Origin of the sequence: Dactylosporangium sp. NPDC049525, from assembly GCF_040676755.1 — a bacterium.
In the GTDB taxonomy this organism is placed as follows: Bacteria; Actinomycetota; Actinomycetes; order Mycobacteriales; family Micromonosporaceae; genus Dactylosporangium.
This window is the reverse complement of the sequence record NZ_JBFAPO010000076.1, coordinates 1-46,297: the sequence shown is the minus strand read 5'-3', so window position 1 is coordinate 46,297 and position 46,297 is coordinate 1. Positions and strand designations below refer to the sequence as shown.

At 72.8% G+C, this 46,297-nt stretch carries 46 protein-coding genes, 1 pseudogene and 1 riboswitch; of the genes and pseudogenes, 24 read left to right on the top strand and 23 right to left on the bottom strand.

All coding sequences use genetic code 11. The features are described from left to right. The coding region (locus tag AB0K00_RS51595; protein WP_363538207.1) for an SDR family NAD(P)-dependent oxidoreductase at positions 1 to 598 on the top strand (598 nt) is incomplete at its 5' end. Between the two features lie 45 nt (positions 599 to 643). Here AB0K00_RS51595 and AB0K00_RS51590 read toward each other — a convergent pair. The 4 genes from AB0K00_RS51590 to AB0K00_RS51575 all read right to left on the bottom strand — a co-directional run bounded on the left by AB0K00_RS51590 (position 644) and on the right by AB0K00_RS51575 (position 4,339). After that, positions 644 to 1,255 carry a dihydrofolate reductase family protein gene (locus AB0K00_RS51590; RefSeq protein ID WP_363538206.1) on the bottom strand — a complete coding sequence of 204 codons (612 nt, stop codon included), beginning with the start codon at positions 1,253 to 1,255 and terminating at the stop codon, positions 644 to 646. 69 nt (positions 1,256 to 1,324) lie between these two features. Beyond that, positions 1,325 to 2,167 (bottom strand): helix-turn-helix domain-containing protein, encoded by an 843-nt coding sequence (locus AB0K00_RS51585; RefSeq protein WP_363538205.1) that lies wholly within the window; start codon positions 2,165 to 2,167, stop codon positions 1,325 to 1,327. 106 nt (positions 2,168 to 2,273) lie between these two features. Continuing rightward, positions 2,274 to 3,842, bottom strand: coding sequence for an MDR family MFS transporter (locus AB0K00_RS51580; protein ID WP_363538204.1), 1,569 nt, complete (start codon positions 3,840 to 3,842; stop codon positions 2,274 to 2,276). Further along, positions 3,839 to 4,339 (bottom strand): MarR family winged helix-turn-helix transcriptional regulator, encoded by a 501-nt coding sequence (locus AB0K00_RS51575; protein WP_363538202.1) that lies wholly within the window; start codon positions 4,337 to 4,339, stop codon positions 3,839 to 3,841. The genes AB0K00_RS51580 and AB0K00_RS51575 overlap by 4 nt, the downstream gene beginning before the upstream one ends. Before the next feature lie 95 nt (positions 4,340 to 4,434). On the opposite strand from AB0K00_RS51575, the gene AB0K00_RS51570 reads away from it, so the two are divergent. Then, on the top strand, positions 4,435 to 5,019 hold the full coding sequence (locus AB0K00_RS51570; RefSeq protein WP_363538200.1) for a helix-turn-helix domain-containing protein: 585 nt from the start codon (positions 4,435 to 4,437) through the stop codon (positions 5,017 to 5,019). Positions 5,020 to 5,022: 3 nt separating this feature from the next. On the opposite strand, the gene AB0K00_RS51565 is transcribed toward AB0K00_RS51570, so the two are convergent. Further along, positions 5,023 to 5,658, bottom strand: coding sequence for a hypothetical protein (locus AB0K00_RS51565; RefSeq protein ID WP_363538198.1), 636 nt, complete (start codon positions 5,656 to 5,658; stop codon positions 5,023 to 5,025). Between the two features lie 174 nt (positions 5,659 to 5,832). On the opposite strand from AB0K00_RS51565, the gene AB0K00_RS51560 reads away from it, so the two are divergent. The 4 genes from AB0K00_RS51560 to AB0K00_RS51545 are packed head-to-tail and all read left to right on the top strand — an operon-like array spanning position 5,833 to position 9,657. Continuing rightward, positions 5,833 to 7,890 carry a sensor histidine kinase gene (locus tag AB0K00_RS51560; protein WP_363538196.1) on the top strand — a complete coding sequence of 686 codons (2,058 nt, stop codon included), beginning with the start codon at positions 5,833 to 5,835 and terminating at the stop codon, positions 7,888 to 7,890. After that, entirely contained in the window at positions 7,880 to 8,530 is a 651-nt protein-coding gene (locus AB0K00_RS51555; protein ID WP_363538194.1) for a response regulator transcription factor, read from the top strand. The genes AB0K00_RS51560 and AB0K00_RS51555 overlap by 11 nt, the downstream gene beginning before the upstream one ends. 27 nt (positions 8,531 to 8,557) lie before the next feature. Next, the gene (locus tag AB0K00_RS51550) at positions 8,558 to 8,752 is read left to right on the top strand and encodes a hypothetical protein (protein ID WP_363538192.1); all 195 of its coding nucleotides are present in this window, start codon (positions 8,558 to 8,560) and stop codon (positions 8,750 to 8,752) included. A gap of 35 nt (positions 8,753 to 8,787) precedes the next feature. After that, positions 8,788 to 9,657 carry an alpha/beta hydrolase gene (locus AB0K00_RS51545; protein ID WP_363538190.1) on the top strand — a complete coding sequence of 290 codons (870 nt, stop codon included), beginning with the start codon at positions 8,788 to 8,790 and terminating at the stop codon, positions 9,655 to 9,657. Positions 9,658 to 9,688: 31 nt separating this feature from the next. On the opposite strand, the gene AB0K00_RS51540 is transcribed toward AB0K00_RS51545, so the two are convergent. After that, on the bottom strand, positions 9,689 to 10,465 hold the full coding sequence (locus AB0K00_RS51540) for a class I SAM-dependent methyltransferase (RefSeq protein ID WP_363538188.1): 777 nt from the start codon (positions 10,463 to 10,465) through the stop codon (positions 9,689 to 9,691). A gap of 173 nt (positions 10,466 to 10,638) precedes the next feature. Here AB0K00_RS51540 and AB0K00_RS51535 point away from each other — a divergent pair, with 173 nt between their 5' ends. Together AB0K00_RS51535 and AB0K00_RS51530 are read left to right on the top strand one after the other, a co-directional pair. Next, positions 10,639 to 11,052: a hypothetical protein gene (locus AB0K00_RS51535; RefSeq protein WP_363538186.1), complete on the top strand. Its 414-nt coding sequence runs from the start codon at positions 10,639 to 10,641 to the stop codon at positions 11,050 to 11,052. 199 nt (positions 11,053 to 11,251) lie between these two features. Beyond that, a complete protein-coding gene (locus AB0K00_RS51530) occupies positions 11,252 to 12,421 on the top strand; it encodes an MFS transporter (protein ID WP_363538184.1) in 1,170 nt (389 codons plus the stop codon). Between the two features lie 248 nt (positions 12,422 to 12,669). On the opposite strand, the gene AB0K00_RS51525 is transcribed toward AB0K00_RS51530, so the two are convergent. Both AB0K00_RS51525 and AB0K00_RS51520 read right to left on the bottom strand, forming a co-directional pair. Continuing rightward, positions 12,670 to 13,917, bottom strand: coding sequence for a hypothetical protein (locus AB0K00_RS51525; protein ID WP_363538182.1), 1,248 nt, complete (start codon positions 13,915 to 13,917; stop codon positions 12,670 to 12,672). Beyond that, the gene (locus AB0K00_RS51520; protein ID WP_363538180.1) at positions 13,914 to 14,381 is read right to left on the bottom strand and encodes a hypothetical protein; all 468 of its coding nucleotides are present in this window, start codon (positions 14,379 to 14,381) and stop codon (positions 13,914 to 13,916) included. Before AB0K00_RS51520 ends, AB0K00_RS51525 begins: the two co-directional genes overlap by 4 nt. An 85-nt stretch (positions 14,382 to 14,466) precedes the next feature. On the opposite strand from AB0K00_RS51520, the gene AB0K00_RS51515 reads away from it, so the two are divergent. Continuing rightward, positions 14,467 to 15,216, top strand: coding sequence for a copper resistance protein CopC (locus AB0K00_RS51515; RefSeq protein ID WP_363538178.1), 750 nt, complete (start codon positions 14,467 to 14,469; stop codon positions 15,214 to 15,216). A gap of 11 nt (positions 15,217 to 15,227) precedes the next feature. Here the strand turns inward: AB0K00_RS51515 and AB0K00_RS51510 are convergent, their stop codons facing one another. From AB0K00_RS51510 to AB0K00_RS51500, 3 genes are all read right to left on the bottom strand, one after another. Beyond that, positions 15,228 to 15,599, bottom strand: coding sequence for a hypothetical protein (locus AB0K00_RS51510; RefSeq protein WP_363538176.1), 372 nt, complete (start codon positions 15,597 to 15,599; stop codon positions 15,228 to 15,230). Positions 15,600 to 15,620: 21 nt separating this feature from the next. Beyond that, positions 15,621 to 16,406, bottom strand: coding sequence for a hypothetical protein (locus AB0K00_RS51505; protein WP_363538174.1), 786 nt, complete (start codon positions 16,404 to 16,406; stop codon positions 15,621 to 15,623). 65 nt (positions 16,407 to 16,471) lie between these two features. Then, positions 16,472 to 17,311: a hypothetical protein gene (locus AB0K00_RS51500; RefSeq protein WP_363538172.1), complete on the bottom strand. Its 840-nt coding sequence runs from the start codon at positions 17,309 to 17,311 to the stop codon at positions 16,472 to 16,474. Between the two features lie 59 nt (positions 17,312 to 17,370). Then, a riboswitch (cobalamin riboswitch) is annotated at positions 17,371 to 17,566 on the top strand. 39 nt (positions 17,567 to 17,605) lie between these two features. Between AB0K00_RS51500 and AB0K00_RS51495 the strand changes: the two genes are divergently transcribed. The 6 genes from AB0K00_RS51495 to AB0K00_RS51470 all read left to right on the top strand — a co-directional run bounded on the left by AB0K00_RS51495 (position 17,606) and on the right by AB0K00_RS51470 (position 26,001). Further along, on the top strand, positions 17,606 to 19,645 hold the full coding sequence (locus tag AB0K00_RS51495; protein ID WP_363538170.1) for a VWA domain-containing protein: 2,040 nt from the start codon (positions 17,606 to 17,608) through the stop codon (positions 19,643 to 19,645). A 2-nt stretch (positions 19,646 to 19,647) separates the two neighbouring features. Then, entirely contained in the window at positions 19,648 to 20,250 is a 603-nt protein-coding gene (cobO, locus tag AB0K00_RS51490; protein WP_363538168.1) for a cob(I)yrinic acid a,c-diamide adenosyltransferase, read from the top strand. Further along, the gene (locus AB0K00_RS51485) at positions 20,244 to 21,584 is read left to right on the top strand and encodes a cobyrinate a,c-diamide synthase (RefSeq protein WP_363538166.1); all 1,341 of its coding nucleotides are present in this window, start codon (positions 20,244 to 20,246) and stop codon (positions 21,582 to 21,584) included. Before cobO ends, AB0K00_RS51485 begins: the two co-directional genes overlap by 7 nt. Further along, on the top strand, positions 21,575 to 23,104 hold the full coding sequence (gene cbiE / locus AB0K00_RS51480) for a precorrin-6y C5,15-methyltransferase (decarboxylating) subunit CbiE (RefSeq protein WP_363538164.1): 1,530 nt from the start codon (positions 21,575 to 21,577) through the stop codon (positions 23,102 to 23,104). Before AB0K00_RS51485 ends, cbiE begins: the two co-directional genes overlap by 10 nt. Further along, positions 23,086 to 23,844, top strand: a complete 759-nt coding sequence (cobM, locus tag AB0K00_RS51475) for a precorrin-4 C(11)-methyltransferase (protein WP_363538162.1) — start codon at positions 23,086 to 23,088, stop codon at positions 23,842 to 23,844. Before cbiE ends, cobM begins: the two co-directional genes overlap by 19 nt. Before the next feature lie 102 nt (positions 23,845 to 23,946). Next, the gene (locus AB0K00_RS51470; RefSeq protein WP_363538160.1) at positions 23,947 to 26,001 is read left to right on the top strand and encodes a cell wall-binding repeat-containing protein; all 2,055 of its coding nucleotides are present in this window, start codon (positions 23,947 to 23,949) and stop codon (positions 25,999 to 26,001) included. Between the two features lie 77 nt (positions 26,002 to 26,078). Here AB0K00_RS51470 and AB0K00_RS51465 read toward each other — a convergent pair whose 3' ends face one another. Together AB0K00_RS51465 and AB0K00_RS51460 are read right to left on the bottom strand one after the other, a co-directional pair. Continuing rightward, positions 26,079 to 27,626 carry a hypothetical protein gene (locus AB0K00_RS51465; protein ID WP_363538158.1) on the bottom strand — a complete coding sequence of 516 codons (1,548 nt, stop codon included), beginning with the start codon at positions 27,624 to 27,626 and terminating at the stop codon, positions 26,079 to 26,081. A 10-nt stretch (positions 27,627 to 27,636) separates the two neighbouring features. After that, positions 27,637 to 28,833 (bottom strand): MFS transporter, encoded by a 1,197-nt coding sequence (locus AB0K00_RS51460; protein WP_363538156.1) that lies wholly within the window; start codon positions 28,831 to 28,833, stop codon positions 27,637 to 27,639. Positions 28,834 to 28,886: 53 nt separating this feature from the next. Between AB0K00_RS51460 and AB0K00_RS51455 the strand changes: the two genes are divergently transcribed. Beyond that, positions 28,887 to 29,642, top strand: coding sequence for a helix-turn-helix transcriptional regulator (locus tag AB0K00_RS51455; RefSeq protein WP_363538154.1), 756 nt, complete (start codon positions 28,887 to 28,889; stop codon positions 29,640 to 29,642). A gap of 51 nt (positions 29,643 to 29,693) precedes the next feature. Here AB0K00_RS51455 and AB0K00_RS51450 read toward each other — a convergent pair whose 3' ends face one another. Beyond that, complete coding sequence (locus tag AB0K00_RS51450) at positions 29,694 to 30,164, bottom strand: hypothetical protein (RefSeq protein ID WP_363538152.1); 471 nt, start codon at positions 30,162 to 30,164, stop codon at positions 29,694 to 29,696. Between the two features lie 332 nt (positions 30,165 to 30,496). Between AB0K00_RS51450 and AB0K00_RS51445 the strand changes: the two genes are divergently transcribed. Continuing rightward, entirely contained in the window at positions 30,497 to 30,841 is a 345-nt protein-coding gene (locus AB0K00_RS51445) for a hypothetical protein (protein WP_363538150.1), read from the top strand. A 17-nt stretch (positions 30,842 to 30,858) separates the two neighbouring features. On the opposite strand, the gene AB0K00_RS51440 is transcribed toward AB0K00_RS51445, so the two are convergent. Continuing rightward, positions 30,859 to 31,494: a TetR/AcrR family transcriptional regulator gene (locus AB0K00_RS51440; RefSeq protein WP_363538148.1), complete on the bottom strand. Its 636-nt coding sequence runs from the start codon at positions 31,492 to 31,494 to the stop codon at positions 30,859 to 30,861. Positions 31,495 to 31,550: 56 nt separating this feature from the next. On the opposite strand from AB0K00_RS51440, the gene AB0K00_RS51435 reads away from it, so the two are divergent. Continuing rightward, positions 31,551 to 31,841, top strand: a complete 291-nt coding sequence (locus AB0K00_RS51435; RefSeq protein WP_363538146.1) for a hypothetical protein — start codon at positions 31,551 to 31,553, stop codon at positions 31,839 to 31,841. Then, the gene (locus tag AB0K00_RS51430) at positions 31,841 to 32,695 is read left to right on the top strand and encodes a methyltransferase domain-containing protein (protein WP_363538144.1); all 855 of its coding nucleotides are present in this window, start codon (positions 31,841 to 31,843) and stop codon (positions 32,693 to 32,695) included. Before AB0K00_RS51435 ends, AB0K00_RS51430 begins: the two co-directional genes overlap by 1 nt. A 14-nt stretch (positions 32,696 to 32,709) precedes the next feature. Here the strand turns inward: AB0K00_RS51430 and AB0K00_RS51425 are convergent, their stop codons facing one another. Further along, the gene (locus tag AB0K00_RS51425; protein WP_363538142.1) at positions 32,710 to 33,270 is read right to left on the bottom strand and encodes a helix-turn-helix domain-containing protein; all 561 of its coding nucleotides are present in this window, start codon (positions 33,268 to 33,270) and stop codon (positions 32,710 to 32,712) included. A 98-nt stretch (positions 33,271 to 33,368) separates the two neighbouring features. Between AB0K00_RS51425 and AB0K00_RS51420 the strand changes: the two genes are divergently transcribed. Next, the gene (locus tag AB0K00_RS51420) at positions 33,369 to 34,793 is read left to right on the top strand and encodes an MFS transporter (protein ID WP_363538140.1); all 1,425 of its coding nucleotides are present in this window, start codon (positions 33,369 to 33,371) and stop codon (positions 34,791 to 34,793) included. Positions 34,794 to 34,898: 105 nt separating this feature from the next. On the opposite strand, the gene AB0K00_RS51415 is transcribed toward AB0K00_RS51420, so the two are convergent. Further along, positions 34,899 to 35,711 carry a LamG-like jellyroll fold domain-containing protein gene (locus AB0K00_RS51415; protein WP_363538138.1) on the bottom strand — a complete coding sequence of 271 codons (813 nt, stop codon included), beginning with the start codon at positions 35,709 to 35,711 and terminating at the stop codon, positions 34,899 to 34,901. Between the two features lie 177 nt (positions 35,712 to 35,888). Here AB0K00_RS51415 and AB0K00_RS51410 point away from each other — a divergent pair, with 177 nt between their 5' ends. The 4 genes from AB0K00_RS51410 to AB0K00_RS51395 all read left to right on the top strand — a co-directional run bounded on the left by AB0K00_RS51410 (position 35,889) and on the right by AB0K00_RS51395 (position 40,661). Continuing rightward, entirely contained in the window at positions 35,889 to 36,965 is a 1,077-nt protein-coding gene (locus tag AB0K00_RS51410; protein WP_363538136.1) for a hypothetical protein, read from the top strand. A gap of 81 nt (positions 36,966 to 37,046) precedes the next feature. After that, complete coding sequence (locus AB0K00_RS51405; protein WP_363538134.1) at positions 37,047 to 38,243, top strand: ROK family protein; 1,197 nt, start codon at positions 37,047 to 37,049, stop codon at positions 38,241 to 38,243. Between the two features lie 126 nt (positions 38,244 to 38,369). Continuing rightward, on the top strand, positions 38,370 to 39,782 hold the full coding sequence (locus AB0K00_RS51400) for a ricin-type beta-trefoil lectin domain protein (RefSeq protein WP_363538132.1): 1,413 nt from the start codon (positions 38,370 to 38,372) through the stop codon (positions 39,780 to 39,782). A gap of 153 nt (positions 39,783 to 39,935) precedes the next feature. Then, positions 39,936 to 40,661: a hypothetical protein gene (locus AB0K00_RS51395; RefSeq protein ID WP_363538130.1), complete on the top strand. Its 726-nt coding sequence runs from the start codon at positions 39,936 to 39,938 to the stop codon at positions 40,659 to 40,661. A gap of 10 nt (positions 40,662 to 40,671) precedes the next feature. Here AB0K00_RS51395 and AB0K00_RS51390 read toward each other — a convergent pair whose 3' ends face one another. From AB0K00_RS51390 to AB0K00_RS51365, 6 genes and pseudogenes are all read right to left on the bottom strand, one after another. Next, entirely contained in the window at positions 40,672 to 41,514 is an 843-nt protein-coding gene (locus AB0K00_RS51390; protein WP_363538128.1) for a hypothetical protein, read from the bottom strand. Next, positions 41,502 to 42,449, bottom strand: coding sequence for a toll/interleukin-1 receptor domain-containing protein (locus tag AB0K00_RS51385; protein WP_363538126.1), 948 nt, complete (start codon positions 42,447 to 42,449; stop codon positions 41,502 to 41,504). The genes AB0K00_RS51390 and AB0K00_RS51385 overlap by 13 nt, the downstream gene beginning before the upstream one ends. A 582-nt stretch (positions 42,450 to 43,031) precedes the next feature. Continuing rightward, positions 43,032 to 43,511, bottom strand: a complete 480-nt coding sequence (locus AB0K00_RS51380; RefSeq protein ID WP_363538124.1) for a hypothetical protein — start codon at positions 43,509 to 43,511, stop codon at positions 43,032 to 43,034. Between the two features lie 75 nt (positions 43,512 to 43,586). After that, positions 43,587 to 44,411 carry a PHP domain-containing protein gene (locus AB0K00_RS51375; protein ID WP_363538122.1) on the bottom strand — a complete coding sequence of 275 codons (825 nt, stop codon included), beginning with the start codon at positions 44,409 to 44,411 and terminating at the stop codon, positions 43,587 to 43,589. A gap of 12 nt (positions 44,412 to 44,423) precedes the next feature. Then, positions 44,424 to 45,164: a cobalt-precorrin-6A reductase gene (locus AB0K00_RS51370; protein ID WP_363538120.1), complete on the bottom strand. Its 741-nt coding sequence runs from the start codon at positions 45,162 to 45,164 to the stop codon at positions 44,424 to 44,426. A 429-nt stretch (positions 45,165 to 45,593) separates the two neighbouring features. Next, positions 45,594 to 46,297 (bottom strand): annotated as a pseudogene (locus tag AB0K00_RS51365) (coagulation factor 5/8 type domain-containing protein); the annotation flags it as partial.

The following is a 46,297-nucleotide window of genomic DNA, read 5'->3' as shown; positions in this document are numbered from 1 at the left end:
GGCGGCGTTTACGACGCTGCACCCCGCGGGGGGGGCCGCTTTGGGGGTGCCGCTGTACGCCACCAGCCACCGGAGCGTCGCCGCGGCCGCGGCGACGCTGGACCGCCTGGACGTGCTCGTCAACAACGCCGGCATCTCCGGTGAGGTGGGGCCGGGCTGGGTGCAGGACCCGACCACGCTCGACCTCGACGTGGTCCGCAGGGTCGTGGACACCAACGTCTACGGCGTGATCCGGGTGACCAACGCGATGCTGCCGCTGCTGCGGCGCTCGGCGTCGCCGCGGATCGTCAACATCTCCAGCAGCGTCGGGTCGCTGACCTGGCAGGCGGACCCCGGCGTCGAGGTCGGCCCGGTCATGGCCGCCTACTCGCCGACGAAGTCATACCTCAATGCCGTCACCGTGCACTACGCGCGGCAGTTCGCCGGCACGGGCATCCTCATCAACGCCGCCTGCCCCGGCCTGGTCGCGACCGACTTCACCGGCTTCCAGGGGCGGCCCGCCCGGCAGGCGGCGGCGACGGCGATCCGGCTGGCCACGCTGCCCGACGGCGGCCCGACCGGCACGTTCCGCAACGACGACGGCGTCATCCCCTGGTGACCGGGCCGGGCCCGGGCCGAGCCCGGGCCCGGCCGTGGGTGCCCGCTAGCGGCGGACCTTGAACATCAGGTGGAGCACCCGGTCGCCCTGGATGACCACGTGGGGGTCCTCGAGGAGGTGCTGGCCTTCGATGCCGCCGAAGTAGCGTTTCCCCGACCCGAACACGACCGGCACCACGTCCATCGCCACTTCGTCCACGAGGCCGGCGGCGAGGATCTGGCTGCCCACGTCGCCGGCGTTCACGCTGACGATCCGGTCCCCGGCGAGCTCCTGGGCCTTGTCGATCGCGGCCGTCACGTCGGCGACGAAATGGTAGGACGCCTCGGGGTGCCAGCCCTCGGGTTTGGGCCGGTGGGACACCACGACCACGTGGTCACCCGCGGGCGGCCGGCCCTCCCAGCCGTTCACCAGGTCGAACAGGCGGCGGCCCATCACGATGACGCCGATCGCCGCCCAGATCGGCCGGACGTACTGCGCCGACACGTGCGAGACCCTGAGGCCGTTGCCGGCTCCGGAATGATCGTATTGCTGGTCGGCGTCCCCGGTGATCGGGGTGTCCCCGCTGAAGTACCAGTCGTGGAGCGGGCCGACGTCGTCGTGCTCGTCGGCGATGAAGCCGTCCACCGATACCACGTTGTGCATGATGACCGTGCCCACAGCCGCTCCTCACCTCGACATCCGCCCGCCGATCATGTCCCGGCGGGGAGCGGCCGGGCTTGTAAAAAATCACTCGGCCGGCATCGGGCCGCTGTCCGGCGGGAACCCCTGCTCGGCGGGGAACCGGCGCCGCAGGGCCAGGTATTCCATCGGCGTGTGACCGGTGAAGTCCTTGAACTCCTTGCTGAAGTGGGCCTGGTCGAAGTAGCCCGCCGTGTGGGCGAGCTGCGACCAGTTGACCGGGCGCAGGGTGTCCACGGACAGGATCAGCCGCGCGAAGCGGTAGATCCGCGCCACCCGCTTCGGGGTGACCCCGACATGGGACTTGAACTGCGCGGTCAGGTGGCTGGCGCTCACCCCGGCGGCGTCGGTGAGCGCACCGACCGGGACCGCGCCGTGGGAGATCTCCAGGAGCCCGCCCGCGTGCCGGACCAGGTCGAGGCCGCGGGCCGGCGCGTCGGCGAGCCGCGACCGCAGCTCCCGCTCCAGCACCCGCAGCGTCTCGGCGGCTGGGGCGAGGTCGCCGACCTGGTTACGGATCCGATCCACGGACCGTTGCCAGACGGCGTCGACCGGCACCCACCGGTCCCGCAGCTCGCTCGCCGGCAGGTCGACGAACGGCGACATCCCCCACGGCTTGAAATGCACCCCGAGCATCCGCACCCGGGTGGGGTACTCGACGATGAAACGCCTGGTCCAGACCCCCATGAACCACCCGTCGGTGAACACCGCCGGCGGCACCGAAGGGTCGGAGTCCCACAGGCGGGCGGGCCCGCCCAGGTTGAGGAACAGGTGTGCCGACGGCATCGGCGGGACGTTCATCCGGCGGTGCCGCGGGACTCCGGTCAGGCAGTAGATGTCGTCGACGAACCGGTCGAGCGGTGGGGCGGGCACCCTGCCGACGTATTCCACGAACCCCAGTGTGGCCGACGTGGGTCCAGGAAGGGCGGGGGAGACGCCGGTGGGCGGGGCGGCCCGAGGGGTGGCCGCCCCGCCCACGTCATTGTTCAGCGGGTCCTCAGCGGGTCGCCGCCGGGACCTTGTCCGCGGCGGGAGCGGGAGCCGCCAGGTCGAGCGTGCTGCGCAGCGCGGCCGGCTTCATCAGCGCCGCCGCGACGACGCCGACGACCGCGATGCCGGCCGAGATGAGGAAGATGTGGCCGGTCGCGTCGCCGTAAGCGGCCCGCACGACGTGCTGCAGCGCCGCCGGGAGGGCGTTGACGTTGAGGTTGCTGGTGCTCCCGCCGGAGCCGGCCGGTACACCCGCGGCGGCCAGACCGTGCGTGATGTTGTCGGTGACGCGGCGGGCGAGGACGGCGCCGAGGACCGAGACGCCGATCGTGCCGCCCAGGGAACGAAAGAACGCGATCGTCGAGCTCGCCGCGCCGATGTCCTTCAGGGGCACGGTGTTCTGCACGGCGAGGACCAGGTTCTGCATCGAGGAGCCGACACCGACGCCGACGAGCAGCATGGCCGCGCCGACGAAGACGAGGGACGTCTCGTGGTCGATGGTGGCCAGGGCCGCGAACCCGACGACGAGGGTGACGGTGCCGCCGACGATGTACGGCTTGATGTTGCCGGACCGGGTGATCAGGCGGCCGACGATGATCGAGGCGCCGAGGACGCCGGCCATCAGCGGAATGGTCAGCAGGCCGGCCTCGGTCGGGGTGTAGCCGCGGCCGATCTGGAAGTACTGGCCGAGGAAGACGGCGCCGCCGAACATGGCCATGCCGACGGCGAGGCTCGCGACGATGGACAGGGCGGTGGTGCGCTGCTTCACGATGTCCAGCGGGACGACGGGCTCCGCGGCGCGGGCCTCGACCCGGATCGCGAGGGCAAGCAGGACCAGGCCGGCGCCGACCATGGCGAAGGTCTGCCAGGACAGCCACGCGAACGAGTTGTCGACGAAGGAGACCCAGATGAGCAGGGTGCTGACGCCGGCGGCGATGAGCGCGGCGCCCAGGTAGTCGATCTTCACGTTGTCGCGCCGGAGCGTGGCGATGTGCAGGGTCTTCTGCAGCACGAACAGCGCGATGACGGCGATCGGCACGCCGACGAAGAAGCACCAGCGCCAGCCGAGCCAGGAGGTGTCGACGATGACGCCGCCGAGCAGCGGGCCGCCGACGGTCGCGACGGCCATGACGCCGCCGAGGTAGCCGTTGTACCGTCCACGCTCCCGCGGCGGGATCATCGCGGCGATGACGACCTGGACGAGGGCCTGCAGGCCGCCGACGCCGATGCCCTGGAAGGCGCGGGCGGCGATCAGCTCACCGGCGTTCTGCGAGAGTCCGGCGACGATCGAGCCGGCGACGAAGATGACGATCGAGATCTGGACGAGGAGCTTCTTGCTGTACAGGTCGGCCAGCTTGCCCCAGATCGGGGTGGAGGCGGTCGCGGTGAGCAGCGTGGCGGTGACGACCCAGGTGTACTGGCCCTGCGTGCCGTTGAGCGCCCCGATGATCTTCGGCAGGGCGGTGGAGACGATGGTGGAGCTCACCATCGCCACGAACAGCACGAGCAGCAGGCCGCTCAACGCCTCGAGGATCTGCCGATGGGTCATCGGCTCCTCGGTCCTCGTCTGACTCATCGTGATGCCTCCATGTGCGAAGCGTGCGAAACCTGTGAAGCGTGCGAAATCTGCGAAGCGTGCGGAGCCTGTGAGATCTGCGAGACCTGCAAGGCGGTCGTGAAGCGGCGCAAGTACGCCCCGAACTGCTCGACGTCCTCGCCGGTCCAGTCGCGCAGGGCGTCGGCGAGCAGGGCGTCGTACCAGATGACGGCGTCGGCGAGGGTGGCCCGGCCGGCGTCGGTCAGCTCCAGCAGGCTGGCCCGCCGGTCGTGCGGATCGGTGACCCGCCGGACCAGCCCCTCCCGCTCGGCGGCGCTGACCGCCCGGCTGGTCGTGGACTGGTCGAGGGCGCAGCTGGCGGCGACCTCCTTGAGGTGGCAGCCGCCGGTGGCGCTGCGGACCCGGTCGATCGCCTGCAGCAGCCCGACGGTCCCGGACGGCAGGACCGGATGCCGCTGCTGCTTGAGCACGCGGAGGACCTTCATCAGCTGGTGCAGTTCGTCGCGCAGCTCCACCGGACACCTTCTCCTATTACTTGCCTTGTACAAGCATCTTAAAAAGTTGCCCAATGCGCAAGTTTGCCCGATGAGAAGTGGGTAACATTCGGAGCGTGAGCACCGGGCTGCGGGAACGCAAGAAGTCCGCCACCCGGCAGGCCCTGCACGAGGCCGCCGTCCGGCTGGCGATCGAGTACGGCCTCGACCGGGTCACCGTCGAGGCGATCGCGGACGCCGCCGAGGTGTCGCGGCGGACCTTCTCCAACTACTTCGCCAGCAAGGAGGAGGCCCTCCTCTACGGCGACCTGGCCCGCATGCGGCTGCTGCTGGACACGGTGCGGTCCCGCCCCGCGAGCGAGGCACCGTGGCCGGTGCTGACCGCCGCCGCCGTCGAGGTGTTCCAGGAGCTCGGCACCCGCGACCCGCGGTGGCTCGCCCAGGTCCGGCTCGTCCGGCGGCACCCGGCGCTCGCCGCGCAGCAGGTCACCACGTACACCTCGATGGAGGACGGCCTGACCGCGGAGCTGTCCGCGCGCGGGGTCGGCGCCCCGATGCGCGCCCGCCTGATGGCCGCGGCGTTCCTGACCGCGCTGCGGGTCGCCGTCCAGGCGTATCCGGACCGCACCGGGGGCGCCCCACTGATCGCCGTCATGCAGGAAGCCCTCGCCGAGACCGGCAAGGGCTTCCTGTGTGATTGACGGTCAGCGGGCGCCGGTCAGCTGCGGGCGCAGCATCAGGATGACGCCCAGCGCGACGTAGCCGATGAGCAGGTGCCCGCCGCCGATGTAGTCCGCCACCGGCGAGCCGAAGATCCCGAACACGGGGACGGTGACGACGGCCCAGCTCTCCGCGACCGTCGGCCACACCCGGGCGGCACCCTTCCAGCGGCCGGTGAACAGGATCTTCACGCCGATGACGGCCATGCCGAGCATCGACAGCGGCCAGAAGATGTCCATCGGGATCAGCCACGCCGCGTCGCGCAGCGCCGGGACCGCGTGCAGGAAGCTCCACACGGTGGCGACGGCGAGCAGGACGTGCTCGACGACCAGCATGCCGCGGGCGACCTTGGTGAGGCCGGTCGCGCGGGTCCGGACCTGGATCGCCAGCAGCGCGAACAGCCCCAGCTGGAACAGCCCGCCGGTGGTGTCGGTGATGGTCAGGCCCAGTGAGTCGGTCGGGTTGTTGCCGACGGTGAACATGCTGGTCGCCCACGACAGCGTGCCGACGCTCAGGGCGAGGCCCAGGGCCCGCACGCCGCGGACGGAGATCGCGGCCGGCGGCTGGTGGTTGTCGAGGACGTCGGTGCGGGCGGGGACGGGTTCGGTGCGGATCGTCATGGCAGTTCCTTTATGTGAACGGCGGGGCTCGCCGGGTATGCCGTGCATCGTGCGTCCGGCGGCGACCCGGGCGGCAGGGCCCGGCGCCCCGGAGCGCGTCCCCGCCGATGTCCCGGCCGGAACGGGACCGCTGTCCTCGGGACCACGGGACGCCCCGGCTGACACCATGGCCGCATGCGCACGCGGCTCCCCACGCTCGCGGGTGGGCTCTTCGCCCTGCTCGCCCTCGCCTCGACGGTCGCCTCGATCGTCCTGGAGGTCGCGCTCGGCGGGCAGCGGGCCACCGACGGCATCGAAGCGGGCTGGATCTCCGGCCTGGCCGGGCTGGGCCTCGCCGTGCCGGGCGCGCTCGTGGCCCGCCGGTTCCCGCGCAACCCGGTCGCCTGGATCCTGTGCGTCAGCGGCCTGCACTGGTCCTTCGACGGCACCTGCGCGGCCTGGGTCGCCTACGCCACCGCGCAGGACCCGTGGCTGCCCGGCGTGACCACCGCGTGGTGGCTCTACCAGCGGCTGGGCGCGGCGCTGCTGTTCTCGCTGCCGCTCCTGCTGATCTTCTACCCGGACGGCCGCCCGCCGGCCGGCCGCTGGCGCTGGGCCGCGTTCGTCAGCCTCGGCTGCACCGCGATCATGCCCGTCACGCTGCTGTTCGTGCCGGCCCGCATCGCCGGCGCCGTCGACACCTCGGCCGAGCCGACGGCGCTGCAGGACCTCTCGGCCGACCTGCTGAGCATCCCGCTGCCCGACGGCGTGTGGGAGGTGCTGCTGCGGGTGGGCTACGCGGCGCTGCCGTTGAGCATGCTGGTCCCGTTCGCGGTCGTCTTTCGCCGGTACCGGCAATCCACCGGCCTCGACAAGACCCGCATGCGGTGGCTCGTCTGGGCCGGCGTCGTCGACGTGCTGGTGATGCTGTCCGCGCTGCTGCTGCCCCAGTCGGCGTTGTCACTCGGCCTGGTCGTGGCGGTCGTGGTCACCGGCGCCGCCGTCGCGATCGGCATCCTGCGCCCGCGGCTCGTCGACATCGACCGGCTCCTCGGCGGCACCGTCCTCTACGGCGCCCTGGCCACGCTGGTCGTCGCCGTCGACGCGGTGCTGCTCGCCGCGGCGACGACGCTGCTCGGCGAGCAGGGCGCGGCACTGGCCGGCCTGCTCGTCGTGATGCTCGTGTACGGCCCGCTCCGGCACCGCCTCTGGCAGCTCGTCCAGCGGGTCGTGCTCGGCCGGCGGCACGACCCGTACCGCGTCGTCTCCGGCCTAGCGGAGCAGCTGGAGCGCACCGACAGCCCCGAGGACCAGCTCCTCGCGGTCGCCCGCAGCGTTGCCGAGGCGTTCAACGCCCCGTACGTGGCGGTCGAGGTCCACCGCGGCGGGGACTCGACGCTGCTCGCCGAGCACGGGCACGCGGTGCCGGACACGCAGACGCTGCCCATCACGTACCGTGGCGAAACCGTCGGCCGACTGATCCTGCCCGCCGGCGGACCCCGCACCGTGCTGTCACCACGGGACGAGCGGCTCCTCGCCGACGTGGTCCGGCAGGCCGCGGCCGCGGCCCGCTCCAGTCATCTCGCCGCGGAGCTGCAGCACAGCCGGGAACGCCTGGTCGGGGCGCGCGAGGAGGAGCGCCGCCGGGTGCGCCGAGACCTGCACGACGGCCTCGGCCCGGCGCTCGGCGGGGTGGCGCTGCGCATCGACACCGCCCGCAACCTCCTGGCCGCGTCGCCGGCACGGGCGGACGAGGTGCTGCGGCAGGCCCGCGAGGACGTGTCGACGGCCCTGGCGGATGTACGGCGTCTCGTGCACGACCTGCGCCCGCCGGCCCTGGACGACGTGGGGCTGATCGGCGCCGTGGACCAGGTCGCGGACCGCTTGCGCACGCCGGCGCTGACGATCCGGGTCGGCGGTGCCCTGCCTGCCGGGCTCGCCGCCGCCGTTGAGGTCGCTGCGTACCGGATCGCGTCGGAGGCATTGACCAACGTCTCGAAGCACGCGCGCGCCGGCGTTTGCGCAGTGGATTTTTCCGTAATTTCGGACAACCTGGTGGTCTCGGTGGTCGACGACGGGGCGGGCATCGCCGTGGGCACGCCGTCCGGGGTCGGGCTGATCTCGCTGCGGGAACGTGCCGCCGAACTCGGCGGCCGGTGCGAGGTCGAGTGCCCGCCCGGCGGCGGCACCGCGGTCCGCGCCACGCTGCCGTTAGGATCTTCTTCTTTGCAGGAGGTGCCCGATGGCCGATGAGCCGGTCCGGGTCCTGGTCGCCGACGACCACCCGATCTTCCGCGACGGCCTCGCCGTGCTGCTCGGCTCCGTCGACGGCATCGACGTCGTCGGCACCGCCGCCACCGGCGCCGAGGCCGTCGCCCTCGCCGTCGACCTGCTGCCCGACGTCGTCGTCATGGACGTGCAGATGCCCGACCTCAACGGCATCGAGGCCACCCGCCGCCTCGCCACCGAGGCCTCCTCCGTCGGCGTCGTCGTGCTCACCATGTCCGAGGACGACGGCACCGTCTTCAGCGCCGTCCGCGCCGGCGCCCGCGGCTACCTGGTCAAGGGCGCCGAACAGGAGGAGATCGTCCGCGCCATCAGGACCGTCGCCTCCGGCGGCGCGGTCTTCGGCGCGACCCTCGCCCGCCGCATCGCCGAGTTCTTCGCCGCCGGCCCTCCGACGGCGACGACCGCGTTCCCGGAGCTCACCGCCCGCGAGCGGGAGATCCTCGAACTGCTCGCCGCCGGCCGCTCCAACCAGCAGATCGCCCAGACCCTGTTCCTGTCCCAGAAAACGGTCCGCAACAACGTCTCGAACGTGTTCGCGAAGCTGCAGGTAGCGGACCGCTCCGAGGCGATCGTCCGCGCCCGCGAGGCCGGCCTCGGCCGCTGACCCCGCCGGATTGGCGTCCTCGCGCCCTTGCTCGACGAGGTCGCTGTCGACCTGGTGCCGGTGGTGATGGGGAAGGGCCGGCCGTTCTTCGGCAGCCTCGCCGTCGAGGACGTCCCGCTCGGCGACCCGACGGTCTGCGTCCAGGGAGATCGCGTCACCCACCTGGTCTTCCCCGTTCGCCGCGTCGGCCTTTCCGAGGTAGCGGGAGGACCTGCCGTTTGATCGTGGCTGGGTGGGTAGCCGGGAGGACCTGTTGTGTGCCGATCCGCGACCGGGAGACCCTGATGGACGTGCGCCACCACCGCGCCGAGACCAACGGCGTCCGGCTCCACTACGTCACCGCCGGGTCGGGGCCGGTCGTGCTCTGCATGCATGGCTGGCCGGAGTCGCACCGCCAGTATCTGCGCATCATCGAGCGGTTCGCCGACCGGTACCGCTTCATCGCCCCGGACCTGCGCGGCTGCGCCGACAGCGACAAGCCGTTCAGCGGCTACGAGCCGAAGACGATCGCCGCCGACATGCTGGGTCTGCTCGACCTCGAGGGCATCGACCGGTTCCACATCCTGAGCCACGACCTCGGCGGGCCGCCCGCCGTCGCGCTCGCGTACCTGGCGGCGGGCCGCGCGTTGTCGCTCGCGACGATCGAGACGCCGTTCTTCGGCCTCGACTACCCGGGGTACGTCGATCCGCGGGTCGCCTACTGGCACCTCGGGATGCACATGAACATGGACATCACGCACTTCCTGGTGGCGGGGCGCGAGGAGCAGTACCTGCGGCACTTCTTCCGGGACTTCGCCTACGACCCGGCCGCGGTGCCGGAGTCCGAGGTCCAGGCCTACGCCGAGCAGATGCGGCAGCCCGGCAACCTGCGCGGCAGCCTCAACCTGTACGGGTACATCCCGCAGATCGCCGAGCAGACCAGGCAACTGACCGCGGCCCGGCTGACGGTGCCGATGATGGCCTGGGGCGGCCGGTCGTCCTTCGGCGCGCACTGCTTCGACAGCGCCAACGCCATCGCCACCGAGGTGCACGGCGGCGTCATCGAGCAGTGCGGGCACTGGGTCTTCCAGGAACGGCCCGACTTCATCTGCGACCAGCTCGACCGCTTCTGGGCCGGGAAGGCCTGAAGCACCGCGGCGGGAGCCGGCCGGAAGTGAGTCACCGCCGGCGGGCGACGCCGAGGAGGTGGCCGCTGGCGCCGAGCATGCTGGGTTCGCTCTCCACGCCGCGCAGCAGGTCCAGCATCGTCTCCGTCGCCGCCGGGTCGCCGACGAGCGCCTCCAGCCGGTCGTCGCTGAGCCACAGCGGGCACTCCACCGCGACGACCTGGACGTCGGTGAGCCCGGCGTCCTCGGCTTCCGCGGCGACCTCCTCCGGCCGGTGGAAGTACGCGGTCGTGAAGTAGCTGCGGCCCGAGGAGTCGTTGACGTGCCGGCCCTCCCGTAGGGCCCGCTCGACCAGCGGCGGGAATCCCGGATCATCGAAGAAGCCCTTGAGCAGGCCGTCCAGCAGGAACGCGAACCGGCTGATCACCGCGCCGACCACGACGCCGCCGGGCTTCGCGACCCGCGCCGCCTCCCGCCATGCGGCGACCCGGTCGGCTCGCTCGTGCAGGTGATACAGCGGGCCCAGCATCAGCACGCCGTCGGCGACCCCGTCCGCGACCGGCAGCGCCCGGGCGTCGCCGAGGGCGGCGGTCACCCCCGGCTCCGGGGTCAGGTCGAGGACGTGCACCCGGTAGCCGGCCGCGGTGAGCGGGCGGGCGTAGACGCCGGTGGCGCCGCCCACGTCCAACAGCGTCGCCGGTGCGGGCGGCAACACCCGCGACAGCACGTCCCAGGTCCGCAGGAACTCCAGCCGGCCCACACCGGACGCGGTCAGCCTGGTCCGTTCGCCCCCGCGCCGGTAGTACTCAGAGATCGCGTCCGTGGCCATACCCACTGTTATACCGACAGCATTCGATCGGCCACCGGCAATTTTCCCGGTGCTGTCGGCCGGTTCGGCTGATGTGGGGGTGGCACGTTTCCGGGATTTTGGGTCTGACGGGTGGCCGTACCGTTAGGTCCAACAGCGCAACACCGAGATACGCATCCGAGAGGACCACCCCCATGAGCGAGTACGGCGAGATCGAGACCGGCGACAGCCACAGCGGCCTCTCGGAGGCCCACGCCGAGTCCGGCAGCGAGCAGGACTACAGCTCGCAGTACGGCATTCTCGAGCAGGACCACCAGAGCATCGAGCACACCGAGTTCGAGAACGTCAAGCACATCGAGTACACGGACGCCGCGGGCAACCACTACGAGGTGACCGAGTACACGCACTACGAGCACACCGAGATCGAGTCGGAGCACACCTACGCCGCGTATGGCCAGGAGGGTTCCGCCGGGTTCGGCGCCGCTGAGGTCGAGGCCTCCGACGCCTCCTCCGACACGCACGTCGCGTCGCTGACGGAGCGTTTCGAGAGCTTCCTCGGTGACGTCCTGGACGGCCCGAACTACGAGATCTCCGACAGCAGCGCCTGACCCACCCGCTCGGGTGCGTCTCGACTGCGCTAGGAACGCCGGTCAGCCTTCGCGCTGGCCGGCGTTCCGCGCTGTCCGCCTCCTGTTGTGCCGGCGCCCGCGCCGTCCGCCGCCTGTTGCGCCCAGCGCCCGTCCTGGCCGGCTGACGGCCTCCTGAACGGGTCCGTGCGGTGACGGCGGCGCCGGTACCGTGGCGGACATGGCGACGACGAAGACGCTCGATGCCCGGCGTGGGCGCCTGGACCTGGGCATCCTGACCGCAGGGCTCGCGGTGTCGATGGCCGGCGACGCCGCCGCGTTCATCGCGTTGCTGCTGCGGTTGCAGCCGCACGGCAGTGGCTGGGTCGCGGCGATCCTGGCCGCCGAGCTGGTGCCGTTCGTGGTGCTCGCGCCGCTGGTGGGTCGGGTCGTCGACCGGGTCGAGACCAGGTCGTTGCTGATCTTCGCGCTGCTCGGCCAGGCCGTCGTCGCGGTGCCGCTGGCACTGCTGGACGGGCCGCTGCCGACGGTGCTGCTGTTCGCCGCGCTCGCGGGCCTGTCGGCGTTCGTCCGGCCGTCGACGAACGCGCTCGTCCCCGCCATCACCGGCCCCGAAGGGCGGGAGCGCGGCTTCGCCCGGCTCGGCGCGGGCGTCGGGATCGGCTGGATCGTCGGACCCGGGGTCGGCGGGCTGCTCACCGGCTGGTTCGGCGTGCGGACCGCGGTGCTCGCCGACGCGGTCACGTTCGCGGTGCTCGCCGGCGCGTGCGCGCTGCTGTCCGTCCGCCGCCGCCCGGACCCCGCGACCGTGGCGAAGGACCGGTCCGGTGGGCTGCGGCTGCTGCTCGCCGACCGGGTCCTGTCCGTCGCGGTCCTCGGCGCCGCCGTCTGCGTCGGCGCGGCCGTGATCGACAACGTCGCGGCGCCGTTCCGCTTCATCGACCAGCTCGGCGCCACCGACAGCCAATACGGGCTGTATCTGACGCTGTGGGGTGTCGGCGCGCTCGCCGGCTCGCAGCTGCTGCCCCACATCCGGATGAGCCACCGGGGCGCGGTCGCGGTCGCGTGCCTGACCATGGGCGCCGGGATCGCCGGCATCGGCGTGGCGCCCGGCCTGCTGATCGCCTACGCCGCGGCCGTCGCCGGCGGCGTGGGCAACGGCATGCTGAACGTCGCCCAGAGCGCCCTGGTTACGGCCCGCACCCCACCGGAACGGCACGGCCGCCTCTTCGCGACCGTCGGTGCCGTCACCCAGACCGCGATCGGCGGCGGCACCGCGGCCGCGGCACCCCTCATCACCTGGCTCGGCGGCGGCGGCGCCCTGATCACCGCCGGCGTGACGTCAATGCTCGTCGCCGTCATCGTCCTGCTCTTCACCACGAGCACGTGACGCGAGTGCGTGACCGCCGCCGTTGATACCGGTCAGGGGTGTCGGGTGGGGGACAGATCAGCGCAAGTATTCGCCAAGTGGGCGCCAAGTGGCACCGGGCATGCTCTTCTCAGCGGCAACTGAAAGGGTCACGCAGACCCTCGCAAGGACTAGCTCGAAGGTCCCCTTCGATACACATATATTGCTGGACCGGTAGAGCGGCGCTCCTCCCTCGCGTCGCTCTACCAAGCTTGCGTTGACGGTGGAATTCAGCCGGTGAAGAGCAGCAGCAGGCCCGCGACCGTATAGGCGACCATCAGTCCCAGTAGCGGCACCTGGCCGGTCATGGCCTGGGCGCGGGGGAAGAGTTTCAGGGCCCGGTCGTGGGCGAGGACCGTGCCGACCAGGTGGCCGAGGATGATGGCGGTGATCTGGACGTTGGCGACGCCCGTCGGGGTGATGACGCCGGTCCACGGGTCGAAGTCCGGATGGTCCAGCAGCAGCGCGACGGTGCGCTGGCCCTCCAGGACGAACAGCGAGTAGTAGTGCGCGACGACGTAGCCGACGACGATCGGCACGATCGAGTGGGCCAGCTCGCCCGGGGTGCGCTCCGCCGACGTGTGGCCGCGCCGGCCCGCGGTGCGGGTCGCCACGGTGTACGCGAGAGCCACCGCGCCGATGACGCCGAGCAGGCCGAGGGTGCCGGTGACCGGGGCGGGCAGGCCGTTCTCCTGGGTGAAGCGCAGCCAGAACAGGGCGCCGGACATCGCGTCGTAGAAGGTGGCGCCGAGCAGCACGACGACGACGGCGACCAGGCCGGGCGCGGGGCGCAGGCCGGCGATCCCGTCGAGGGGGTTGCGCCAGACGAGGGTGCCGTCGGGGCGCCGGCCGATGACGGCGAGCCGGCCGACGAGGTCACTGAGCACCTCGAACGCGTCGCCTCGGGTGAACCAGTCGGGGCCGTAGACGAAGGCGCCGGCGAGCATCGCCACGGCGTACACGGCGAGCCACGTGCCGATGACCGGCAGGGTCGCCCGGTCCGGGGCGACCAGCTCCAGCCAGGCGAACGCGAACAGCCCGGCCGCGGCGGGCCAGTAGCCGACGGCGTCGGGCAGCGGCCGGCGGGCTTTGAAGCCCAGCGACAGGGTCCGCAGCGGGTTCAGCGACCGCCACACCGGGCCGAGCAGCAGCGACAGCGGGACCAGTCCGACCCAGAACAGCACGTACACGATCCCGGCGGCCGGGTTGTCGGCGCTGTCGGGCAGCGTGAACGTCCAGGCCAGGACGGCCAGAAAAGCGATGCCGAGCAGCCGCGGTACGACGGCGGGCACGGTGAACGTCCCGATCGGCCGTCCCGCGGCGGGGTCGAGCCGCGGGGAGCGCCACGCCACCCCGAGCACCAGGAACGACACGATCAGCGCGGCGGCGGCGCCGACGAGCAGCTGGCCCAGGGTGAGCGGCAGGTCCTGGCGGCCACCGACGCCGTGCGCCAGGACCGGCGCGAGGTCGGTGTTCAACGGACCACGAGCTGGAACAGGACCAGGTGCGACGCGTGCGTCTCCACCTCGAACAGCCCGGTCCGGTCGACCCGCAGCTCGATCGAGGCCGGCGCCCCGGCCGGCAGCGTCAGAGTCTTGTCGTAGCCGTGGACGTGCAGCTCGTCGGCGACGTCGGAGGTGACCGTGATGCGCACCAGGCTGCCCTTGGCGACCTCGACGCGGCCGGTCGGCGGCGTCACCTTGCGTTTCGCGACGGTGACGACGACCTCCTTGTCGACGGTGGGCACCGGGGAGGCGGGCGCGGAGGTCGGCCCGGCGGTCGGTGAGGGCGCGTCGGTCCCGGGGGCGGTCGCGGTGCTGGTCGACGCGGCCGGGGCCGGCGTGCCGGCGGCGGTGGACGGCGACGGGGAGGGTGAGTCGCAGCCGGCGGTGAGGAACGCGAGCAGGCAGGCGGCGGCGACGGTGGAGCGGACGGCAGGCACGAAGCAGGCTCCCGGGGCGGCGGGTTCGTTAGGGACGTGAATTTAGCGTCTTGTCGCCCACGGGGGAACCCGGCATCATGTGCCGATGCGATCCGGCAGCACCACAGCGGTCACTACGATCCGACTCGCGGTGCTGACCGTCGTCGCGGCGCTCGGCGTCGTGCTGCCGGCGGGGCCGGCCGCCGCCCACGGGCAGCTGGCCATGTCCGACCCGGTGCAGGACAGCACCGTGGACCAGCCGCGGGCCGATGTGGCGCTGTATTTCACCGAGCAGCCGGCGTCCTTCGCGTGGTTCACCGTCACCGCGCCCTCGGGGCAGCGGGTCGACGGCGGGTGGCGCGGCGGGGAGCCGAAGCGGCTCGACAAGCCCGTCCAGGAGTACTTCCTGGTCGAGGGGAAGTTCGAGCCGAAGGTCTACAACACCGGGTTCCCGGCGCTCGTCACCGTGTCGCACTGGCCGGAGCAGGGGCTGTACGTGGTGGCGTACCAGTCGGTCGCCTCCGACGGCGAGGCGGTGAAGGGGCAGCTGCGGTTCACCTACAGCGGCCAAGCGACGCCGGCGCCGGCGGGCTGGACCGCGCCGACCGCCGGGCCGTCCGAGGCGCTGACCCGGGCGCTGAACAAGGAGAGCGCCCCGGCGGCGACCCAGGCGGCACCGACCGCCGGGCCGCAGCAGGCGCTGCCGCCGCCGGTCACCCCGGCGACGCCGTTCGTGCTCACCGACTGGCTGCTGCCGGCGCTGCTCATCGTGGGTGTCGGCGTCATGATCTGGCTCGCCGCCCGCCGGGCGCCGGTGCAGCCGGAGAAGAAGCGCCGCAAGGCCGCCCTCCGATAACGGGACGGTCGCTAGCCGGTCGCTGACCCGCAGGTCTGCTGGATCTGCCCGGTGAGCCGGTTGGCGAACGCCGGGTCGGCGATGACCCGCTGCTGGTACTGCTCGACCTGCGCGTCGCTCAGCCCGGTATAGACCGGTTTGCTGGCGTACGCCTCGGCCATCGCCGCCGGGTCGGTGTAGACCCGCGACTGCACCGAGCACAGGTGCGCGGCCGTCGTGTCCAGGAAGATCGTCTCCAGCCGTTCGGGTGTCGACGACGCGGCGGCGGAGGGTGCGGCGGCCGCCGACGGTGCGGTGATCTTCGCCGGGGTGTTCGACGACTCGTCGCCGCAGCCGGCCAGGGCGGCCGTGACGGCCAGGGAGACGAGGATGAGCCGGATCATGACGGGCCTTTCCGCTGGAAGCTAGACGACGACCAGGGTGAGGTTGTTGGTGTCGGTGGTGCTGCCGTAGGTCTGCTTGACCGTGAGCTGATAGGTGCCGGCGGCCACGTTCGTCGCGTCGAACTTCACCGCGGCGAAGTCGTCGGTCCCGACCGGCAGCGACGCGGCGTCGTTGAGTTGCGTGTACGCCCGCTCCTGCGGGTAGCTCACGACCAGGCCGGTCGGGCCGCCGGAGACGGTGATGCGCAGGTCGTCGACGCCGCCCTTGCGGGCCTGGAACACCAGCTGGCTCCAGACCGGGGTCTTCTTCGGCACGGTGACGGTGGACGTCTTCTGCGTGATCGCGTCGCCGGTGACCGACACGACCGGCAGGGTCGCGGTTTGTGACCCGGTCCGCTTCGTGCCGGTGCAGGTGGTCGCCCCGTCGGCCTTCTCGGTGTACGTGTAGCTCAGCGTGACCGGGTTCAGCGACACGAGCTTCGACGTGGCGACACCGATGTTGAACGCCACGTAGTCCACGTGCCCGGCCGCGAGCGAGTCGCCCTTCGACAGCGACGAGTAGGTCTTTGTGTTCGCGGGGTAGTTGACCGTGAGTCCGGCGCCCGAGGCGGTGACCTTGACGTCGCAGACGTCGCCGGACGCGCCCCACAGCGTGCCCACCCAGCCCGTCTGCCCCGGCAGCATCGGCGCCAGCAGCGGGATGACCAGGCCGAGGTCCGCGGTCGCAGCGCCGGCCGGCGCCGCCGCCGGCAGGACGGCGGCCGCTCCGGCGGCGCAGGCGATGGCGACTGAGGCTGAACGGCGCATCGGAGGGGTCCTTGTCTGTGGGCTGCTGATGTCTGCCAGATCGGCCGGCCCGGCGGGGGCTTGAGCTACCCGCCGAGCGCCATCCAGGTGTCGTACTGGTGCACCGCGATTCCCTCGAACGCCGCGTACCGCTGCGCCGCGCTGTCGACCGCGCTCAACGTCGCCCGCATCGCGCTGCCCGTGCCGCCGTGGAACGTGCAGTACGGACAGTCGCCGAGCGCCTGCGTCTCCGCGCCCAGCCGCGCCGGTTTGGCCGCCTTCCCCGCGCGGCGCAGCAGGTCGTCGGCGACGCCGAGCATGGAGTTGCCGCCGGTGGCGGTGTTGCGGTAGCTCATCACGGTGATGCCGTCGACCCGGGCGAGCACGGCGTCGGCCAGGTTCTCCCCGCCGGCCTGCACCGTCGGCAGCCAGAACGGCACGTCGACCTCGACCGGCGGGCCGACCCGCGCCAGCTCGTCGAGCAGCTGCAGCAGCCGCGGTACCAGCGCCGCTTGTTGCTCTTTCCAGGACGGCAGCAGGTAGGGCTCGACGTCGACGTGCAGCCCCCGGAACAGCCCCGTGGCCGTGGCGGCGCGGGCCCAGCCGAGCGCGGTCGCGTGGTCCGTCGTCCAGGCCGGCTCGCCGCCGAGCGCGTCAAGGGTGATCCCGGCGCCGTCACACAGCGCGCGCAGCCGGGTCAGGTCCGTCACGTCGGCGCGCGGGTCGTAGTACGCGAAGATCGTCGTCACCGAGTTCGCGACGGCCCAGCCGACGACCGCCTCGGGCGGCTCCCGCTCCCACAGCCACATGGCGCGGGTGCCCGGCGGCGCCACCGACGTCTCCGGCGCGAGCGGCGGCAGCCGCCGGTGCACGGCCGCGACCAGCAGGCCTGCGGTCAGCACGACACACAGGACGGCGTGCGCCACGCTCCTGCCCACGTTCACTGTTCGGCCCGGTCCGGCGGCACCGAAGGATTTGGGTCACGTTGACGTCACTGGGAGCCGTGGGACACGATGAACCCCGAGCGGTCATAGGGAGGAACCCAGTGCGAGTCTGGGACGGTCCCGCCACTGTGACCGGGGAGTCACCCTCCAGCGCACGGACCACGGCCGCACCGGCCGGAAGGTCGGGGGGCGGCGGCGATCCGGGAGTCAGGAGACTCCGGCCGCTCACGCTCCATGACCCAGCGGGCGCGGACCCGCTCGATAAGGATGTGCCCGTTGACGTCGCCATACCCGTTCTCGGCCGTGGTCGGCCTGCCCGACCTGCGCCTCGCCCTGCTGCTGACCGCCGTGTCACCGGCGATCGGCGGGGTCCTCGTCCGGGGTGAGAAGGGCACCGCCAAGTCGACCGTCGTGCGTGGCCTCGCCACGCTGCTGCCGGAGGTCGACGTCGTCGCCGGCTGCCGCTTCGCCTGTGACCCCACCGCGCCCGACCCGTCCTGCCCCGACGGCCCGCACTCCCTGGACGCGCCCGCGGCCCGCCGCCGCTCCGCCCTGGTCGAGCTGCCCGTCGGCGCGACCGAGGACCGGGTCGTCGGCACCCTGGACCTGCAGCGGGCCCTCGGCGACGGGGTCAAGGCCTACGAGCCCGGCCTGCTCGCCGCCGCCCACCGCGGCGTGCTCTACGTCGACGAGGTCAACCTCCTGCCCGACCACCTCGTCGACCTGCTCCTGGACGCCGCCGCGATGGGCCGCGCCCACGTCGAGCGCGACGGGGTCTCCGTCAAGCACGCCGCCAGGTTCCTGCTCGTCGGCACCATGAACCCGGAGGAGGGCGAGCCGCGCCCGCAGCTCGTCGACCGGTTCGGCCTGGTCGTCGGGGTCACGTCGCCGACCACGCCCGCACCGAGGGCCGAGGTGGTGCGGCGGCGGCTGGCGTACGAGCTGGACCCCGAGACGTTCGCGGCCCGCTTCATCGAGGAGGACGCCGCGCTCGCCGGCCGGATCGCCACCGCCAGGCGCGCGCTGCCCGGGGTGACGTTGCCGGACCGTCAGCTGGACCGGATCGCGCGGATCTGCCTGGCGTACCGGGTGGACGGGCTGCGCGCCGACATCGTCGTGGCCCGCACCGCGGTCGCGCTCGCCGCGTGGCACGGCCGGACCGTCGTGACGAAGGACGACCTGCGCGACGCGGCCCGGCTCGCGCTGCCGCACCGGCGCCGCCGCGACCCCCTCGACCCGCCGGGCGCGGACCAGGAACGCCTCGAGGAGATCCTGGACCAGGAGCTCGGCGACGACCCCGACGACCCCGACGACGACGCCAGGCACGACCCAGGCGACGAGGACCCGGATACCGGCGGGCCGTCCACGGCCGGCGAGCCGGCCGCTGCCGGTGACGGAGGCGGTGACGGTGGTCCTGGCAGCGCACCGGGCAACCCAGGTCCGCCGCCGGTCGGTCCGCCACCCGCCGGCGATCACGCCGCGCAGGCGCCGCCCGCGCAGGTCGAACCCACGCCGGGCGAACCCTCCGACGGGCCGGTCACGCAGCCGGCCGGGGAGCTGGCGTTCGCGCAGGCGCCGTACAAGACGCGGCTGCTGCGCATCGGCGGCCGGGCCAACCGGCAGCAGGGCGCGCACGCCGGCCGGCGCTCGCCAGCGTACTCGCGGCACGGGCGGGTCGTGCGGTCCCGGCAGCCCAGCGGCGGCAAGCTCGTCAGCCTGCACCTGCCCGACAGCTTGCGGGCCGCGGCAATGCGCGGCTCCCGCAGCGTGCAGACCCAGGACCTCCGCGAGGCGGTCAAGGTGGGCCGGGAGGCCAACCTGGTGCTGTTCGTCGTGGACGCGTCCGGCTCGATGGCCGCCCGGCAGCGCATGGCGGTCGTGAAGACGGCCGTGCTGTCGCTGCTGCGCGACGCGTACCAGCGCCGCGACAAGGTCGGCATGATCACCTTCCGGGGTGCGGAGGCCACCACCGTCCTCGAGCCGACCGCCAGCCACGAGGTCGGCGTGCTGCGCCTGGCCGAACTGCGCACCGGCGGGCGCACCCCGCTCGCCGCCGGGCTGCTCCGGGCCGCCCGCACGCTGCACGGCGAGCGCCGCCGCGACGCCCGCCGCCGGCCGCTGCTCGTCATCGTCACCGACGGCCGGGCCACCAGCGGCGCCGACCCGCTGACCGTCGCGCCCGCGCTCGCCGGCATCCCCGCCGTCGTCGTGGACTGCGAGTCCGGACCCGTGCGCCTCGGCCTCGCCGGGCGCCTCGCCCGCGCCCTGTCCGCCGACTGCGTCCCGCTGTCGGCCCTGTCGCACATGGGGAGCTGAACATGCCGCAGGGCAAGGTCGAGAGCGTGCCCGACGACGGGCTCACCACCCGCCAGCGCCGCAGGCAGCACGTCCTGGCCGTCCACACGGGACAGGGCAAGGGCAAGTCGACCGCCGCGTTCGGCATGGCGCTGCGCGCGTGGAGCGCCGGCTGGCCGATCGCCGTGTACCAGTTCGTGAAGAGCCCGAAGTGGAAGGTCGGCGAGGAGACCGCGCTCAAGGCGCTCGGCGAGACCGGCAAGGGCGGCCCCGTCGTCTGGCAGAAGATGGGCGAGGGCTGGTCCTGGATCCAGCGCCCCGGCACCGAGCGCGACCACGCCGCCGAGGCCGCCGAGGGCTGGGAGCAGATCAAACGCGACCTGGCCGCCGAGGCGCACCGGTTCTACGTGCTCGACGAGTTCACGTACCCGATGAAGTGGGGCTGGGTCGACGTCGCCGACGTCGTTGCCACGCTGCGGGACCGGCCCGGCAACCAGCACGTCGTCATCACCGGCCGGGACGCGCATCCTGACCTGATCGACCTCGCCGACCTCGTCACCGACATGACGAAGGTGAAGCACCCGATGGACGCGGGGCGCAAGGGGCAGCAGGGCATCGAGTGGTAGCCAGGATCGTCATCGCGGCACCGGCGTCCGGGCACGGCAAGACGACCGTGGCGACCGGGCTGCTCGCGGCGTTCGCGGCGCGCGGACTGACGGTGGCACCGTTCAAGGTCGGGCCCGACTACATCGACCCCGGCTACCACGCCCTCGCCGCCGGGCGGCCCGGCCGCAACCTGGATCCGGTGCTGGTCGGCGAGGACCGCATCGGGCCGCTGTTCGCGCACGGGGCGGCCGGCGCCGACATCGCCGTCGTCGAGGGCGTCATGGGCCTGTTCGACGGGCGCACCGGCGCGGGGGAGTTCGGCTCCACCGCGCACGTCGCGAAGCTCCTCGATGCGCCGGTCGTCCTCGTCGTCGACGCGACCGCCCAGGCCCGCTCGATCGCCGCGGTCGTGCACGGCTTCCGCTCGTTCGGCTCCGGCGTGCGCATCGCCGGCGTCGTGCTCAACCGGGTCGGCTCCGACCGGCACGAGCAGATCCTCCGCGACGCGTGCGCCGAGGTCGGCACCCCGGTCCTCGGGGTGCTGCGCCGCCACGACGCGGTCGCCGCGCCGTCGCGGCACCTGGGCCTCGTCCCCGTCGTCGAACGGCACGCCGAGGCCATGGCGTCGGTGCGGGCCCTCGCCGCCGTCGTGACCGCCGGCGTCGACCTCGACGCGGTCCTCGCCGTGGCCCGCACCGCGCCGCCGCTGGCGTTCGCGCCGTGGTCGCCGTCGGTGGCCGAGCCCGTCGCCGGCCGGCCGGTCGTGGCGGTCGCCGGCGGTCCCGCGTTCTCGTTCAGCTACGCGGAGACGGTCGAGCTGCTCACCGCCGCCGGCGCTCAGGTGTCCACAGTGGACCCGTTGCGGGACGAGTCGCTGCCGCCCGGCACCCGCGGGCTCGTCGTGGGTGGCGGCTTCCCGGAGGTGTACGCCCAGCAGCTGTCCGACAACACACCGCTGCGCGAGGCGGTCCACGCCCTCGCGTCCCGCGGCGGCCCGGTCGCGGCGGAGTGCGCCGGCCTGCTGTGGCTGGCCAAGTCTCTCGACGGCAAGCCGATGTGCGGCGTGCTGCCGGTCGACGCGGCCATGACGCCGAAACTGACCCTCGGCTACCGCGACGCCGTCGCCGTCACCGACAGCGTCCTGGCGCCGGCCGGCACCCGGGTCAGCGGCCACGAGTTCCACCGCACCGCGGTCACCCCGCCGGCCGGGGCCACCCCGGCGTGGGCGTGGCGGGGCGAGGCCGGCACCGTGCGGGAAGGCTTCAGCGCGGGGTCGGTGCACGCGTCCTACCTGCACCTGCACTGGGCCGGCGCACCGGAACTGGCCCGCCGGCTGGTCGCCGCATGCGGCTAGTGCTCGGGTTCGGCGCCCGCTCCACCGCGACCGCCGGCGACATCGAGGCGCTCCTGCCGTCCTTCGACGGCAAGGTCGTCGCGCTGTCCACTGTGGAGGCACGGGCGGACCTGGCCCGGCAGGTGGCCGCGCGGCACGGCTGGGAGGTCGTCGTCCACCCGGCCGTGGCCCTCGCCGGCGTCGACGTCCCGAACCCGTCCGGGACTGTCGCGGCCCACACCGGCACCCCGAGCGTGGCCGAGGCCGCCGCGCTGCTCACCGCCCGGGCCTCGGGCCCCGGACTGCTGCTGCTGGACAAGCGGTCCTCGGCGGTCGCCACCGTGGCCGTCGCGGCGCTCGCCCCCGACGTCACCGTCGTCGGGATCGGCGCCGACGGCCTCGAGTCCCTCGCCCCGGCGGGCCGGGCCGCCATCGCCGCCGCGACCGTCCTGTTCGGCAGCAAACGGCAGCTCGACCTCGTCGCGGCCGACGGCGACGCACAGCGGGTCGCGTGGCCGTCGCCGCTGGTGCCGGCGCTGCCGCGGCTGCTCGCCGAGCACCACGCCGCGCGGGTCGTCGTCCTGGCCAGCGGGGATCCCATGTACCACGGCATCGGCACGACCCTCGTGCGGCTGCTCGGCGCCGGGCACGTGCACGTCGTGCCGCACCCGTCGGCGGTGTCCCTGGCGTGCGCGCGGCTCGGCTGGGCCCTCGACGACGTCGAGGTGGTCAGCGCCGTCGGCCGGTCCGTCGACGCGCTGCGCCGGGTCCTGCACGACGGGCGGCGGGTCCTCGTGCTCAGCGCCGGCGCCGGCACCCCGGCGCAGGTGGCGCAGATCCTGCGGGAGGCCGGGTTCGACGCCGGCGGCGTCACCGTCCTGGAGTCGCTCGGCGGCCCGGACGAGCGGGTGCACCACGACGTGGACCGGGCCGGGCCGCTGAACGTCGTCGCCGTCGACTGCCGTGGCGGCGGCGGGTTCCAGGTGGTGCCCGGGCTCGCCGACGACTCGTACACCTCCGACGGCCAGCTGACCAAGCGCGAGATCCGGGCCGTCACCCTCGCGGCCCTCGGCCCGCGCCCCGGCGAGCTGCTGTGGGACGTCGGCGCCGGCTCCGGCAGCATCGCGATCGAGTGGCTGCGCGCGCACCGGTCGTGCCGCGCCGTCGCCGTCGAACGCGACCCGGTGCGCGCCGGGCGGGTCACCGCCAACGCCGGCGCCCTCGGCGTCCCGCACTTGTCCACTGTGCTCGGTGCGGCGCCCGAGGCCCTCGACGGCCTGGCACCACCCGATGCCATCTTCATCGGCGGCGGCTTCACCGCGGCGGGGGTGTTCGAGCGCTGCTGGTCGGCGCTGCGCCCCGGCGGCGGCCGGCTCGTCGTCAACGCGGTCACCGTCGAGTCGGAGCGGCTCGTCGCCGACCTCCACGCGACGCACGGCGGCGAACTGACCCGGATCGCGGTCCAGCGCGCCGCGCCCGTCGGCGGGTTCCTCGCCTGGCGGCCGATGATGCCGGTGACGCAATGGGTGGTGTGGAAGTGACGGTGTACTTCATCGGTGCCGGGCCGGGTGCCGCGGACCTCATCACGGTGCGGGGGCGGGACGTGCTCGCCCGGACGCCGGTCTGCCTGTACGCGGGCAGCCTCGTGCCGGTCGAGCTCCTCGACGTGTGCCCGCCCGGGGCGCGGCTCGTCGACACCGCGAACCTCGACCTCGACCAGATCCTCGCCGAGCTGACCGCCGCGCACGCCGCCGGGCTCGACGTGGCCCGGCTGCACTCCGGGGACCCGTCGCTGTTCAGCGCGATGGCCGAGCAGCTGCGCCGGCTCGACGCCGCTTCGGTGCCGTACGAGATCGTGCCGGGCGTGCCCGCGTTCGCCGCCGCGGCCGCCTCGCTGGGCCGCGAGCTGACCGTGCCCGGCGTCGGGCAGACCCTCATCCTCACCCGCACCGCGGCCCGGGCCACCCCGATGCCGCCGGGCGAGGAACTGTCCACCTTGGCCGCCAGCCGCGCCACGATCGTGCTGCACCTGGCCGTGCAGCGCATCGAGGTCCTGGTCGAGGAGCTCCTTCCCTGGTACGGGGCGGACTGCCCGGTCGCGGTCGTCGCCCGGGCCAGCCGGCCCGACGAGGTGATCCTGCGCGGCACCCTCGCCGACATCGCCGGGCAGGTGCGGGAGGCGGGCATCCTGCGCACCGCGGTCATCGTCGTCGGCCGCGTCCTCACCGCCGAGGAGTTCCCCGACAGCCACCTGTACTCAACCACCCGGCCCCGGTCCTGATCCGGCCCGTTCGGCTCTGCCGCAACCGCCCGGCCGCCCGTACACTGCCCGTTGATCATCGGCCTGGATGTGCCCCGGCCGGTCCCGCCGGGGAGGAAAACCGTGTCGTTCGCACTCACGCGCCGCTCCGCCATGCGCGGCGCCGTCGCCGCCGCTGCGGCGGCCGTTGCCGCGCCGGCGGTGCTGGCACGGCCCAGGCCCGCCCGGGCGTCGCTGCCCGGTGAACCCGGGAAGATCACGTACCGGAAGATCAGCTCGGTCTGGATCGCGAACGCCGACGGCTCCGGCGCGCGCGAGCTGATCCCGAGCGCCTACGCCGGCTCCGGCAACTGGGCGCCGGACGGCAGCCGCTTCGTCTTCCCGTCCTCCCCCGACGGCCCCGAGTCGGTGCGGGCGGACGGCACCGGACGCTTCGCGCTCACACCGGGCAGCGGTGGCGCGGGGGACGAACCGGTCTACGCCTACGGCGGCCGGTACATCATCTACTCGTACTGGGGGCAGCTGCGCATCGCGGGCGTCAGCGGAACCTGGTCCTCCGGCGCGCTGCTGTTCGACGTTCCCCGCGGCGGCGGCCTGTGGGACACCCGGGCCGCGGTCGCCGGCGACGGCACCGTCGTCTTTCAGCGCCACCTTGCGGCCACCGCATCCGACTACGAGGCCGGCGACATCTTTCGGGTCGACGGCTACACCACCGTCACGAAGATCATCGAGAACGGCTGGGGCGTGGACTTCGCCCCGGACAGCACCCGGCTCGCTTTCGTCCGCACGTACGGGTTGAACCGCCAGATCTGGCTCGCCGATGCCGACGGCGGCAACCAGGTGCAGCTGACGACGGTGGAGAACACCGGCAGCAGCCGCAACCAGGACCCGGCCTGGTCCCCGGCGGGCGATGCCATGCTGTTCACCAGCTACGAGAACGGCGACCCGAAGGTCAAACGGATGGATCTGGCGACCAAGGACGTCGTCACGGTCGCCGAGTACGGCTCGCTGCCGACGTGGCAGCCGGTCACCACCAATGTCGTCGAACGCGTCTGGGGTGCCACAGCGCTGGACACCGCGGTGGCCACATCCCGCTACAACTGGGCCGACGACGGCGTCGACGACGGCGTCCGTGGCCCTGCGCTGGCCGTGGTGCTGTCCCGCGACGACGTGTACCTCGACGCGCTGGGCGGCTCGGCTCTCGCCGTGCGCAAGCAAGGGCCGCTGCTCATCACCCCGCCCGGTGGCCTGCACGCCTCCACCAAGGCGGAGATGCAGCGCATCCTCGCGCCCGGGGGGAAGGTGTACCTGCTTGGTGGGACCGTCGCGCTGTCGGCGAAGGTCGAGAGCCAGGTGAAGGCCCTCGGCTACGAGGTGGTCCGGCTGTGGGGCGCCACCGAGTACGACACCGCGATCGCGATCGCGAAGGAGATCGAGCCGAACCCGACGGCCGTCATCATCGCCACGTCGCTGCAGTACTACGACGCGCTCGCCGCGGGCGCCGCCGCCGGCGCGAACCCCGGCACCGTCATCGTGCTCACCGCCGGCGACACCATGCCCGCGGCGACCGCCGCCTACCTCAACTCGCTCGACCCGGACCCGGACACCGGCACGCGAATGATCGGCGTCGGCGGTCCCGGCGTGCGGGCGCTGCTCGGCGGGTACCGGAACAACCAGATGCCGAGCTGGCCCGACCCGTTCTACTACTGGCCGGTGTACGGGGCGACGGAGTTCGAGACCGCGGTCGCCGTCGCCGAGTTCTTCTTCGACGGCCCGCGCATCGCGGCGGTCGCCACGGCGACGACCTGGTTCGACGCGCTCACGGGCGGCGCGATGGTCGGCGCCAGCTTCGGCCCGCTGCTGCTGTCCGCGCCGGGCGCGCTCAGCCCGCAGACGCGGGACTACCTTTCCCGCAACGCATCGTCGCTGAAGTACGCAACGCTGCTGGGTGGCGTGCTCGCATTGAAGGACGCGCTGATCGCACCGCTCGGCGACGCGATCTCGGTGCCGGGCGCGTACCGGTACGTGCAGTACACCGAACACTCCACCGTGCAGAGCGTGCAGGCGAAGTCGCTCACCGGCACCGGCGCCGACGGCCGGCGGCGCGGCCTCGTCACCGGCACCGCTCCGGCGATTCCCGGCACCGCGCACCGCCGGCCGCCGAAGCAGGCCGGCTAACCGGGTTCGCGCAGCGCGGCGGACAGGGCGACGGCCGGGTCCTCACCGCCGAGGAGTTCCCCGACAGCCACCTGTACTCAACCACCCGGCCCCGCTGAGGTGCCCGCCGCGCGGCGGACGCGGGCGAGATGCTCGGCGGCGGCGCGGTCGAGATCGTCGTCCCGGCACCAGCCGGCCGCCAGGGACGGCAGGCCGGCCGCCGCGGCCCGGGCCGCCCGCCCGGGGTCGTGCCGGCGGAACTCGCCGCAGTCCCACTGGAACCGCAGGCCCTCCAGGGGCCGCTCGACCGGGCGGGCCAGCTCGGCCAGGAGCCCGTCGCCGGCGAACCCGAGCCCGCGGATCCATGCGACCCGGTCGGCGGTGACGGGGGCACCGTAGGCCCGGTCGATCCAGGCCAGCTGGAACGCCGCGTGCGCCGACGGCCCCGCCAGCAGCACGGCACCGTAGGCAGTGAACGCGCCGCCCAAGGTGGACTCGATCCTGCCGCGCAGGAAGGCGTCGTCGGCGTCGTCGAGCCGGGGCCGGCGGGCCGTGTCGACGGCGTCCAGCGCCCACCGCACCCGCGGGACGTCGGGATGCTGTCGCTGGTGCCGGTCGAGCAGCTCTCGGCCGGCACTGCCGAACGACGCGAACGCCGCCACCAGGGCGCCGAACTCCGACGGGCCGAGCCGGTGCTCGTGCAGCATGGGCAGCAGGTGGACGAGCAGCGTCTCGTCGCGCAGGTCGGCGACCGCGGCCGGCAGCGTCGCACCGAACTGCGGGCCGGGCCAGCGGTCTCCCGCCTCGGTGACGCACCGCCGCAGGAACTCGTGCACCGGCGCAGGATCCGTGCTGAGACCGGCGCACCGCCGCCGCAGGATCAGCTCCGCGAGCGCCTCGGCCACGCCCGGGCGCGAGACGAGCCGGGGGACGAGGCGCTCGCTCTCCGGGTGCGCGGCGACCCGCACGACGATGCCGGGTGACAGCGGCCCGCCGTGGCGCAGCGCCTCGATGTGCTCGGCGCCGATGGCGTCGACGCCCGACATCACGAGGATCTCCGCGGCCGCGCGGCGCACCTCGGCGCCCCGGTCGCCGCGCAGCAGGCCGCGCAGCAGGTCGGCGAGGCCCGGCGGGCGGTCGCGGACGATCCAGTCCCGCAACCGGTGCTGGGCGAGGAACCTGACGACGTCCTCGTCGGACTCTTCGGCCACGAACCGTTCGACGTGGGCGGCGGCGCCGGTGGGGAGCCGCAGGTGCCGGTCGGTGAGGCGCTCCATGGTCTCCGGCCACCGGTGTACGCCCAGCGCCCTGGCCCGCGCAGGCGCGACCGCGTCCAGCGCCACCGCCGCGGTCTCCCACGGGTCCCGGCGCGCGGCGATGAGGTCGGCGAGCACATCGGCCGCCGCGTCGCCCGCCGCCGGACCCAGCCGTTGCAGGCCGACGCAGGCCCAGTACCGCAGGTCCCGGTCACCGCTGAGCGCGTCCAGCAGCAGCGGCACCGCCGCCACCCCGGCGCCGTCGACGAACTCGCGCAGCTTCGCGTCCGGCTCGTGCGGCGACGGCGTGAACTCGCTGTCCCACTGGCGATCGCTGTGCACCTCGAGCCGGAACCGCTCGAACAGCCGCTTGGCCTCGGCGCCGTCCATGCCACCGACCCTAGACCGCTGGCGGTGCTCCGTCGTGGGACGGTTCGCGCAGCGCGGCGGACAAGGCGACGGCCGCCACCGGGACGATCGCGAGGGCGATGAACGCGCCGCGGGGGCCGTGCTGCTCGGCGATGAGGCCGAGCAGCGGCATGCCGAGCCCGCCGGCGCTGACGGCCAGGCCGAGGGTGACCCCGGCGGCGGTGCCGGGGCGGCTCGGCAGGTAGTCCTGGCCGAGCTTCACCAGCACCGCGAACGGGATGTTCGTGACCAGCCCGACCAGCAGGACCAGCGGCAGCGCGACGTACCGGTCGGGGCACAGCAGCATCGCGGCGATCGCCGGGCCGAGCAGGAGGTTGCCGAGCCGGACGGTGCGCACCAGGCCGATCCGGTCGGCGATCCGGCCGCCGGCGAGGGTGCCCAGGACGCCGCCGCCGAGCTGCAGGGCGAGGGCGGCGCCGCCGAGGGTGCTGGACGCGCCGAGCGTGTCGATCCAGTACAGCGCCACGAAGGTGTTGACGCCGAACGAGACGGCGGACCGGACGATCTCGACCCCGGCCAGCACGGCGAACATGCCGGGCCGGTCCCGGCCGGGTGCGGCGGCCCGGGCGGCCGCGCGGCCCGTGACGCGGCGCTGGTGGCGGAGCAGGACGAAGCCCATGAGCACGGCCGGCGGGATGAACAGGGCGGTGGCGCCGACCCCCCACGCGTTCAGCGCCGGGGTCGCGAGGGCCGGCGCGACGAAGAACCCGACGCTGCCGCCGGCCGCGAAGTAGCTCATCGCGGTCGCGCTCGACCCGGCGGCGAGCCGCGCGTCGCGCCCGGCGGCCGGGTGGAACATCGCCACCCCGAGCCCGGACAGCAGCAGCAGCGTCCACACCAGGGGGTACGACGGCGCGACCCCGGCCAGGCCGGCGCCGGTGCCGGCGAGCGCCACCCCGACCGGCGACATCCACGGCAGCCGGCGGCGGTCGGCGATGACGCCGAACACGAGCTGCGGCAGCGAACTGCCGAGCGCCGCGGCCATCGCCAGGCCCGCGGCCGCGACGTAGCCGTAGTGGCGGTCGAGAACGAAGTACGGCACGGCGGCGGGCACCAGGCCCTGGTAGAAGTCGTCGACGGCGTGCGCGGTCGCCCACACGCGCATGCGCCGCCAGGGGGACGGTTCGCGCGTCGCCTCCGGCGCGCTCGTCAGTTCAGCGGTGCTCACAGATCCAAGATCGCAGTGACCGGCCGTGCGGACTTCCGGTATTCTGCCGATCAATGTCGAAAATCCGCCACCTGCCGCTGGCGCCGACGACCGCCGCCGAACACGGCTCCGGAGCCTTCATCGACCGGCACCGGCACGACCAGCATCAGCTGGTCTACGTCAGCCGCGGCGTCATCGCCGTGCAGACCGAGGTCGGCGGCTGGGTCGCCGCCGCGGACCGGGCCGTGTGGATCCCCGCCGGTTGCTGGCACGAGCACCGCTTCCACGGCGCGAGCGCGTTCCACACCGTCGGCTTCCCGTCCGAGGACCCGCCGCTGCCGGCCGGCGCGCCGACCGTCGTCGCCGTCGGTGCCCTGCTGCGGGAGCTGCTGATCGCCTGCACGGATCCGGCGTTGCCGCGCGAGGAGGAGCGGCGGCTGCGCGCGGTGATCCGCGACCGGCTGCACCGTGCGCCGCAGGAGCCCGTGGCGCTGCCCACCGCCCGCGACGGCCGCCTGGCCGCCGCCTGCGCTCTCGTCACCGACCGGCTCGACCGGCCGCAGACCCTGTCGTCGCTGGCCCGGCCGGCCGGCTCGAGCGAGCGCACCCTGGCCAGGCTGTTCCGAGCCGAGTTCGGCATGACCTACCCGCAGTGGCGCACCAACGTCCGCGTGTACCGGGCGATGATCCTGCTCGCGAGCGGCCTGCCGGTCACGGTCGTGGCGCACCGGTGCGGCTTCGGCACCCCGAGCAGCTTCGTGGACACGTTCCGCCGCGCGACCGGACTGACGCCGGGCGTCTACCAGGCCCGCGAGCGGGCCGGCGGCTGATCGGGGCGGCGCAGTTCCCCGGAGCCTGCGCCGCCGGCTCCACCCTTAGGCTCAGTTGCAGTTCTTGAGGTGCGAACGGATCTCCGCCGGGACGTTGGCCTGGCAGACGCCGTCGGTGCCACCCATCACGGCGGCCCAGGTCTTCTTCGCGGTGTCGTACTTGAACACGACCACGGCGGTGTCCATCGCCTCCGGCTGTGTCAGGGCCGTCGCGTACCCCTGGTAGCAGCTGATGTCCTTGAAACCCTTGCCGAGGATGATTGACCCGGCGACCTCGGCGTTGGCCTGGAACGCCTTCTGCAGCGTGGTCGCGTCGACGGGACAGCCGCCGCCGGCCGGCGCCGCGCTGGACTTGCCCGGTGCCGCGCTCGACGGCGCCGCCGCGCTCGACGTGCCGGCGACCGGCGCGGCGCTGGACGATGCGGCGCCCGCCGGTGCGGCGGTGGTGTCGGCCGGGTCCTCGGAGGAGCAACCGGCGAGAGCGACCGCCGCGACGGCGATCGGGAGTAGTGCTCGTGTCATCACACGCGGAATCCTTGCGCCTGCGGCCCTTTCGTAGTTGTCGACTAGCGGACATCTACATTGGACAGACGGTGGATGCCCTTCGCGGCCGCGCGCCGTCGGCCCTGCGTACAAGTGTGTTGCCGCTGGGGGTGCTGGGCGCATACGGTGTTGCGGCGCCTCCCGGTGCGCAGGTGACGGTTCCATCTTGGAGGGGTCGACGACCCCGGTGAAAAGCGTCCGTCACCGACCCCTGATCTCGGGAGGCGCACACCAGCCCCCGTTGCCGCCCGCGGGTGTCGGGTCCCTTGCAGCACGTTGATGGCCCGGGCATGGGCACCCACCGTGACCGCATGTCACTCGGACGCTGGGTTCGGCTCCTGTGCACCGCGGCTGTCACCCTCGCCGGTTCCGCCGCCGTCGCGGCCCCGGCCGTGGCGGCTCCCGCCCCACCGTGCCCCGCCGGCAACTGCGTCAGATACTGGGCGGACCTCACGATCACGGCGTGGGCGAGCCCGTCGACCCCGGTCCACGGCATCCCGACGAGCTCGACGCTGCTGGTGTCGTTTCCGTTCCTGGCGCCGTTCGAGCCCGGCACGTACACGACCGCGTTCTCCGTCTACGCGTTCAACTTCACCGAGTACAACGTCAACAACAACACCTTCGCCGTGACGTACCAGGCCGGCTACCCGGCCTGACGGACGGTCCCGCCGGATCAGATCAGGATCGCGCCGGCGGTGGTGCGCACGTACCAGCGCTCGAAGTCCACAGTGGACCAGCCGCGGCGCCGCACGAGCCAGCCGTAGTTGTGCCAGTCCATCGCGAGCCACAGCACGTCGGTGACCTGCTCGACGGTGAGCGCCGGGTCGGTGCCGCCGGTCGCGACCAGCTCGGCGGCGAAGCGGGCCATGCCCTGGCGGCGCTCGTGGTCGTTCTTGGCGAGGATGGCGGCCGCGTCGGGGTCGGCGGTGGCGGCGCCGGCGAGGGCGAGCATGACCTCCGCCTGCCGGGCGTGGGTCTCGGCCAGGTGCCGGGCGTAGCGGGTGAGTTTCGCGCGCGGGTCGGGCAGTGCCTGGATGTCGGCGACGAACTGCCGGTCCGGCAGCGCGACCGGGTCGTCGTCGCCGGCGATGGTGCGGTCCACGAGATCGGACAGCAGCTGCCGTTTGGAGCCGAACACGGCGTAGACGGTCTGCACCGCCACGCCCGCCTCGGCGGCGACCGCGGTCAACGGGGTCGCGGCGTAGCCGTCACGGACGAACAGCCGGCCGGCCGCGTCGAGGATCGCCGCCCGCGTCTGCCGCGCCTGCCGCTGCCGCCCCGACGCGTCGTACCGCCGCTTGACAGCCATCCGGTCAGCGTAGTGTTCTATTGGATAGAGGTTAGCTCTATTCAAAGGAGTACGCGATGTACGGAGTGGTGCAGCAGATGCCGGGCGTGTCGGAGCCCGAGTACCGCATGGTCGAACGGCACCTCGGCCCCGACCGGCCGCCGGGCCTGGTGGCGCACGTTTCGGGGCCGTACGACGACGGCTGGCGGGTGCTGAACATCTGGGTCGACGAGGCCGCGTTCCGCCGGTTCCAGTCGGAGCGGCTGATGAAGGCGGCCGGGCTCGCCGCGCAGGAGGAGGGCTTCGACCCGGGCAAGGCGGCGGGGTTCAGCTCGTTCACCGTCGTCGGCGAAGAAATGCCCTTCTGATGTCCGGGTCCGCCGCTTCGGTCGCCGCGTTCTGGGCCGCGGCGGCACCCGGCTGGATCCGGCACGCCGACCGGCACGACGTGCGCGGCGCGCCGCTGGGGGAGGTCGCGCTGCGGTCCCTGGCCGTGCGACCGGGGGAGCGCGTCCTCGATGTCGGCTGCGGCTGCGGCGGCACCACCGCCGCCCTGGCCGCCGCGGTGGGCGGTGCCGGGGTGGCGGTCGGGGTCGACCTCTCGTCGGCCATGATCGAGACGGCCCGCTCGCGGTTCCCCGCCGGGCGGCACCCCGGACTGCGGTTCCTCGCCGCCGACGTCGAACGCCTCGACGTCGTGCCCGGCGGGCCGTTCGACGCCGCGTACTCGCGGATGGTCCTCATGCTCCTCGCCGACCCGGTCGCCGGCTGCGCGGCGGTGCGCCGCTCGCTGCGCCCCGGTGGGCGCTTCGCCGCGACCGTCTTCCGCGCCGGCCCGGGCAACGCGTGGCTGCCTGCGGCGATGCTCGGCGCGGCCCCGCACCTCGGCGCGCTGCCGCCGCTGCCGGTCGGCGACGAGCCGGGGCCGTTCGCGCTCGCCGAACCGCGGCGGATCGACCGGGTCCTGACCGCCGCCGGGTTCGTCGACGTCGCGGCCGAGCCGCACGACGTGGTCATGGCGGCCCCCGACGAGCCCGACGACGTCGCCGAGTGGCTGATCGAGCTGGGCCCGGCGGGCGCGCCGTTCCGGCGGGCCACCCCGGACGCGCAGCGGGCGGCCCGCGCGGGAGCGGTCAAGCTGCTCGCCCGCTTCCGCGAACCCGGCGCCGGCTACCGGATCCCGTCGGCGCTCTGGCTCATCACCGCCCGTGCCCCTGGATAAGCCGGCGGCACGGCTCAGTGCTTGCGCAGGCCGTCCAGGGCGATGCCCAGGACCCGGTCGCGCTGGGCGGCGTCGACGAAGCCGCCGGCGGTCAGGCCGCTGATCATGCGCAGCGTGTCGTCGAATGTGACGTCGCTGCGCACGGCGCCGGCGTCCTGCGCGCGGGCCAGCAGCGGCTCACCGACGCGGTAGATCTCCTCGCGGCAATGGCGGAACATGGTCGAGTCCCGGTTGAGGGCCTCGTAGATGGCGCGCTTCGTCGCGGTGTACTCCACGAAACGGTGCAGCCACGACACCAGGGCGTCCCACGGCGGCAGGCCGGCGACGTCGTCGGCGGTCTGGCACAGCTGCTCGATCTCGCCGATGTAGACCGTCTCGAACAGGTCGTGCCTGGTGGGGAAGTTGCGGTACAGCGTCCCGATCCCCACGCCGGCGCGCCGCGCGATGTCCTCCAGGGACGCCTCGGTGCCGTGCTCGGCGAACGCGTCGCGGGCGGCGGACAGCAGCGCGTCGAAGTTACGCCTGGCGTCGGCGCGCTGCGGGCGGCGGACGGCAACGGGGGACTCGGCGGACATCGTGATCTCCAGCACGCAAGGGGCGAGTTGAAACGGAGGCACCCCTCCGCTAATGTGGAGGCGTACCTCCACTAATGTACCGCGTCCGGGGGAAACCGATGACACGCGCACTCACCCTCAGCCCACCACCTGTCGCGACCGCGCCGGCAAAGGCGGGCCGGTTCACCTTCGTCGCGCTCGCCGCCGCGGCGGCGTCGTTCTCCATGCTCCAGTCGCTGGTCAGCCCGGTGCTGCCGACGATCCAGCACGACCTCTCCACCAGCCAGAGCACGGTCACCTGGGTCCTGACCGCCTGGCTGCTCTCCGCCGCCGTCGCCACCCCGATCATGGGGCGCATCGGCGACATGTACGGCAAGCGCCGCACCCTGCTCGTCGCCCTGGCCGCCATCGCGGTGGGATGCGTGATCGCCGCGGTCGCGCCGAACGTCGGGGTCCTCATCGTCGGGCGGGTCGTCCAGGGGCTCGGCGGTGCCGTGTTCCCGATCGCGTTCGGCATCCTCCGCGACGAGCTGCCGCCGGCCAGGGTGGCGTCCGCGATCGGCGGGCTGTCCGCGGTGATCGCGGTCGGTGGTGGCCTCGGCGTGGTCCTCGCCGGGCCGATCGTCGCCGCGCTGGACTGGCGGGCGCTGTTCTGGATCCCGACCCTGGTCGTGGCCGGCACGTTCGTGCTGACGCTCCGGTTCGTCGGCGAGTCGCCGGCGCGGGCCCCGCATGAGGCCGGCCGGATCAACTGGCTCGCCGGGGCGTTGCTGTCCGGGTGGCTGATCGCCCTGATCCTGCCGCTGAGCAAGGCCCCGGCGTGGGGGTGGACCTCGGCGCGGGTCGTCGTGCCACTCCTGGCCGCTGCGGTGCTCATCGTCGCGTGGGTACTGGTGGAGCTGCGCTCTGCCGAGCCGCTCATCGACATGCAGATGATGCGGCTGCCGGCGGTCTGGACGACGAACCTGGTCGCGCTGCTGTTCGGCGCCGGGATGTTCGCCACCTACGCGTTCCTGCCGCAGTTCCTGCAGACGCCACGCTCGACGGGGTACGGGTTCGGCACCACGGTCACCGGTGCCGGGCTGGCGATGCTGCCGATGCTGGTCACGATGGCCGTGGCCGGGTTCGTGAGCGGGCCGTTGACGGCCTACGTGCCGACGAAGGTCCAGCTGCTGCTCGGCACCATGACCGCGGCGCTGTCGTGCGGCGGGCTCACCCTGTTCCACACCGCGTACTGGCAGGTCGCCGTGGCCACCGGGGTGTTCGGCGTGGGGCTCGGGCTGACGTTCACCGCCATGGTGAACCTCATCGTGCACACCGTGCCGGCCGGCCAGACGGCCGTGGCCAGCGGCATGAACGCCAACATCCGCACCATCGGCGGCTCGCTCGGCGCCGCGGTGGCCAGCGCCGTCATCACCGCCCACGAGACCCCGGCGGGCCTGCCACTGGAGTCGGGGTACACGAACGCCTTCGCTGTGCTGACGGCGATGCTCGCGGCCGCGACGGTCATCGCGATCTTCGTCCCGCGGGCCCGGCGCGACTGAAAACGCAGGGGTGCCTTTGCGGGCACCCCTGCGTCTGCGCGGGCTCAGTTTGCCGGCTCAGTTGCCGGCTCGGCTGCTGGCACAGCCGCGGGCCCGGTTGCGGGCTCAGCCGCGGGCGATCCAGACGTCGTCGAGGGTGCCGTGGAACTGGTCGTTGTCGTTGCCGTTGCCCTTGCCGCCGATGCTGAGCGGCACGGTGTTGACGACCGACAGCTCCGCCGGCAGGACGGCCGTGCCGTGGACGGCGTCGTCGACCAGCACGGTCAGCGTGGTGCCGGCCCGGCGGCACTCGAGGCGATGCCAGGCGCCGTCGGAGACCGAGACGTCGGACATCGCCACGTGGATCGCGTGGACGGTGGCGTCGGCGAACACGCAGCTCGGGTGGCCCGCCGCGCCGTCGATCTGCAGCTTGTACTGGCTGCCGGAAGCGGAGTACCCCTTCTGCACGATGTTCTGGCCGGAGCCGGTGTCCTTCTTCGTCAGCCGGACGGTCGCGCCGTAGCTGACGGGCCCGGTGCCGGGGTTGAGCTCCGGGGCGTCGGGTGCCTGCAGCACCGCGTGCGGGCACTTCTTGCCCGCGCAGCGGGCCGGGAAGTCCGCGGCCCGGCCGGTGAGGCGCTCGGCGAGCCGCACCTTGCCGCCGTGCCCGGCCGACGACGTGAGCGTGTGCCCGTGACCCGAGTCGTCCGGGACGGTGGCACCGTTCGCGGCGTTGTCGGCGGCGTCGAAGGTGTACCGGGCGACGATCACCGGCGCGGCGACCTCGACCGGCTCGACGGCGGGCCGGCTCGCCGCGGCGAGCCCGTGCGTCGCGGCGGGCGCTTTCGCTCCGGCGGCGGCGGGGCCGGCGCCACCGAGCGCGCTGAGTGCGACGCCGAGCGCCGCGGCGGCCAGGACCGCCGGCCGGATGGCCCTCATCCGGCCGCCATGCATGTTCCCCCATGTCTTCATGCCCGAAATGTGTCATATTCGGGCCGTAACCTCCGCGCATTTCCCCCAACGTGTCGGACGCATTCCGTAACCGAACGGTTGACGCATCGTCACCCAAACCGGATGTCCGGAAATGACCGCAGGAGGTCTGGAAGACTTGCGGGCATGCGGTGGGCGGCTGGGGCGGCAGCGGTGCTGGTCCTGTGCGCCCCGCTGCCGGCGACCGCCGCCCAGGCCCAGGCGCCGACGCAGGTGTCCACGGCGCCGACGCAGGTCTGCCGGATCACCGACCCCGCCGTGACCGAGGTGTCGGGCCTCGCGGTCACCGCCACCGGCTTCCTGGTGGAGAACGACAGCAACCCCGACCCGGCGAAGACCCGCGTGTTCACGCTGGACAAGGCGTGCAAGGTGACCGGAAGCGTGCAATATCCGCGCACCGCCCGCGACCCGGAGGACCTCGCCGTGGACCGCAAAGGCACGCTGTGGGTGGCCGACATCGGCGACAACAGCCCGATGACCGGCGGCTCCGGCACCCGCCGCAGCACGATCGCGCTGTGGACCATGGCGGCCGGCTCGACGAACCTGAAGATCCACCGCCTGGTGTATCCGGACGGTGTGCCGCGCGACGCCGAGGCGCTGCTCATCGACGGCCAGGGCCGCCCGGTGATCGTCACCAAGGATCCCAACGGCGAGGTGTTCCGCCTGGACACCCCGCTGCCGACGGACAACACCGAGGGGGCCGCGCTCACCAAGGTCGGCGCGTTCGAGCCGCGGCGCACCGGCACGTCCAACCCGTGGGGTTTCCTCGGCGTCGCCTGGGTCACCGGCGCGGCCGTGTCCGCCGACGGCACGCGGGCCGTGGTGCGCACCTATGCGGACGCGTATGAGTTCGAGGTCGCCGGCGGCGACGTCGCCAAGGCGATCACGTCCGGGAAGCCGACGGTCACGCCGCTGCCGGATGAGCCGCAGGGCGAGGCGATCGCCTACACCGCCGACGCGACCGCGCTGCTGACCGTTTCCGATCAGGACGGCCCGGTCGTGATCCTCAAGTATCCGAGCGGCCTGAAACCGGCGCCGCCGCCCAGCAGCGCCGCACCGGTGGTGGCGCAGACGCAGGCCGACGCGGCGCCGCCGAAGCGGGCGGCCCGGTCGACCGCGAGGGCCCCGCTGCTGCTCGGCGCCTTCACCGTGGTCGCGTTGATGCTGGTCGCGGCCGTGGCCAGACGCGCCAGGCGGCGATAAGCACCCACGGTGTCGACGCGGGAACGCTCACATGACACGATTCACCGACACAGGCAGGGGTCGGGGGAGGGGTTCGCGGCGGTGGTGCGCATTGAGGTCGAGCGGGCCACGACCCGTGACATGCGCCGGCGCAACCGGTCAACGCTGCTGTCGGAGCTGTTCTTCCGCGGGCCGCTGAGCCGTCACGACCTCAGCCGGATCACCGGGCTGAGCGCCGCGACCGCCAGCAGCGTCACCGCGGAGCTGCTGCAGGAGGGCCTCATCATCGAGGCCGGGCAGATCGACTCCGACGGCGGCCGGCCGCGGGTGCTGCTGCGGGTCAACCCCGACTTCGGCCGCCTCGTCGGCGCCGACGTCGGCGAGACCGGCGTCAAGGTCGAGCTGTTCGACTTGTCGATGACCCGGCTCGCCACCGTCGATGAGCCGCTGCCGTCGTCACGGCCCGACCCGGAGGCGGTCGCTGGGCAGCTCCTCGCCGGCATCCGCGAGGTGCTTGGCGGTACCGACCCGGCGGACGTGATCGGCATCGGCATCGGGGTGCCCGGCACCGTCGAGCAGTCCGACCCCGTGCGGGTGCACGCCCCGACCATCGGCTGGCGGGGGATCTCCCTCGACGGGCTGCTGCGCGAGGGTGGCATGACCGCGCCGCTGTTCGTGGAGAACGGCGCCAAGTCCCTCGGGCAGGCCGAGATGTGGTTCGGCGCCGGCCGCGGTGCCGCCAACGCGGTGATCGTGCTGATCGGCTCCGGCGTCGGCGCCGCCGTGATCACCAACGGCACGCTCTACCGGGGCGCGAGCAGCAGCGCCGGTGAGTGGGGGCACACCACGGTCGTCTACCGCGGCCGGCAGTGCCGGTGCGGGGCCCGCGGCTGCCTGGAGGCGTATGTCGGCGCCGAGGGGATCCTCGACCGGTATCTGCAGGTCGACCCGACCCTGGTGCGCAGCGCCGACGAGCTCGCGGACGTGGCGGCGCTCATCGAGGCCGGCACGCCGGAGGCCGGCGGGATCCTGTCCGAGACCGCCGGGATGCTCGGCGCCGGCATCGGCAACCTGGTCAACCTGTTCAACCCCGAGCGGGTCGTGCTCGGCGGCTGGGCCGGCCTGGCCCTCGGCGCGAAGCTGCTGCCGCAGATCCGGGCGGCGGCCGGCGAGCAGGCCCTGGAGCACCCGTTCGGGCAGGTGTCGATCGAGCTGTGCGAGCTCGGCCCGGACGCGGTGGCCTTCGGCGCCGCGACCCTGCCGATGGCGGAACTGCTCAGGCGAGCGTCCCGACCCTAACGGTTCCTTAAGCGTGCCTCTTTTTTCGGGCTTTCTCATTGACTCGAAAAAAGGGTGGTCATAGCCTGCCCTCTATCTGGAAGGGCAGCTAACAGATCGCCCTCTCCCTCCCGAAAGGCTCGCCTCATGAGCAGCCCCCGCCTCCGTCGCTCCCTTCTTGCCGCGGCGGCCGCCGTCGCGGTGCTCGGCACGGTGACCGTCGTCGCGATGACCACCGCATCCGCCGCGACCACCGGCCCGATCACCGGCATCGGCGGCAAGTGCGTCGACGTCGCCGCCGCCGCGACCGCCAACGGCACGAAGATCCAGCTGTACACCTGTAACGGCACCACCGCCCAGCGCATCACGTTCGGCGACGACGGCACACTGCGCGTCCTGGGCAAGTGCCTGGACGTCGCCGCGGCCGGCACCGCCAACGGCACCAAGGTCCAGCTGTGGGACTGCAACGGCACCGCCGCCCAGCGGTGGACCTACAGCGCGGCGAAGGAACTCACCAACCCGAACGCCGGCAAGTGCCTCGACGCGACCGGCCAGAGCTCCGCCGACGGCACCCAGCTGCAGATCTGGTCGTGCGGCGGCACCGCCAACCAGAAGTGGACGATCGGCGGCGGCACCACGCCCCCGACCTCCAACCCGCCGACGTCGAACCCGCCGACGTCCAACCCCGCGATGGGTGCCGCGCCGTACGCGTACCTCGGCTGGGGCAACCTCCCCGACCCGCGCACGATCATGACCGCCACCGGCGTCAAGTGGTTCACGATGGCGTTCATCCTGTCCAACGGCGCCTGTGACCCGCTGTGGGACGGCTACCGGCCGCTGCTCGGCGGTCAGGACCAGACCGTCATCAACAACATCCGCGGCGCCGGCGGCAACGTCGCGGTCTCCTTCGGCGGCGCGTCCGGGCCGTGGCTGGAGCAGACCTGCAGCAGCGCCTCGACGCTCGCCGCCGCGTACCAGAAGGTCATCAACGCCTACGGCCTCAAGGCGATCGACATCGACATCGAAGGCAGCGTCTACAACAACCCGACGCTGCAGCAGCGCACCATCGACGCGCTGAAGACCGTCAAGGCGAACAACCCGGGCGTCGCCGTGTACGTCACCTTCCCGAGCGACCGCAACGGCCCCGACGCCACGATGATCAACCGGGCGGCCGCCTCCGGGCTCACGGTCGACGCGTGGACCATCATGCCCTTCGACTTCGGCGCCGCCGGCCAGAACATGGGCGCGCTCACCGTCCAGGCCGCCGAAGGGCTGAAGAACACGATCAAGAACGGCTACGGGTACACCGACGACCAGGCCTACCGGCACGCCGGCATCTCCTCGATGAACGGCATCACCGACGTCGGCGAGACGGTCACGGTCGCGGACTTCCGCACCATGCTCGCCTACGCCCAGCAGCACCACCTCGCCAGGTTCACGTTCTGGTCCGCCAACCGTGACCGCCCGTGCAACGGCAGCGGCACCGGCGACGACACCTGCAGCGGCGTCTCCCAGAACGCGTGGGACTTCACCAGGGTCATCGCCCAGTACCAGGGCTGAACCACCACGGACGGGTGCCCCGGAACGCGGACGGCCGGGGCACCCCCCGTTGTCGAACTTCGGACGTATCAGCTGCAGGTGAACCAGGTTCACCTGCGAAGATCCATACTGACGGATGCGTAGCCCTCGCCGGCGGTTGCGACCATGTTCTGCATGAAGGCACTGGCAGGCGGTTGGACCCTCACCGGCACGGGCGTGCTGCTCGGTCTCGGCAGCAGTCTCGCGCTCGTGATCGCCGGCCCGAGCCGGCTCGACCCGGCGCGGTCATGCCGGTACCGCTTCGACGTGGGCCGCATGTGGACGGCCCGCGAGCAGCAGTTCCCGCCGCGCACGACCTGCATCCGCGACGACGGCCAGACCTTCGAATACCTCTCCTCCGGCACCACGCTCGCCGGCACGATGCTGCTGGCCGCGGCGACCGCGCTGATGCTGGCGGGCGTCGCGCTGCTGGCGGTGACCTGGCTGCGCCGCGACGCCCAGCCCGAACCGCCCCCGGCCGGCTCCCGGCAGCTGCACCTGTGGCTCGCCCTGCTGCTCGGCATCATCTTCAGCGTCGCCGTGACCGGCGTCTTCGTCCTGCTGTACATCTTCCTCGGAGCGTTCCCGGCCGCCTTCTTCCTGGTGCCGGCCCTCCTCGGCGCCACGATGCTCGCCGCCCTCTTCGACAAGGCCGCCGGCCCGCGCGCCCCCGGCCGCCGGCGGCGCGCCACAACGGTCGCGGTGCTCGGCGGCCTCGGCGGGTTGGCGCTGGAATGGACGGCACTCGCAACGGACGCGCTGCCATTTGGCGACTGGGCGCTGCTGAGCGTCCCGCTCGCCGCGATCCTGTGCGCCGCCGTCGCCGCGGCCCAGCACCTGCTGACCCCCCGGCCGGCCTGATCCCCACCGGCTACGCCAGGTGAAACCTGATGAACCCGTCCGGCTCGGCGAGTTCCTCGTCTGTCACGAACCGCCAGGGGAACAGCTCGGTCGCGTCGCAGAGCTTCCGGAGGCCCAGGCTGGTCCCCACGATGCCGGTCAAGGCGTCCACGAGCATCGTGGCCTGCGCGAGAAACACCGCCAGCCGCTCCTCGTCGGCCGGGTCCAGGTGGTCGAGGGCAGCGGACGCCGCGTGTGGCAGTTCGGCCTTGGTGAAGTACCCGGACATCACCGCGCCGCCCCAGACGAGCAGCGGATTGTCCAGCATGATGTCCGGACGGAACGCTTGCACGTCGGGGCGGAGCCGGTCGAGCGCCGCGAGCGCCCGCTCTGCCCACAGCCGGGTGGCCGGGTCGCGGTGCTCGGAGGCATCGTCCGACAGCAGGTACTCCACCGGCGGTGTGGCCAGCAGGAACCGCAGCCTCGCGGTGTCCTCCTCGGTCTCGCCGGAGATCGCATCGAGCTGCCACACGTCGTTGGTCCGCAGGGTGCCGACGAGGGCGTCGAACAGCTCGCGGTAACCCATGACCAGCAGCGGGACCTGCAGGTCCCCGAGCATCCCGGCCAGCTTCCGGTTGAGCCGGCCGAGATCGTAGCGTGGGCTCGGCGCCAGGAAGTTGGGGATTTCGCGGATGTAGGACGGGAACAGGAAAGGCGCCCGCGGAATCTTGATGGCCTGGTCCGGCCTGTCGGGATACTGCACGAAGATGACGACCCAGGATCCGCCCACCCGGCACCCGTCCAGACGGTATCCACCTGGGATGTCGAATCGTAGCTGCTCGTCGAGCCACTCCTCGTCGATCACGGCTGCCACGTCGTCTGTGTGGCCGCGTCGATCACCCAGTCGTAGGTGCGCACAGTGGTCCCGGGCAGCTCGTCGTGATATTGCCGCAGGGCCCGGGAATCGTCGGGACTCAGCAGGTGCCGGCGTCCGGCCACGACGATGCCCTCGAAGCCGACCGAGATGCCGGGCAGGACCATTCGCGCCGGGCGCAGGTTTCGCGAGATCCATCGGCGTACCGCGCGCAGGTCGTCCGCGCGGGCCCGGACTTCGGCGGCGACCTCCCCACCCACCACCGCCGCGGTGCCAGAGGCGGCGAACTGCACCAGGAACCACGTCACTTCGTTGGTCGTGTGCTGCTGCCGCGACGCGCACAAGTCGACCGACGCCGGTCCGAGCGTGACGGACCAATGGCCGGCCTCGCCCGTCGTATGCAGGGCCCCGTGGATCAGAGCGGGGTGGAGGGCGAAGAAGTCGACGAGCGTCGCGCGGTCCGGTGCCCGGTCGAGCAGTTCCTGCAGCAGCCGTGCGGGGGTGCGATCACCGGCTATGGGTCCCTCCATCACGGTGTCGAGGATCCGGGCGACTACGGTGCGCATACCGTCAGCGGTGTCGACGGCCAGCCGGTCCGCGAGGAGCGGCGAGTGCCGCGCAAGCGTCTCCGCGTCCATGTGATGCCACACCGGCAGGATCACCTTGCGCCGGTGGGCGTCCTCAATGGCCGACAGGCCGTTGAGTTCCTTGCGCGGAAACCGTTTGGCCAGGAAGCTCGGGCTGAGGACGACGATGCCGAACCGGCTGTCGGCAAGCCCTTCGTCGATTTTCTCGTGCAGGCTGTCACCGAGGCGCAGTTCCTGCCGGTCGAGCCAGACTCGCAGGCCCGCCCGGGTGAGCGCGGCCGCAAGAGGCGTCGCGACCTCGTCCTTGTCCTCACTGGCGTGACTGATGAAGACGTCCCACGTCGGCACGGCGGCCTCCGGTTCACGTTCGGCTGCGTCAACAGTCGCTTTCCGCGCTGCCTGGCGCTATCGGGTACGGGACAGCCGCCGCCCATCCGACAAGCAGGCGCACTGCACGTGCGGTTCCGTTCACGTGGCGTGATGGCGCTGGACGTGGAGGTGTGCGGCCTCGAGAATGGTGGGGTAGCGCCTACCGGGGGGAGGCGGCACGTGCCACGACCGTACTTTTCTTTGGACGCACCGGATTCCGGGTCTTCGGCGTCGTCGGGTTCGATTGATTGGGATGCGCGTTTCGCTGCGCAGCGGGCGGAGTTTGCGCGGCGGCGTGAGGAGAAGTTGCGGGTTCGGGCGGAGTTCGCGGAGGCTCGGGCGCACGGGTTGGCGGCTCGGCATGCGACGAAGCTGGCGCGGTTGCGGACCGCCCAATTGTTGGCGGACACGCCTGCTCCTCCTTCCGCGACCGGCCCGGTGACCCCATCGTCGCCTGTTGGTCCGGCCGCGTCATCGGTGGCTGTCCGTCCGGTCGCTGGTCGCTCGCCGGACACCCGCTCGTGTTCACAGCCGCCGCGGGTTGCTGTGGCATCGCCCCGATCAGTGCCGGTGCCACGTCTGGAACAGCTGGGTTTCCTGGTAGCCGGTGCCGGTGACGGCCTCGATGATGGTCCAGAGGAAGTCTTCGTCGGGGCCCCAGGACGGAAACTCGACGGACGCCTCGACCGGCAGCGGGGTGCCGGTGTCGACGACCGGGTCGCCGTCGACGTAGACGAGTTCGCGCACGACCTCGCCGGCGGTGAAGAGGGTGAACGCGTAGCTGCTGGTGACGCTGGAGAAGACGACGGTCAGGGCGTTGCCGGGCGGTTCGCAGGCGAGGGCGAGTTCCATCGACGGGTCCCAGACCTGCGCCCACCCGCCGGTCTCCGCCGCGAACAGCACACCGTCCGCGAGGCCGCTGGTCGCTTCGTCCACGCCGACCAGGCGGCCGTCACGTGCCAGCGCCGTGGGGGTGAGCACCGCGACCGCGTCGGCGGTGGAAGCGTTCTGGATGAACAGTGCCGAGGTGTTCCAACCCATCCGACGACCCTAGACGTGCCGCTGCGGACGGGCACCCGGAGCGGCAGGGCTGGCGAACAGGACCGTGGACGGATTTCAGATGAGCCAGTGGTCGTGGGGGTGGCGGCCGGGGCGGAAACCGGCCGACTCGACCATCGCGGCCGCGTCGGTGAAGCCCTTGGCGACCAGGTCGGGGCGGTGGGCGTCGCTGCCGAAGCAGATCGCGCGGCCGCCCTCCTCGCGCCACCAGTGCACGAACTCGGGTTCCGGGCCGCGGCGGGTGTTGACCTCCAGGGCGCGGCCGGTGCCGGCGAGGGCGCGCAGGACGGCGCGGATCTCCTCCTCGAAATCCGTGATGGCGAAGGTGGAGCCGGTGGGGAGGTACCGGATCGGGTAGTCGAGGTGGGTCAGGGTCGAGAAGTCGGAGCAGGTGTGGATCATGCGGATTGCTTCGGCGAAGTAGTCACGGAGCACGGCGGGGATGCCGCGCAGCGCGAACTCGTCCTCGACGAGGCGGTGGCGGCCGGCCACGGCAAGGGAGTGCAGCGAGCCGATGACGCGCTCGAACGGGGCGGCGGCGAGCAGCGACGCGGTCTGGGTGGGGAACCAGTGCGGCTCGCCCAGTTCGACGCCGGTGATGATGCGCAGCGACGGGAACCGCGTGCGGCAGCGGTCGATCGCCGACAGGTAGCCGGTGACGTCCAGCGGTGGCGGGGTGAGGTGCACGTCGTCAGTGATGTGGCGGGTCAGGCGGTCCGGCAGGGTGGCGGGTGTGACGTCCCACGTGACGAAGTCGGTGTGTTCGGTGAACGCGATCGCCGGCAGCCCGAGTTCGACGGCCCGCGCGCAGGAGCCCTCCATGTCGCCGGTGGCGGTGTCCCAGGAGAACTCGGTGTGCGTGTGCAGGTCCGCGGGCAGCATGCGGCGATCGTGTCAGCCGCCGCCGGGGCCGCCGAAAAGAGCCCGCAGGAATGTGACGGCGTCCTCGACGGTCGGCACGACCGGCACGCCCGGGGTGACCGGCGGGCGGTCGACCATCAGGACCGGCACGCCCAGGAGCCGGGCCGCGGTGAGCTTCGCGGCGGTCATGTCGCCGCCGCTGTCCTTCGTCACGAGGACCTCGATGGCATGGGACCGCAGCAGCGCCACCTCGCCGTCGACGGTGAACGGGCCGCGGTCGAGCAGGGACTCCAGCCGCGGCGGGTGCGGCGGCGAGACGGGATCGACGCTGCGCACGAGGAACCACCGGTCCGCCAGGTCCGCGAACGCGCCCAGCCCTTGGCGTCCCGTGGTGAGGAACACCCGTTCATAACCGGACGCCGCGATGAACTCTGCGGCCGAGGACAGGGACGGCACCCGGTGCCACACGTCGCCGGGGGCGGCGGTCCAGCCTGGGCGGCGCAGCACCAGCAGCGGTACCCCACACGCCGCCGCCGACGCGCTGATCCTCGCCGCGAACGGGTGGGTGGCGTCCACCACCACGTCGACCGCCTCGCTGCGGACATACGCGGCCAGCCCGGCGGGGCCGCCGAACCCGCCGATGCGGACCTCGCCCGGCGGCAGTGCGGGGTCGGCGACGCGGCCGGCGAGGGAGCTGATCACGCGGCAGCCGGTCAGTGCCGCCGCGAGCCGTCGCGCCTCGCCGGTGCCGCCGAGGATGAGCACTGTCCGCACCAGGAGACGATGTCACGCCGGTGCGTGCAGGTCGACGCGACCCTTGCCGGCGGCCTTCGAGCGGTAGAGGCGAGGAGGGTGGTGGGGCGGTGCCCCCCACGGCCGCGGTCGTGCCGGCCGTGGGCGGGCGAGGAGCATAGCCGCCTGCGCCGCGGCGTAGACCACGATCAGACGGGCGTGAGGAGCGTTGCCGCCTGTGTCGCGGCGTAGACCACGATCAGACGGGTGCGAGGAGCATTGCCGCCTGTGTCGCGGCGTAGACCACGATCAGGCGGGTGCGAGGAGCATTGCCGCCTGCGTCGCGGCGCAGGCCACGATCAGGCGGGTGCGAGGAGCGTTGCCGCCCGCGCCGCGGCGTAGACCACGATCAGACCGGCGACGAACAGCATCGCCGGTCTGATCGGCAGGGCAGGGCCGAGACCGTGAGGGCTACGGGCCGCTGACCAGGTTGGTCACCTGGTGGCCGCTGTTGACCGCGGCACCGGTGTTGTTGATGACGTGCGAGATGGTGCCGGTGCCACCGAGCGACACGGTGACCATGTTGTGGAACTTGACGTTCGGCGTGACCGGGACCTCGAACGAGTGGCCCAGCACGACGCTCGGGTTGGTGGAGAAGAAGCAGTAGCTGCCCAGGCCCCACGCCTCATGACTCGTGACGCCGGCGCCGACCTTGTAGGCGGCCCAGCCTTGTGCCCCGCCGCCGGAGGTCCAGGAGGCTTGGTTGGGCACGTCGTAGGGGATTTCGTTCTGGTAGAAGTAGGTGCGGCCGCCGTTGCCGTTCCAGATGGTCTGGTACTGCTGGTAGTGCTCGACGAAGAGGCCGTACATGGTGACGTTGTTGCCGTTGACGACGAGGCCGTTGGCGGCGGTGTTGGTGTTCCAGCCGACGGTGCCGCCGTTGCCGTGATCGGCGCGCCAGATCCACATGTGGTCGCCGATGACGTTGTTGCTGTTGACGCGCAGGGAGACGGTGGCCTTGCCGGCGATGGAGCCGCCGATGCGGAAGAACACGTCGTGCAGGGAGGTGGGGTTGCCGGCGTGGTCGGCGGTGGAGCCGGAGGGGCCGACCTCCATGAGGACCTGGGAGTTGGTGGTGCCGGCGTCGAAGAGGATGCCGCCGACCTTGACGCCGT

Bases quoted from the DNA above. Each gene is read 5' to 3' on its own strand.
- AB0K00_RS51580 (WP_363538204.1), bottom strand. From the start codon at position 3,842: ATGAGTCAGACGAGGACCGAGGAGCCGATGACCCATCGGCAGATCCTC.
- AB0K00_RS51565 (WP_363538198.1), bottom strand. From the start codon at position 5,658: ATGACGATCCGCACCGAACCCGTCCCCGCCCGCACCGACGTCCTCGAC.
- AB0K00_RS51560 (WP_363538196.1), top strand. From the start codon at position 5,833: ATGCGCACGCGGCTCCCCACGCTCGCGGGTGGGCTCTTCGCCCTGCTC.
- AB0K00_RS51555 (WP_363538194.1), top strand. From the start codon at position 7,880: ATGGCCGATGAGCCGGTCCGGGTCCTGGTCGCCGACGACCACCCGATC.
- AB0K00_RS51540 (WP_363538188.1), bottom strand. From the start codon at position 10,465: ATGGCCACGGACGCGATCTCTGAGTACTACCGGCGCGGGGGCGAACGG.
- AB0K00_RS51535 (WP_363538186.1), top strand. From the start codon at position 10,639: ATGAGCGAGTACGGCGAGATCGAGACCGGCGACAGCCACAGCGGCCTC.
- AB0K00_RS51530 (WP_363538184.1), top strand. From the start codon at position 11,252: ATGGCGACGACGAAGACGCTCGATGCCCGGCGTGGGCGCCTGGACCTG.
- AB0K00_RS51515 (WP_363538178.1), top strand. From the start codon at position 14,467: ATGCGATCCGGCAGCACCACAGCGGTCACTACGATCCGACTCGCGGTG.
- AB0K00_RS51510 (WP_363538176.1), bottom strand. From the start codon at position 15,599: ATGATCCGGCTCATCCTCGTCTCCCTGGCCGTCACGGCCGCCCTGGCC.
- AB0K00_RS51505 (WP_363538174.1), bottom strand. From the start codon at position 16,406: ATGCGCCGTTCAGCCTCAGTCGCCATCGCCTGCGCCGCCGGAGCGGCC.
- cobO (WP_363538168.1), top strand. From the start codon at position 19,648: ATGCCGCAGGGCAAGGTCGAGAGCGTGCCCGACGACGGGCTCACCACC.
- cbiE (WP_363538164.1), top strand. From the start codon at position 21,575: ATGCGGCTAGTGCTCGGGTTCGGCGCCCGCTCCACCGCGACCGCCGGC.
- cobM (WP_363538162.1), top strand. From the start codon at position 23,086: ATGGGTGGTGTGGAAGTGACGGTGTACTTCATCGGTGCCGGGCCGGGT.
- AB0K00_RS51465 (WP_363538158.1), bottom strand. From the start codon at position 27,626: ATGGACGGCGCCGAGGCCAAGCGGCTGTTCGAGCGGTTCCGGCTCGAG.
- AB0K00_RS51455 (WP_363538154.1), top strand. From the start codon at position 28,887: ATGTCGAAAATCCGCCACCTGCCGCTGGCGCCGACGACCGCCGCCGAA.
- AB0K00_RS51450 (WP_363538152.1), bottom strand. From the start codon at position 30,164: ATGACACGAGCACTACTCCCGATCGCCGTCGCGGCGGTCGCTCTCGCC.
- AB0K00_RS51445 (WP_363538150.1), top strand. From the start codon at position 30,497: ATGTCACTCGGACGCTGGGTTCGGCTCCTGTGCACCGCGGCTGTCACC.
- AB0K00_RS51440 (WP_363538148.1), bottom strand. From the start codon at position 31,494: ATGGCTGTCAAGCGGCGGTACGACGCGTCGGGGCGGCAGCGGCAGGCG.
- AB0K00_RS51435 (WP_363538146.1), top strand. From the start codon at position 31,551: ATGTACGGAGTGGTGCAGCAGATGCCGGGCGTGTCGGAGCCCGAGTAC.
- AB0K00_RS51430 (WP_363538144.1), top strand. From the start codon at position 31,841: ATGTCCGGGTCCGCCGCTTCGGTCGCCGCGTTCTGGGCCGCGGCGGCA.
- AB0K00_RS51425 (WP_363538142.1), bottom strand. From the start codon at position 33,270: ATGTCCGCCGAGTCCCCCGTTGCCGTCCGCCGCCCGCAGCGCGCCGAC.
- AB0K00_RS51420 (WP_363538140.1), top strand. From the start codon at position 33,369: ATGACACGCGCACTCACCCTCAGCCCACCACCTGTCGCGACCGCGCCG.
- AB0K00_RS51415 (WP_363538138.1), bottom strand. From the start codon at position 35,711: ATGAGGGCCATCCGGCCGGCGGTCCTGGCCGCCGCGGCGCTCGGCGTC.
- AB0K00_RS51410 (WP_363538136.1), top strand. From the start codon at position 35,889: ATGCGGTGGGCGGCTGGGGCGGCAGCGGTGCTGGTCCTGTGCGCCCCG.
- AB0K00_RS51400 (WP_363538132.1), top strand. From the start codon at position 38,370: ATGAGCAGCCCCCGCCTCCGTCGCTCCCTTCTTGCCGCGGCGGCCGCC.
- AB0K00_RS51395 (WP_363538130.1), top strand. From the start codon at position 39,936: ATGAAGGCACTGGCAGGCGGTTGGACCCTCACCGGCACGGGCGTGCTG.
- AB0K00_RS51380 (WP_363538124.1), bottom strand. From the start codon at position 43,511: ATGGGTTGGAACACCTCGGCACTGTTCATCCAGAACGCTTCCACCGCC.
- AB0K00_RS51375 (WP_363538122.1), bottom strand. From the start codon at position 44,411: ATGCTGCCCGCGGACCTGCACACGCACACCGAGTTCTCCTGGGACACC.